We start from the raw sequence: 57,671 nt of genomic DNA, 5'->3' as shown, positions 1-57,671 counted from the left end.
CGCAGGCGCCGCGTGACGAGGTGGTCGGGGACGTCGGTGTGCGAGATCAGCAGCACGGTGCGGCCGTCATCGGCCGCCGTGCGGAGGATGTCGCTCACGATGCGGTCGGCGACAGCGGAGTCCACGTTGGCCGTCGGCTCGTCCACGACGAGCACCGGGAAGTCGGCCAGCAGTGCCCGCGCGAGTGCGATGCGCTGCGCCTGGCCTCCCGAGACGAGCGCGCCGCGTTCGCCGACCGGCGTGTCCAGTCCGCCCCGCGAGCGCGACCACTCCCCGAGGCCCACCCGGTCGAGCACCGCCAGCAGCTCGTCGTCGGTCGCGGTGTCGCGGGCGAAGAGCAGGTTCTGCCGCAGGTCGGAGTCGAACAGGTACGGGTGCTGCTCCACCAGCCCGACGACGCGGCGCACGTCGTCCTGGCGGACGGTCCGCACGTCGGTGCCGTCGATCGCGTACGATCCGTCGAGGTCGAGGAACCGCGCCAGCACGTGGGCCAACGCCGTCTTCCCCGCGCCTGTGGCGCCGGTCAGCACCACCCGCTCGCCCGCGCGCAGGTCGAGCGCGACATCCCGGAGCACCGGCGACGATGACCCGGGCCAGTGAGCCGACGAGAGCCGCACCCGGAGGTCGGGCACGCCCTCCACCTCGAGCGCCGCCGCATCGGGGGTATCGACCGGGACGCCGGCCGGCACCGCCGCCGGAACCGTGTCGGCGATCCGCTCCGCACTCGCACGCACGCGCCGCCATGCGCCGAACGCCAGCGGCAGCGTGCCGAACACCTCGAAGACCGCGAGCGGGAGCAGCACGATGACGGCGAGCACGGGACCGTCGATGCGGCCGTCCTGAAGAGCCGGGATGCCTCCCGCGAGGGCGAGCAGCGACGCGGCGCCGGCGAGCAGCGACACCGCTCCCGCGGTCAGGCCGAGCCCGGCAGCGCGCGTGCGCATCGCGGCGGTGAGCCGAGCGCTCGCCGAACGGATGCGCTCAGCGGCCGCCCCGAGCCCGTCGAAGGCGATCAGCACGTCGAGGTTCGTCACCAGGTCGTTCACGGCGGCCGATACCTCGGCACGCAGCGGCGCGACCCGCCGCTCGGAGGTTCCCGCCGCCCACCGGTTCACCAGCGTGCCGACGACGAACGCGACGGCGAGCGTCACCAGCAGCGCGATCCCGGCCGAAGGGAGGAAGAGGAATGCCGCGACGACGCTCGCCAGCACGACGATCCCGCCGGAGACCAGGGGCTGCACGACCCGCAACGAGAGATCGGGCAGTTCGTCGACGTCGTCCGCCAGTCGCGCGAGCAGCTCACCTCCGCGCGCGCTGTCAGCGCGCCGGCCGCCGTCGTCGCGCGGCGCGCCGATGCCGTCCGGTCCGAGCGGGACCAGGCGTGCGAACAGGTCCGACCGGATCGTACCGAGGCGCCCGAACGCGGCATTGTGCCCCGCCAGCCGTTCCAGGTAGCGGAAGAACGCCCGTCCGAGCGCGAAGGCGCGCACACCGACGACAGCCATCGAGATGTACATGAGCGCGGGCTGCTCGGCAGCGCGCGTGATCAGCCAGGCCGACACACCGAGCAGCGCGACGGCGCACGCGCCGCTCAGGGCGCCGAACGCGATCGCCACCCACAACCGGCGGGCGGGAGGCAGGGCCAACCGGAGGATGCGCCGCGTCTGCACGCGCTCCTCCCGCGACCGGGTCCGTTCAGCGAGCGACATCGGACAGCACCCCCGTTTCGAGGATCACGTCGGCGGCCGCCACGACGGCCTCCCGATGGCTCACCACGAGCACGGCGACGCCGCTCCGCGCGATCCCCCGCAGCGAAGCCACCAGTTCGGCCTCGGTCGCCGCGTCGAGGGCGGAGGTCGGCTCGTCCAGGATCAGCACAGGACACGACCGCGACCGCAGCCGGTAGAGGGCGCGGGCCACTGCGACCCGCTGGGCCTGACCGCCGGACAGTCCGGCGCCGCCCGCGCCCACGACCAGGTCCGGCGCGAGCTCGCTCGCCGCCGCCGCGCTCAGCGCCTCGGCGACACCGCGCGCCGACGGCTCGGGGTCACCGAGCGCCACGTTCTCGCCGACCGTGCCGGCGAGGAGGCCCGGCCGCTGGCCCGCCCACGCGATGGCGTCGCGACGGCCTGCCGCGTCCTCCCGGCCTCCCGCGGCGATCCGGCCGTCGTGCGCCACGAAGCCGAGCGCCGCGGCGACCAGGCTCGACTTGCCCGCTCCGCTCGGCGCGCTCAGCACGGCGAGCGTGCCGAGAGGCACCTCCGCGGAGAAGCCCGAAACGACGTTCCGCCCCTCGTACGCGACGCCGGCATCGGCGAACACGAGACCCGGGGCGTCCACCGCAGCGACCGCGGCCTCCGCCGGCACCTCGGCCGCCGCCTCGATCACCTCGAACGCGTCGGCAGCCGCCTGCATGCCCTCGGTCGCGGCGTGATAGGCCGCGCCGACGTTCCGCAGCGGCAGGAACGCCTCGGGCGCGAGCAGGAGGACGAAGAGCCCGACCGACAGGTCGAGCGAGCCGCCCAGCAGCCGCAGCCCGATCGCCACGGCGATGAGCGCGACCGACAGGCTGGCGGCGAGCTCCAGCACGAACCCCGAGAGGAACGACATCCGCAGCACCGTCATCGTGCGCGATCGGTACTCCTCGCTCACCCGGCGGATGTGCGCCTCCTGCCGGTGCTGCCGTCCGAAGAGCGTGAGCGTAGGGAGGCCGGCGACGACGTCGAGGAAGCCCTTCGAGAGCGTCGAGAGCGCCGCCCACTGCCGCTTCTGCGCCGCCTGCGTCGCCCAGCCGACGAGCACCATGAACAGCGGGATGAGCGGCAGCGTCGCCACGAGGATGATCCCGCTGGTCAGATCCTGCCAGCCGATCACCAGCACGAGCAGGGGCATCGACACCGCGGTGGCGATCAGCTGCGGGAGGTAGCGGGCGAAGTAGCCGTCGAGCGCGTCCATCCCGCGGCCCGCGACGAGCGTGAGCTCCGCGTTGCTTCGGCCCGCGAGCCCACCAGGGCCGAGCCGGCCGAACGCGTCCACGAGCTGCGACCGCAGTTGGCCGACGACCGTCGCCCCGCCCCGCGCGGACACCGCCTCTGCGAGCCACAGCAGGGCCCCACGACCGATCACCACGACGACGAGTCCGGCGAAGAGCGGGCTCAGCTCGGCGAACGGGGCTCCCGCGATCGCGCGCACCACCAGCTGCGTGACCAGCCACGCGAATGCGATCACCGCGGCGGTCTGCGCCAGGGTGACGAGCGCGCCCGCCGCCAGCGTCAGCCGGGTGGCCGACGCGTAGCGGAGGAGGCGGGGATCGAGCGGGCGCATGTCAGACGGCCGCCGGTTCGGGCTCGGGGTGGTCGTCCGGGATGTGCGCCCGGGTCACGCGCTTGCGGAAGACCCAGTAGGTGAAGCCCTGGTAGAGCAGGATCAGCGGGAGGAAGATCGCGGCGACCCAGGTCATGATCGTCAGCGTCGTCACCGAGCTGGAGGCGTTGGCGATGGTCAGGCTGTTCTCCGGGTTCGGGACCGACGGCATCACGTTCGGGAAGAGTGCGGCGAACAGCGCCGCGACGGCGAACGCGATCGTCGCGGCCATGAAGCCGAACGACCAGCCTTCCGCACCGCGCAGGTTCAGCACCCAGGAGGCCACCAGCGCCACGGCCGCGAGCAGCGCGAGCACGAGGAGCACAACGGAGAAGTGGGCGATGACGGTCCACGCGAGGAAGGCCGCGGCGACCACGATGGTGAGCGCGCCGGAGCGGGTGGCGAGCCTCCGTGCGCGCAGTCGGATGTCGCCCTCCGTCTTCAGCGAGACGAACACCGCTCCGTGCGTGAAGAACAGCAGCAGGGTGGTCAGGCCGCCCAGCAGGGCGTAGCCGTTCAGGAGATCGAAGAGCGTGCCCGTGTAGTCGTGGTGCGCGTCCAGGGCGACTCCCTGGACGATGTTCGAGAAGGCCACGCCCCAGAGGAAGGCCGGCACGGCGGAACCGATCACGATCATGGCGTCGAACCGGCGCTTCCATTGCGACTCCGGGCGCTGGTGCCGGTACTCGAACGAGACCCCGCGCAGGATGAGCGCGATCAGGATGAGCAGCAGCGCCAGGTAGAAGCCGCTGAACAGCGTTGCGTACCAGTCCGGGAAGGCAGCGAACAGGGCGGCGCCTCCGACGATCAGCCAGGTCTCGTTGAGGTCCCAGACCGGGCCGATCGTGTTGATGAGGACGCGCCGGTCGGTCTCATCCTTGCCGAGGAACGGCAGCGACATCCCGACGCCGAAGTCGAACCCGTCGAGCACGAAGTAGCCGATGAAGAAGAAGCCGATGATGCCGAACCAGAGAACTGCGAGATCCATTGCCGTCTCCTCCTAGTAGACCGTCGCGACCGGGACGTGCTTGCCCTCCTCGTCGAGGTGTTCCTCGACCGGGGCCGGTCCCTTCTGCGCCGCACGCTTGATGAGCTTGAACTCGACGACCGCGAGCGTGCCGTACACCGCCGTGAAGGCCACCAACGAGATCAGGACCTCGAGTCCGGTGGTCCCGGGAGAGACGCCGTCCTGCGTCTTCATGAGGCTGAAGACGATCCAGGGCTGCCTGCCCATCTCGGTGAAGATCCAGCCGACGATCATGGCGGCCAGCGACAGCGGGAACGCCCAGATCGCGACCTTCCACATCCACGCCCACGGTGGCGTGCGGCCCTTGCGGGTGAACCAGAGGCCGACGACAGCGACGAGCACGTGCAGGAGGCCGAGGCCGATCATCCAGCGGAACGCCCAGTAGGTGACCCAGATGATCGGCGTGTAGTCGCCCGGCCCGAACAACTGCACGTACTGCGCCTGGAGGTCGTTGATGCCCTCCACGGTGCCATCGAGCGTGTGCGTCGACAGGAACGAGAGCACGTAGGGCACGCGGATCGAGAACAGCTCGTGGACGCCGTCCGGTGTGCCGAGGGTGAAGATCGAGAACGATGCATCCGCGCCCGTCGAGGTCTTGTAGAGGGCCTCGGCCGCAGCCATCTTCATCGGCTGCGTCTCGACCATGGCGAGACCGAGCTGGTCGCCGCTGATCACGCTGCCGACGCCGGCGATCACCATCATCCAGAGCCCGAACTTGAGGGCCGGGCGCATGGTCTCCAGGTTGCGGTTGCGCGAGAGGTGCCAGGCTGCGACCGCGATGATCAGGCCGGCGGAGACCATGAAACAGCCGAAGATCGTGTGCGGGAACGCCGCCAGCGCCACCTTGTTGGTGAGCACCGCCCAGAGGTCGGTCAGCTCGGCTCGTCCGCGCGCGGGGTCGAGCTTGTATCCGACCGGGTTCTGCATGAACGCGTTGGCGGCGAGGATGAAGTAGGCCGAGAGGATCGAGCCGACGGCCACGATCCAGATGCACGCCAGATGGATGCCGCGCGGCAGCTTGTCCCAGCCGAAGATCCAGAGCCCGATGAAGGTGGCCTCCAGGAAGAACGCGAGCAGCCCTTCGAGCGCGAGAGGCGCGCCGAAGATGTCGCCGACGAAGCGCGAGTAGTTCGACCAGTTCATGCCGAACTGGAACTCCTGCACGATGCCGGTGACGACGCCCATCGCGAAGTTGATCAGGAACAGCTTGCCGAAGAAGTGCGTGAGCTGGAGGTAGTGGACCTTGCCGCTGCGGTACCAGGCGGTCTGGAGGATCGCGACGACGGTCACGAGGCCGATGGTGAGCGGGACGAACAGGAAGTGATAGATGGTCGTGAGTCCGAACTGCCAGCGCGCCAACAGCAGCGGATCGAGGATCTCGTTCACGCGGCCCACCCTTCCGGTCGAGTTCTACAGTCTGTAGAACGACTACTTCTACAGAGTGTAGAACATTCACAGGCACTTCGCGCTACTCTGGAGACGTGGCCAATCTCGGAGAGCTCGAACGAGCGGTGATGGACGCCCTCTGGTCGGGCGACTCCCCCATCACCGCCAACGAATTGCGCGACAAGCTAGCGGGCTCCCGCACCGACGGCAAGACCCCGGCGCTCACCACCGTGCTCACCGTGCTCTCGCGCCTCGAGCAGAAAGGCTTCGTCGACCGCGATCGCGAGGCCCGCCCGCACGTCTACTTCGCCACCCTCACCCGCGCCGGCCACGTCGCCGACCTGATGCGCGAAGTGCTCGACACCTCCTCCGACCGCACGGAGGCGCTCGCCTACTTCGTGGGCTCCGTCGACGAATCCGAGGCGCAGATGCTGCGCCGGCTGCTCGACGCCCGCAGCTGACCGGGATGCCCGTCGACTCGACCGCCGTCGTGCTCGGCGTGCTCGCGCTGGCCCTCGCCTGGCCGGTGCCGCTCCTCCTCGCCCGGGCGAAATGGCCCGCCGCAGCCCCGGTGCTGGCCCTCGCACTCTGGCAGTCGATCGCGCTGGCCGGAGGCATCTCGATGATCGGCTCGCTCCTGCTGGCAGGGCTCGAGCCGTTCGGCCACGATCTGGCGAGCCGCGTCTCCGGTGCCGCCGCCTCGCTGTTCTCGGGCCCGCTGCCACCGGACGTCTCGCTGCTCCACACGTTCTTCCTCAGCGCGGCGGTGCTGCTGACCGCGCACCTCCTGCTGAACCTCGCCCTGACCTCCGTGCGCAGCCGGCGCCAGCGCCACCGCCACATGGAACTCCTGCGCCTCCTCAGCTCACCGCTGCCCGACGAACCCGCCACCCGCATCATCGACCACCCGGCCCCTGCGGCGTACTGCCTCCCGGGCGCGCGCAGTGTCACCGTGCTCTCCGAAGGCATGATCGAGCTCCTCAGCCCCGACGAGCTGGAGGCCGTGATCGGCCACGAGCGGGCACACCTGCGCCAGAAGCACCACCTGCTGCTCGACGCCTTCCGCTCGTGGAAGCGCGCCCTCCCCTGGTTCCCGATCGCCACCCGCGCGCAGGACGCGGTCGCTCTGCTCGTGGAGATGCTCGCCGACGACACCGCACGACGCACCTCGGGGGATGCGGTCCTGGCCGACGCGATCCGGATCGTGGACTCGACCGGATCGGCCGGCACGGCCCTCGGCGCACCGAAGGACCCACGCACGCCCGAGCAGCGCCGCACGGCGCTGCTCGGGCGCGAGGCCCGGCTCACGGCCGACCACCGCACAGTCGGCACCGGCCTGCGCCTGCTCGTCGTCGTCGCGATCGTGCTGCTCGTCGTCGTGCCGCCGGTGCTCGTGCTCACCAGCTGACGCGCCCCTCCTCACGGACTGACCAGGCCCGTCCCACTAGCCTGGAACCATGCCGGAGAAACGGGGATACGCCAAGGGAATCGCCAAACGCGAGGAGATCCTCGCGCGCGCTCTGGAGGTGTTCGCCGACAAGGGCTACCGCAAGGCGTCCCTGCGCGAGATCGCCGACTCGGTCGGCCTCAGCCAGGCCGGCCTCCTGCACCATTTCTCGTCGAAAGAGGAGCTGTTCGCCGAAGTGCTCCGCAAGCGCGACGAGGTCGACTCGGCGGGAGGCGACTTCGGCTCCGAATGGACCGGCGCCTTCGACGGACTCGTCGGGATCGTGCGCCACAACGCCGAGGTCCCCGGCCTGGTGCAGCTCTACGCCACGATCTCCGCCGAGGCGGCCGACCCGGAGCATCCCGGCCACGACTACTTCGTCTCGCGCTACGAGCAGATCGTCGGAGGACTCGAGCAGTACCTCCGTGCCGAGCAGGAGGCCGGCCGCGTCCGCCCCGAGGCCGACCCGCGCACGCTCGCCCGGCTGGCCGTCGCCGTGGCCGACGGCATGCAGGTGCAGTGGATGCTCGACCCGAGCGCCGACATGGCCGATGCCGTCGAGGCCTACTGGTCGCTGATCCGGTCGGCACCGGACGCGTGAACGACGCCCTCACCTGGATCCTCGACCTCGTCCAGTCGGTCGATCCCGTGCTCCGAACGGTTCTCGCGGGAGTCGGGATCCTGCTGGAGACCTCGATCCTCGTCGGGCTGATCGTCCCCGGCGACACGATCGTGCTGGTCGCCTCGACAGCCGTCGCGAGCCCGGTGGAGTACGCCGCCCTCGTCGTCGCCGTCATCGTCGGCGCGCTCTGCGGCGAGTCGATCGGCTTCGCGCTCGGCCGCTACTTCGGCCCGCGCATCCGGGCGAGCCGGCTCGGCCGGCGACTCGGCCCGCAGAACTTCGACCGCGCGGAGGCCTACCTCGCCAAGCGCGGCGGCATCGCCGTCTTTCTCTCCCGCTTCCTGCCGGTGCTGCACTCGCTCATCCCGCTGACGGTCGGCATGAGCCCGATGCGCTACAAGACGTTCATGGCGTGGACCGCACCCGCCTGCGTGATCTGGGCGTTCGCCTACGTCAGCGTGGGAGCGCTCGCCGCCGGAAGCTACCGCGAGCTGTCTCAGGAGCTGCACTGGGCCGGCTACGTGTTCGTCGCCGTGATCGCGCTGTTCGTCGGGGTGGTGTTCGTGGTGAAGAAGGTCCTCCAGAAGCGGGAGGCCGCACACATGGATGCGGCGGCCCGGTCACCCGAGCCGCCGCACGCGGAGCAGTAAGGAGGCTCAGCCTCCCGCGCACCCTTATTTCTTGATCGGGTGCTCCTGCAGCCACTTCTTCGCCACAGCGTCGGGCTGGGTCTTGCTTGCGCCCTGGTTCTCGCTGTTCATGGTGATGAGGTCGTCCGTGGTCAGCTCGGCCGACACTTTGTTGAGCACCGACTTGACCGTGTCGGAGGCCTTCTTGCTGTTGATCAGCGGCAGGATGTTCTGCGCGGCGATCAGGTTCTTCGGGTCCTTCAGCACGACGAAGCCGTTGTCCTTGATGGCCGGGGTCGTCGTGTAGATGTCGGCCAGCTGCACGTCGCCGTTCTTGAGGGCGGTCACGGTGAGCGGGCCGCCCGAGTCGCTGATCGGCTTGAGGGTGGCCGTCACGCCGTAGGTCGACTTGAGCCCGGGGATGCCGTACGGACGGGTGGCGAACTCCGGGTTCGCACCCACCGTCAGCGGCACCGTGACCTTCTTGAGGTCTTCGAGGCTCGTCACGCTGTACTTGTCGGAGAACTCCTTGGTGACGTTGTAGGCGTCGGCGTCCTGCGCTTTGGCCTGGTCGAGCACCTCGAAGCCCTTCGGCAGGGCGTCGTTGAGGGCCGCGTAGACGTCATCGCTGGAGCTCGCGGTGCTGTTCTTGTCGTAGAACTGCAGAAGGTTGCCCGAGTACTCCGGGATGAGGTCGATCGAACCGTCCTGGAGCGCCTTCAGGTAGACGTCGCGCTGGCCGATGCTGGGCTTGTAGTTGACCTTGACACCGTTGGCGGCCAGGGCCTGGCCGTAGATCTGCATCAGGATCTCGGACTCGCCGAACGCGGCGGAGCCGATGGTGACGCTGTCGCTGGACGAGGAACTTCCGCTGGTGCTGAACGCGCCGCCTCCACCGGACGAGCATGCGCTGAGGGCGAGAAGCGCCCCCGCCGCGATCACGCCGGCCGCGATGCGGCCCTTCTTGGATCCGAACATGTGATTTCTCTCTCTTCTGTGTGCGATGGGTCTGTGAGCAGGATGACGAACGGGTGGGTCAGCGGACGGGCTGCCGGCCGGGCACGGTGACCCCGAACGCGCGCCAGGGGTCTTTCGCCCGGTCGGTGCGGACCTTCCCGGCCGAGACGCCGCGCGGGACGACCAGCTTCTGGGTGATCGCGAACAATCCGTCGGAGACGAGAGCGAGAGCGACCACGATGATCGACCCGCCCAGCATCTCGGGATAGTTCTGCACCGCCAGTCCGTCGAACAGGAACCGGCCGAGGCCGCCGACCGGCAGGATGGCCGCCACCGTCCACGTCGCGATGACCTGGAGCGCGCCGGAGCGGAGGCCGCCGAGGACGAGCGGGAGCGACAGCGGCAGCTCGACCTTGGCGAAGATCTGCCACTCGGTCATGCCGATCGCGCGCGCGGCGTCGATCGTGCTCCGGTTCACCGACTCCAAGCCGGAGTACGCCCCCGCGAGCAGCGGCGGGATGGCCAGGATCGTGAGCGCGATGAGCGGAGGGACGATCGAGATGTTCGCCATGATCAGCGCGAGGTAGACCACGAGGCCCAGGGTCGGCAGCGCCCGCAGCGCACCGGAGACGCCGACCGCGAATCCGCGCAGCCTCCCGGTGTGCCCGATCAGGAAACCGATCGGCAGAGCGATGATGCTCGCGATCAGCAGCGTGAGCAGCGTGTAGACGATGTGCTCGCCCGTGCGCGCCGGGATGCCGCCCGGCCCCGCCCAGTTGACGGGGTCGACGAGCCACTGGAACGCGGCGATGAAATCGGTCATGCCCCGGTCACCGCCTTCATCGCCGCGGAGCGCCGCAGCTGTCCGGTGCGCCGGTCGAGTCGCGACCACGGCAGCAGGAGCCGCCCGAGCAGCACGAGCACCAGGTCGAACACCAGCGCGACGACCATGATGAGGATGATGCCGACGGCGACCTCCTCCGGGTAGTACCGGTTGAGGCCGTCGGTGAAGAGCTGCCCCAGGTTCGGCACGCCCAGGAGGGCGCCGACGCTCACGAGACTGACCGTCGAGACCGACACGACGCGCAGGCCCGCGAGCAGCACCGGCCCAGCGAGCGGCAGCTCCACCGTCCAGAACCGCCGCCACCCGCCGAATCCGATCGCCGTCGCGGATTGGACGACGTCACCGGGTACCGAGGCGAGCGCATCGGCCGTCGTGCGCACCATGAGCGCCACGGCGTAGATGCTCAGGGCGATGACCACGTTCGCCGGATCGAGGATCTTCGTACCGATCAGCGCGGGCATGGCGAAGAACAGCGGAAGCGACGGGATCGCGTAGAGGATGCCGCCGATCGTCAGCAGCACCGGGCGGCTCACGCGATAGCGGTTGGCCACCCAGCCGATCGGCAGCGACACCACGAACCCGATCACGATGGGGATGGCGCTCAACCACACGTGCGAGATCGTGAGATTCCAGACCAGGCCGAGATTCGACCACAGGAAGTTCACTGCGGAAGCCGTGGAGGGGCGCCACCCTGCGTTACGGCGTCCGCACCACCCGCGACGGAAACCGCCGCGGCCTTTGAATCTTCGGAGGGGGAAGGCTCGGAGCTCAGGACGCCCGCAGTGCGCCCTTCGCTGTCGACGAGAACCGACCCGGTCGGGGTCTGCTCGATGTGGAGGGCGCGCTTGCCGCGGTCGGCGCCGACGAACGACGCCACGAAGTCGTCGGCGGGCGAGGCGAGGATCTCCGACGGCGTGCCCTTCTGGGCCACGATGCCGCCCTTGCGGAAGATGACCACCTGGTCGCCCAGCCGGAATGCCTCGTCGATGTCGTGCGTCACGAACAGCACTGTCTTGCCGAGCTCGCGCTGCAGCCGCAGGAGCTCGTTCTGGAGGTCGTCGCGCACGATCGGGTCGACAGCGCCGAACGGCTCGTCCATCAGCAGGATGTTCGGGTCGACGGCGAGACCGCGGGCCACTCCGACGCGCTGTTGCTGGCCTCCGGAGAGCTGGCTGGGGTACTTGTCTGCGAGCGACCGTTCGAGCCCGACCGTGTCCATCAGCTCGAGGGCACGCTCGTGGGCGGCCTTCTTCTTGACGCCGGTGAGCAGGGGGACGGTCGCGATGTTGTCGACGACCTTGCGGTGCGGCAGCAGCCCGGAGTTCTGCATCACATAGCCGATGCGGCGACGGAGGTGCACGGGCTTGAGGGTCTGCACGTCTTCACCGTCGATCGACACGCTGCCGCTCGTCGGGTCGACCATGCGGTTGACCATGCGGAGGATCGTCGTCTTGCCGCTGCCCGACGACCCCACCAGGACGGTGATCTGGCGCGACGGGATGACGAGAGAGAAGTCGTCGACCGCCACGGTCCCGTCGGGGAACCGCTTCGTCACCGAGCGGAACTCGATCATCGGCCCTCGATTCGGGGTAGGTACGGCACTCTCGCCGCTCGGGGCGGGCTGGTCACGATATTCAGGGCCATCGCTCCTACCCAAACAGCGTTTTCATCAATTCGCAATGAATTGAGTCGGTTTGTGGCAGGAAACCCAGGCACCATGTGACAACCCTGTCGGGTACCACCGACATTCCCGACTTCCGATTCCCGGGCGCGGGCCGGAGGGCGTCAGCCCTTCGGGTCGTACCGCCGCTCCAGGTACTCGCGCGCCACGATGCGCGCCTCGTCGATGTAGCGCGGGTCGCCCATCGGGTCGTCGAGGAACGCCCGGTTGATGAGGCCGTCCATGATCTCGACGACGATCTCCAGACGGAACGCCAGGTCTTCACCCGCAGGGAGGCCGAACTCCTCGGAGAGGATGGACGCGAACTGGGAGGCGAAGGACGCCGTGCGCTCGACCTCCTCTTCGCCGGGCAGACCCGAGCGCTCGGCGTCGGTGAAGCGGATGATCCGGAATCCCGGCTCGGTGCGGAACATCGCGACGAACGCGTCGATGGCGCACTCCACGGCGTTCCACCAGTGCTCGGGGCTCTCGGTGTGGATGGCCTCCACGACCGAGTGGCGGTAGCGCAGCAGTGCGCGGTCGCGCAGAGCCTGCAGCAGCACGATTCGGTCGGGGAAGTAGCGGTAGACCGTGCCGATGGAGGCGCCGGCGCGTTCGGCCACCATCGCGGTGGTCAGCCGGTCGAATCCGATCTCGTCGACCACCTCCGCAGCGGCGTCGAGCAGGGCGTCGATCCGAGCGGCGCTGCGCTCCTGGATCGGCTCCGTGCGCACGAGCGGCGCTCCGACGGTGTTCTGTGCGGCGACCAGGTCGTTGATGGGCACGAGGGCGACTCCTTCTTTCTGTGTTCCACGATACGCGTGCGGGTCCCCAGCCCGGCGTCGGATTCGGTACCGATGCTCACTTCGGATCATATTCGTGGAAACCTCACCTTTGCTCGGGAAATGCCTCAGACACACCGAAGATTCGTCCCCCAGATCTGGGGGCTGCGTCGGAGCGATCGTTCACTCCATGAGAAACTGGAACCTCTATGACCGCTACCCCAGCCAAGCGCGGCGCGAACGTCGAGCCGATCATGCACCGCGCAGCGCGTCTCGAGGACGCCTTCCACGAGTTCCGCGCCCGACGGGCCCGCAAGCGTGGATTCCTGCCGACCGTCGTGCCGTACGCCGGCTACGGCGGTCCGTCGTGGGTGCGCATCCTGGGCCGCGTCGTGCTGGCGAAGGAGCCGCGGCCGGGCAGCCGCGCGGAGCGCAAGCACCGCAAGCGCGAAGAGTCCATCCGCGGGTGGCGGTCGTTCATCAGCGTCCCCGTCGCCGACGTGCCGGTCGTGATCGAGGTGGAGGGCGACCGTCACGAGGTCCTGCCCGATCGGGGCGGCGTCATCGACACCGTGATCCCGGTGCAGCTCACGCCGGGTTGGCACACCGTCACGATGACGGTCCCGGCATCGGCGCGCGTCTTCGAGGCGCCCGTCTACATCGTGGATCCCAAGGCCACCTTCGGAATCATCTCCGACGTCGACGACACGGTCATGGTCACCGCACTCCCCCGGCCATTCCTGGCCGCCTGGAACACGTTCGTGCTGGACGAGCACGCGCGCGTGCCCACGCCGGGGATGTCCGTGCTCCTGGAACGGCTGGCTGCGGCGCATCCCGGCGCGCCGGTGATCTACCTGTCCACCGGCGCCTGGAACGTCGCGCCCACGCTCACGCGCTTCCTCTCTCGCAATCTCTTCCCCGCCGGGCCGCTGCTGCTCACCGACTGGGGCCCGACGCACGATCGGATCTTCCGCTCCGGCCGGGAGCACAAGCAGACCAGCCTCGCCCGTCTGGCCGAGGAGTTCCCCGGCATGCGCTGGCTGCTGATCGGCGACGACGGACAGCACGACGAAGCGCTCTACGGCGAGTTCACGACCGACCACCCGGGCAATGTCGCCGCCGTCGCCATCCGGCAGCTGTCCAACGGCGAGGCGGTGCTCGCCGGCGGCCGCTCCAAGGCCGAGAAGCACAGCGAGATCTCGGGGGCGCCGTGGGTCTACGCTCCCGATGGCGCCGGCCTGCTCGAACAGCTGCGCGAGCTCGACCTCCTGCCCTGACGGGCTCTGCCGCTCCTTCGCGTCGGCTGTCGGCCGTCTGCACCAGACTGGGCTCATGACGTCCCGCGCCGACCTGCTCCGGATGCGCCGCCTCGCGCACGCGATCGACGGAGAGCGCGACGAGACCCCCGGCGACGTGGCGCGCCGCCTTCTCGCGACGCAGGCCCAGGACTTCGCCGCAGCCTGCTGGGCGCTCGCACTGCGCACGACGCGCGCGACACGCGCCGACGTGCTCGCCGACCTCGACGCGGGCACGATCGTGCGCTCCTGGCCGATGCGCGGAACGCTGCATTTCGTCCCTCCGGAAGACCTGCGCTGGATGCTCAGCGTCACCACTGCTCGGATGGTCGCGGGCCTCGCCGCCCGTCATCGGCAACTGGAGCTCGAGTCCCCCGACTTCGTCCGTGCCCGCGACCTCGTCACCGACGCCTTGTCCGGCGGTCGCAGCATCGGCCGAGCGGAGGTCATGGAGCTCTGGGAACAGGCGGGCATCTCGACGACCGGCCAGCGCGGGTACCACCTCATCTACTTCCTCGCCCAGACCGGCGTGATCTGCTGGGGGCCCACGCTCCGGACGCAGCAGGCTCTCGTGCTGCTCGACGAATGGGCGCCCTCGTCGCGGCACCTCGAGCCCGACGAGGCGTGGGGCGAGTTCCTCCTGCGCTATCTGCGCGGACACGGACCGGCCACGATCAAGGACTTCGTCTGGTGGACGAAGGGCACGGTCGCCGGGGCGAAGACCGCGTTGGGGGTGCTCGGCGACGCCGTCACCACGCTGGAGGTCGACGGCGTCCCGTACCTCGTGACGGCGGAACTCGCGGATCGGGCGGCCTCCACGCCCCAGACCCGCAAGGAACGGGAGGCCGTGCACCTCCTCCCGGCGTTCGACGAGTACCTGCTGGGCTATCAAGACCGCCGAGCGGTGCTCGACGACGAGCACTTCGAACGGATCGTGCCGGGGGGCAACGGCATCTTCCAGCCCACGATCGTCGCCCGCGGCCGAGTCGTCGGCACCTGGCGCCGGCCCGGGGGTGATGGTCGGGTCGATCTTCAGCCGTTCGTCCCGCTGACCGCGACGCAGGAGCAGGCGGCAGGGCGGGCTGCGGAGGCCTACCGCCGTTTCGCGATCTGAGCCGCACGGGCACGGCGGGCTACGCTGGTCTCGTGGCTCCGAAGTTCCCGGTCAAGATCCAGCTGCCCGCGAACATCCGGGCTTCCTCGAGGATCCCCTTCCTCCAGGTCGCCAAGACCGCGGCCGCGATGATCATCTCGTGGGGTATCGCGACCCTGTTGTTCCCCGGAGAGCTCCCGGTATTCGCGGCGATCGCCTCCCTCCTCGTCGTGCAGCCGAGCGTCAACCAGTCCGTCGGACGCGCAATCGAACGCTCGATCGGCGTGATCTTCGGCGTGGTGATCGCGTACGTGGTCGGTCTGGCGTTCGGCAGCAACACCTGGATCGTCCTGCTCACCCTGGTCGCCTCCCTCTTCCTGTCCTGGGCGCTCAAGCTCACCCCTGGCACGGCGAACCAGGTCCCGATCAGCGTCATGCTCGTGCTCTCGCTGGGCGCGGCGAACTTGGAGTACCCGCTCGCCCGCATCGTCGAGACGGTGCTCGGCGCCGCGGTCGGCGTGATCATCAACATCGCCGTCGTCCCCCCGGTGCTCACCGGCCCGGCACGCACGGCCGTCCTCTCGCTCGGCACGGAGATCGCCGCGACGCTCGACCGGCTCGCCCACGCCCTCACGAGCCGGCCGACTCCCGGCGAACGGGACGCCCTCCTGATCGAGGCGCGCCTGCTGCGGCCGATGGAGAAGAAGGCCGAGGCGGCCCTCACCGCCGCCGACGAGAGCCTCACGCTCAACCCGCGGCAGTCCCGCCATCGAGCCGTGCTCGACCACGACAAGCAGCTGTTCGCCCGGCTGCGACCGCTGATCACCCGCTCGCTCGGCATGACCCGCGCGTTCCACGACCACTACGACGACAGCCTCGCCGACGAACCGACCATCGCCGCGATCGCCGACGAGCTGGAGCGCTCCGCCCACGATCTGCGGCTGCTCTCGCGCGACCCTGACGCCCCGCCGGTGGAGCCTGCGACCGAGACGGCGGGCATCCCCGTTCTGACGGCGCCCCTCGTCATCACGACCCCGAATCCGCGGCACTGGGTGCTCATCGGCTCGCTGATGGAGGATCTGCGCCGCATCCACGCGGAGATCACCGGAGACGACGACGCCGCCTGAGCCCCGCGTTCGGCATTGGTCAAGCGGCGTCGGATGCGCACGTGCGCGTTCGGGTCAGGCGGTCAGCGCGGCGACCGCCTCGGCCAGCGGGAGCGTCGCGCGCTCGCCGGTGCGGCGATCCCACAGCTCGACCTCGCCGTCGGCGGCCCCGCGGCCGGCCACCAGCACACGCGGGATTCCGATGAGTTCCGCGTCGCCGAACTTGACGCCGGGCGACACCTTGGGCCGGTCGTCCAGCAGCACGTCGAGCCCCGCGGCCTCCAGCTCGGCGGTCGCCTGCTCGGCCACCTCGAACGCCACGGCGTCACGGCCGGCGGCCACGACGTGCACGTCGAACGGGGACACCGACGCCGGCCACACGAGGCCCTTGTCGTCGTTGTTCTCTTCGGCGATGATCGCCAGGATGCGCGTGACGCCGATGCCGTAGGAGCCCATGGTCACCGTGACGAGCTTGCCGTTCTCGTCGAGCACCTTCAGACCGAGGGCGTCGGCGTACTTGCGACCCAGCTGGAAGACGTGCCCGATCTCCATGCCGCGGGCGAGCTCGACGGGGCCGGAGCCGTCGGGCGCGGGGTCGCCGGGCTTGACCTCCGCGACCTCCACGACGCCGTCCCAGCCGAAATCGCGACCGGCGACCAGGCCGAAGACGTGCTTGCCCTCGACGTTCGCGCCGGTGATCCAGCCGGAGCCCTCGACGACGCGCGGGTCGACCACGTAACGGATACCGGTGGAGGCCTCCTCGCCAAGCACAGGGCCCTCCGCCGACCAGGGGCCGATGTAGCCCCTGACCAGTCCGGGGTGCTTGCGGAAGTCGTCCTCGTTCGCCGCGTCGATGTCGGCGGGAGCGAACGCGACCTCCGCGCGCTTGAGGTCGACTTCGCGGTCACCGGGGAGGCCGACGACGACGAGCTCGCGCGTGCCGTCGAGGTGCGTCAGGGCAACGACGACGTTCTTCAGCGTGTCGGCGGCCGTCCAGGCGCGGCCGTCCGGACGCGGGTGCTTCTCGTTCGCGACATCCACGAGCGTCTGGATCGTTGGGGTGTCGGGAGTGTCCAGCACCTCCTGCGGCGTGAGGCGCTCGAAGCTGCGCGCGGCGGGCGGCGTCGTGGTGAAGGCCTCCACGTTGGCGGCGTAGCCCCCGGCCGACCGCACGAAGGTGTCCTCGCCGACGGGCGTGGGGTGCAGGAACTCCTCGCTGCGCGAGCCGCCCATCGCACCGGCGTCGGCCTGCACGATCACGTAGTCCAGCCCGAGACGCGTGAAGATGCGCTCGTACGCGTCTCGCTGCGCCATGTAGCTGGTGTCGAGGCCCTCGTCGGTGTAATCGAACGAGTAGGCGTCCTTCATCGTGAACTCGCGTCCGCGCAGCAGACCGGCCCGCGGACGCGCCTCGTCGCGGTACTTGTCCTGGATCTGGTAGATCGCCAGCGGCAGGTCTTTGTACGACGAGTAGAGGTCCTTCACCAGCAGCGTGAAGACCTCCTCGTGCGTGGGCGCGAGCAGGTAGTCGGCGCCCTTGCGGTCCTTGAGGCGGAAGATGCCGTCGCCGTACTCCTCCCAGCGTCCGGTGGCCTCGTAGGGCTCGCGCGGGAGCAGCGCCGGGAAGTGCACCTCGTGCGCGCCGGCGGCCGTCATCTCCTCGCGGATGATCTGCTCGATCTTGCCCTTGACCCGCAACCCCAGCGGCAACCACGCGAAGATGCCCGGCGCCTGGCGGCGGATGTAGCCGGCGCGCACGAGGAGCTTGTGGCTGGTCACCTCCGCGTCGGAGGGGTCTTCACGGAGGGTGCGGAGGAAGTAGTTCGTCAGGCGAGTAGGCACCGTTCCATGTTAGTGGTGCGGTGGAGGTGGGCTCGGCCCGCCCGCGCGCGCGGGCGACGCGGTCTAGTGGCCGACGGTGACGACGGGCTCGCCCGAGGCGACCTGGGCGGCCTCCATCTCGGCGGCGATGCGATTGGCCTCCGCGATGAGCGTCTCCACGATCTCGGCCTCCGGCACGGTCTTGATGACCTCGCCCTTGACGAAGATCTGGCCCTTGCCGTTGCCGCTGGCGACTCCGAGGTCGGCCTCGCGGGCCTCCCCGGGGCCGTTGACGACGCAGCCCATCACCGCGACGCGCAGCGGCACGCTCATGCCCTGCAGGCCCTCGGTCACGCTGTCGGCGAGGGTGTAGACGTCGACCTGGGCGCGCCCGCAGCTCGGGCACGACACGATCTCGAGCTTGCGCTCGCGGAGGTTGAGCGACTGGAGGATCTGGAGGCCCACCTTGACCTCTTCGGCCGGCGGGGCCGACAGCGAGACGCGGATCGTGTCGCCGATGCCCTCGGCGAGCAGGATGCCGAACGCCGTCGCTGACTTGATCGTGCCCTGGAAGGCGGGGCCGGCCTCGGTGACGCCGAGGTGGAGGGGCCAGTCGCCGCGTTCGGCGAGCTGGCGGTAGGCCTTGACCATGACGATCGGGTCGTTGTGCTTGACCGAGATCTTGAAGTCGTGGAAGTCGTGCTCCTCGAAGAGGCCGGCCTCCCAGACCGCGCTCTCGACGAGCGCCTCGGCCGTCGGCTTGCCGTACTTCTGCAACAGACTGGGCTCAAGCGAACCGGCGTTGACGCCGATGCGCAGGGACACGCCGGCCGCCTTGGCATAGGCCGCGATCTTGCCCACCTGGTCGTCGAACTTGCGGATATTGCCGGGGTTCACGCGCACGGCCGCGCACCCGGCGTCGATCGCCGCGTAGACGTAGTTGGGCTGGAAGTGGATGTCGGCGATCACCGGGATCTGGCTCTTCCTGGCGATGATCGGCAGCGCCTCCGCGTCGTCCCGGCTCGGGACGGCCACACGGACGATGTCGCACCCGGAGGCCGTGAGCTCGGCGATCTGCTGGAGGGTCGCGTTGATGTTCGTCGTCGGCGTCGTGGTCATCGACTGCACGCTGACGGGGGCGTCACCGCCGACCAGGACCTTTCCGACGCGGATCTGACGGGACTTGCGACGGGGTGCGAGGGTCTCGGGGACCTTGGGCATCCCCAAATTGATTGCTGCCACCCGACAATCCTACGCGTGCGGGTGGGAGGTGGCTGGGCGTGACTCGGGAGCCGGCTCAGCCGAAGAGGTTGATCGGCTTCACGATGTCTGCGTACATGAGCAGCACGCTCATCCCGCCGAGGACCACCACCACGGCCATCGTCAGCGGCATCAGCTTGGCCATGTCGACGGGGCCCGGATCGCGCCGCTTGAACAGCTTGGCCATGGTCCGCCGGAAGCCCTCCCAGAGCGCCCCCGCGATGTGCCCGCCGTCGAGCGGCAGCAGCGGGATCAGGTTGAAGACGAAGAGCGCGACGTTGAGTGACGCCAGGATGCCCAGCATCGTGTAGACCTTGTCGATCACCGGCACGCCGTCGAGAGCGGTCAGCTCTCCCGCCGCGCGCCCGATCCCGACGAGGCTGATCGGCCCGTTCGGGTCGCGCTGGCCGGAGCCGAACGCCGCGTTCCAGACCTCGACCATGCGCTGCGGGAGGTGGACGATCACCCCGACGACCGCGCCGGTCTGCGCGCCGACGGCGGGCAGCACCGAGGTGATCGGCTGGGGCACGAGCTGCTGCACCGGGCCGATGCCGACGAAGCCGACCGTGAGCGTCTCCGTGCTACCGTCCGCGCTCTTGACGACCTGGCCGCCGGCGTCGGTCTTGGCCACGGTGTTCGTCTTCGGCGTGAGGACGACCGTGCGCTCCTGCCCGTCGCGGCGGAGCACGACGGTGAGCGGTCGATCCGCGGACTCGCGGATGATCGCCGTGGACTGCGCCCACGAGGTGATGGTCTTTCCGCCGATGCTGACGATGGTGTCGCCGGGCTTCAGGCCCGCTGCCGCGGCCGGCCCCTCCGGAGCGTTCGACCCGCAGGTCTGCGAGCTGCTCGTCGCGGGCAGCATGCACTGACTCACCGTGCCGATGGTCGTCGAGTTCTGCGGCGTGCCGAACCCCATCAGGATCACGCCGAAGAGCACTGTCGCGATCACCAGGTTCATGAACGGACCGCCGAACATGATGATGACCCGCTTCCAGACCGCCAGCCGGTAGAAGGTGCGGTCCTCCTCGCCGACCATCACGGTCTCGGCGCTCGCCGTGCGGGCGTCCTGCACCATGGCCTGCATGAAGCCGGTCGTCGCGTTGCGGCCGGCGCCGCCCTCCTTGCCGGGAGGGAACATCCCGATCATGGAGATGTAGCCGCCGAGCGGGATCGCCTTGATTCCATACTCGGTCTCACCCCGCTTGACCGAGAACAGCGTGCGGCCGAACCCGATCATGTACTGAGTGACCTTGACGCCGAACAGCTTCGCGGGCACCAGGTGCCCGATCTCGTGCAACGCGATCGAGAGCGCGACGCCGATCAGGATGATGACGACGCCGAGGATGAACAGCAGCACGGAATCCACCTGCACAGGTTAGTCGCGATCTCTTGGAGCGAGCCGGACGCTTGCTATGCGCACTCAGTGACCGGCGATCAGCGCGTCCGCCGTCGCACGCGCCCAGCGCTCGGCCTCCGCCAGCGACTCGAGGCTGAGCTCGGCCTCCGGCTCATGCGCGTCGACTACGCGCTCGACCGTGTCGACGATGTCGAGGTACCCGATGGCGCCGGCATGGAACGACGCCACCGCCTGCTCGTTCGCTGCGTTGAACACAGCCGGGTACGTCGACCCTGCCGCGCCGACGCGCTTGGCGAGCGCCACAGCGGGGAACGCCTCGTCGTCGAGCGGCTCGAAGGTCCAGGTGTGCGCGCGCGTCCAGTCGAGCGGCTCACCGACACCGGGCACGCGGTCGGGCCAGCCGAGGCCGAGCGAGATCGGCAGGCGCATGTCGGGAGGCGACGCCTGCGCGATCGTCGATCCGTCGACGAACTCCACCATCGAGTGGATGACCGACTGCGGGTGGACGGTGACGTCGATGCGGTCGTAGGGCACGTCGAACAGCAGGTGCGCCTCGATGACCTCCAGGCCCTTGTTGACGAGCGTCGACGAGTTAGTCGTCACCACCAGTCCCATGTCCCAGGTGGGGTGCGCCAGGGCCTCCGCCGGGGTCACGTCGCGCAGCGACTCGCGCGACCGGCCACGGAACGGACCGCCCGAGGCGGTGAGGACGAGTCGGCGGACCTCCGTCGCCGCGCCGGCGCGGAGCGCCTGGGCGAGCGCCGAGTGCTCCGAATCGACCGGGACCAGCTGGCCAGGGGCCGCGGCCCGCTTGACCAGCGCTCCCCCGACGATCAGCGACTCCTTGTTGGCCAGGGCGAGCATGGCGCCTGTCTCCAGCGCCGCCAGGGTCGGGCCGAGACCGACCGAGCCGGTGATGCCGTTGAGCACCACATCGGCCTCCACCGAGCGGATCAGCCGCATCGAGTCCTCGGCTCCGAGCGCCGTGTCGCGCACCCCGAACCGCTCCGCCTGCTCGGCGAGGAGGTCGGCGTTGCGCCCCGCGGTCAGACCGACCACCTCGAACCGGCCCGGGTTGGCCGCCACGACGTCGAGCGCCTGCGTGCCGATCGAACCGGTCGACCCGAGGATGACGACGCGGCGGGCGCTCATCAGCGGGTGGTTCCGAGGATGTCGACCACGAAGACCATCGTGTCTGTGCCCTTGATCGCGGCGTTGCCCGCGGAGCCGTAACCGTCGGCCGGAGGCACGATCGCGATCACCTGCGAGCCGACCGTCTGACCTTCGAGGGCCTTGCCGAAGCCCTTGACGACCTCGGTGGTCTTGAACGAAGCGGTCTGACCGCGGCTCCAGCTCGAGTCGAACACCTGGCCGTTGCGCCAGAGGACGCCCTTGTACTGGACCGTGACGGTGTCGCCGGGGAGGACGGTCTCGCCCGATCCCTTCTTGAGCTGCGCGATCCGCGTCTCCGTCGGCGGGTCCGCCTTCGGGATGGTGATCGTGGGCTCGCCGGTCTTGCTCAGCTTGACCGTCGGGAACCCGGCCGTGGGTGCGACGGGAGTGCCGTTCGCCTTGGTGGGGAGCTTCGGCGGGATGTTCACGATGTCGGCCAGCAGCACGACAGGGGCGGTCTGCTTCAGCCCCAGCTGCGAGTACGCCTGACCGAATGCCTGCTCCGCGGTCGAGGTGACCACCACGCGCGATCCGACCGGCAGGCACTCCACTCCGCGGACGAAGCCGGGAAGCCACTTGGTGTCGTCGACAGGCGCATCGACGGCGGCCTGGTCGCCGAATCCCTCCGGCGCCGCGAGCTCCTTGCCGGTCGTACCGTCGTACGCGGCGAGGCCGAGGCCGACGGTCTCGCCCGCCGCCACCTTCTTGCCACTGCCCTTCGTGACGACCGTACGCTGGATGTCGGTCGCCTTGAGCGGAGTCGTGAAGGTCACGGTCGGGGTCTGGTGGAACGCACCGGAGACCTTGATCGAGTCGGAGACGCTGCCCGACTTGACGTTCTGGCAGCTCGCGGCCTTCGCGGTGCTGGATGCGGACGGAGCGGGCGACGACGAACTGCAGGCGGCGAGGCCGGCGACGACGAGGGCTGCTGTGAGGACGGAGAGGGATCTGCGCACGAGGAGCCAGTCTGCCGCATCCACCTAGGTCCCCGCTGAACGGACGCTCCGGAAGCGCCCATACGATGGAGGTCATGACCCGCGACTTCTCCGTTCCCCAGTCCCGCCACCTCGTCACCGAGCTGCCCGGCCCGCGATCGGTCGAACTGCAGCAGCGTCGGGTGGCCTCCGTCAGCCGGGGCGCCGGCACCCTCGCGAACATCTACATGGAGTCCGGCTCCGGCGCGATCCTGGTCGATGTGGATGGCAACCGCCTCATCGACCTCGGCTGTGGCATCGGCGTGACGACCATCGGTCACGCGCACCCCGCCGTCGCGGCCGCCGCCGCCGAGCAGGCCGCGAAGCTCACCCACACGCTCTTCACGGTGACGCCCTACGAGAACTACGTGCGCGTCGCCGAGAAGCTCGCCGAGATCACGCCCGGCGACTTCGAGAAGCACAGCATCCTCGTCAACTCGGGTGCAGAGGCCGTCGAGAACGCCGTCAAGATCGCCCGCAAGTACACGGGCCGGCGCGCGATCGCGACCCTCGACCACGCGTTCCACGGCCGCACCAACCTCACCATGGCGATGACCTACCGCCCCTGGCCGGAGCGCGCGGGGATGGGGCCGTTCCCCGGCGAGATCTACAGCCTCCCGATCAGCTACCCGTTCCGCGACCCCGAGGGGATGACCGGCGAGGAGGCCGCGGAGCGCACGATCGACTACATCAACACCCACATCGGCGCGACCGAGCTCGCCGCGCTGTTCGTCGAGCCCGTGCAGGGTGACGGCGGCATCATCATCCCGGCACCCGGCTACTTCAAGCGACTCTCCGAGTTCTGCACCGAGAACGGCATCGTGTTCGTCGCCGACGAGATCCAGGCCGGCATCGGACGCACCGGCACGTGGTACTCCATCGAGCACCACGGTGTCGTCCCCGACCTGGTGACCAGCGCCAAGGGCATCGCCGGCGGCTTCCCGCTCGCAGCGGTGACGGGCCGCGCCGAGATCATGGACGCCGTGCAGCCCGGCGGAATCGGCGGCACCTTCGGCGGCAACCCGGTCTCGACGGCCGCCGCTCTCGCCGTGTTCGAGGCGTTCGAGCAGGAGGACCTACTCGGCGAAGCGCGGCGCGTCGAGAAGGCGCTGTTGGCGCGCATCGGCGACTGGGCAGAGCGGTTCCCCGTCGTCGGCGAGGTGCGCGGCATCGGCGCGATGTTCGGCATCGAGCTGGTCGTCCCCGGCACGAAGAAGCCGAACCCGGAGGCGCTCAAGGCGGTGCTCGCGCACGCAACCGCGAACGGCGTCATCCCGCTCGACGCGGGAAGCTGGGACAGCGTGCTCCGCCTCCTGCCGTCGGTCGTGATCAGCGACGAACTGATCGACGACGCCGCGACCGTGATCGAAGAGGCGCTCGGTCGTCTCGGCTGACCGCGCACCATGAACCTGGCACGCCGGCGCGTCGTCGCCGTGGTCCTCGCGGCCGCGGCGACGCTCGCCGTGCTCCCGGCGCTCGGCACCGGCCCGGTGGCCGAGGCGGAGTCGACCGGCCGCACCGCACCGGCCGAACGTGCGGCGCCCGCGGCTACTGCCGCTGCGACGCCGTCGGACTTCGACCCCGGCGACATCATCAGCGACGACAGCTTCTACAACCCGTACGCGATGACCGCCGACCAGGTGCAGCGCTTTCTCGAGCAGCGCGCGTGCACGCCCAAGGACGCGTCGCCGTGCCTCGCGGATTTCCGGATGGACGTCCCTCGCACCGCGGCCTCCCCCGAGCGCTGCGCCGCCATCCCCGCGAAGAAGAACGAGCGGGCCAGCAGCATCATCGTGCGCATCGCGCAGGCGTGCACGATCAGTCCGCGCGTCCTGCTGGTGCTGCTGCAGAAGGAGCAATCGCTGCTGACCACCCCCAGCGCCGGCGGCTACCAGAAGGCGACCGGATACGCGTGTCCGGACACCGCGGCGTGCGACGCGCGCTATTTCGGGTTCTTCAACCAGGTCTACCGGGCCGCCTGGCAGTTCCGCGAGTACACCGCGCACCCCGGTGACTGGCGATACCGGATCGGAGCGAACGCGATCCAGTACCATCCCGATGCCACCTGCGGGTCCAGCCGGGTCGAGGTCGTCAACCAGGCGACCGCGAACCTCTACAACTACACGCCGTACCAGCCCGACAAGCAGACCCTCTCGCATCCGACCGGGCCGTCCGGCGCCTGCTCCGCGTACGGCAACCTCAACTTCTCGCGGCTCTACGAACGCTGGTTCGGCGACCCGCGCACGGTGCGCTACCCCGGATTCCAGCTCCCGTGCCTGATCTACACGGGAGGCTACGGATGCACGCCACTCCGCCCGTTCCAGGACTGACGGTCGCATGCCGGCCGCGGCATACGACCGGCACTAACCTCGTTCTGTGAACCAGCGCACTCCCGACGACGGGCAGCCGACCGAGGACGACGTCGTCCCGCGCCCCGGCCTCCTGTATTTCGTGGGGCGGCACATCGTCGCGCCGCTGCTCCGCGTCATCTACCGGCCCAAGGTGATCGGCACCCGCAACGTGCCCAAGCACGGCAAGATCATCCTCGCCAGCAACCACCTGTCGTTCATCGACTCCCTCGTCATCCCGATGACCGCGCCGCGGCGCGTGCAGTTCCTCGCCAAGTCGCACTACTTCGAGGGCACGGGCGCGAAGGGCGCCATCTCGCGGTCGTTCTTCACCGCGATCGGAGCCGTGGGCGTCAAGCGCGGTGCGGGTCAGGCGGCTCAGGAGGCCCTCGAGCAGTCCCGGCGCATCATCGACACCGGCGCAGCGTTCGCCGTCTACCCGGAGGGCACCCGGTCACTCGACGGCCGGCTGTACAAGGGCCGCACCGGAATCGGCTGGCTCGCGCTGACGACGGGCGCGAAGGTGGTGCCGGTGGGGCTGATCGGCACCGCCGAGGTGCAGCCGGTCGGCGCGAAGTTCCCGCGCGTGCGCCCGATCACGATCGCGTTCGGCGAGCCGATCGATGTCGCGCACTACGGGCCTGCGGAATCGGGTCGCGCCCGCCGGCAGGCCACGGACGAGATCATGGCCGCCATCCACGCCCTGACCGGGCAGGAGCTGGCGGGCACGTACAACGAGTCTCCGCCGGCGAACACCGTCGAGCGGGTCAAGCGGGCGCTGCGCCCGGAGCGCCTCTGAGCCTCAGGCTCACGCCTGATCGGTCTGCTCCTCGCGGCGCGAGCGGTAGGTGCGCGCCTTCTGTCTGTTGCCACAGACCTCCATCGAGCACCACTGCCGGGACCCGTTGCGCGAGCTGTCGTAGAACGCCCAGCGGCAGTCGTCCCCGCCGCACAGCTTCACCCGGCCGAGCTTGCCCTGGATGCTGAGCACGACCGAACTCGCGACGGCGGCCTCGGCGGCGGTGCGGGCGCTCAGCCCGATCGCACCCTCCCCGCACGTGGTCGTGAGCTGAACGGCGGGCAGCTCGGCCGCCTCGCCGTCGACGACGAGGCGGAGTGCGTCGCGAACGCGCCGGGTCTCGTCCCGCTCCCCCGCATCGACGCCGTGCTCTCGGGCCCAGCTCTCGAATGCCGCCGCATCGTCGAGTGCGTCGGTCTGCTCCTCCACGTCGAGCGTGTTGAGGAACGCCACCAGATAGTCGGCCCCGAGCTCGGGCGCATTCGTACGCATATAACCATTGTAACGCAATAGACGGTTACGGTAAGCTGTAACCACTCAACGCAGATAGGTGGTTATCATGCATCCGCTGGTCTTCTGGTCCATCTCGCAGGACGCCTTGGCGCACCGACAGGAGGAGGAAGCCCTGCTCCGCGCGCAACGGGACTCGGGCACTGAACAGCCCGCTCCGCTCACGCGCGACGAACGCTGGGTCGCGGCGATCCACCGCTGGGCCGCTGCCGAGCCGGTCCAGACGCCCTCGGAGTCCCCGCGTCTCCGCGGCCGAGCTATCTGACGCACGGCGGACGCCCCAGGTCCGACATCTCAGGCGAGTGTCAGCAGCTCCGGCTCGTGATCGACCGGGAAGTTGACGCTCGACGCGATGAAGCACTTGGCCGCTGCGGGCGCGTGTAGGGAGGCCGCGAGTTCCGCCTGCGCGGGGTCGGCGATGGTGACCTTCGGGCGCAGGACCGCACTCGTGAAGTGCCCTCCGCCGTCGTTGGTCTGCTCCATCACGCCGGTCGGGCGGTCGGTGTAGCCCATCACGACGACGCCGGCCCGCGCCGCCTCCGCGAGGTAGCTGAGCATGTGGCACTGGCTCAGGGCCGCCAGCAGCAGCTCCTCGGGATTCCAGCGGTCGGTGTCGCCGAAGAAGGTGCGGTCGGCCGACCCCTCGATGGGATGCTTGCCCTCGGTGCTGACGGTGTGGTCGCGTCCGTAGGACTTGTAACCGCTGGTCCCCTCTCCCCGGTTGCCTGTCCACTGCAGATCGATCTCATAGCGGTGCTCGAGCTTCATGCGACGATTCTCGCACCCCGGCTAAACTGGCCTGCATCATGACTGACACCCTGAGCACGCCCACGTTCACCGTGGAGCAAGAACGCCGCATCGTCACCGCCGTCCCCGGCCCCAAGTCTCAGGAGCTGCACCAGCGCCGCCTCGCCGTCGTCCCGACGGGCGTGTCGTCCGCGCTCCCGGTCTACATCGCCCGCGCCAACGGCGCCATCCTGGTCGACGTCGACGGCAACCAGTTCGTCGACTTCGGCGCCGGCATCGGCGTCACGACGGTGGGCCACACCGAGACCGCCGTCGTCGAGGCGGCTGCGAACCAGCTGCAGGACGTCATCCACACCCTCTTCACGATCACGCCGTACGAGGAGTACGTGCGTGTCGCCGAGCTGCTCGCCGAGCGCACCCCTGGCGACCACGCCAAGAAGACCGTGCTGGTGAACTCCGGCGCGGAGGCCGTCGAGAACGGCGTCAAGATCGCGCGCAAGCACACCGGTCGCCGCGCCGTCGCCGTGCTCGACCACGCGTACCACGGCCGCACCAACCTCACGATGGCCATGAACTACAAGGCGATGCCGTACGCCACCGGCTTCGGGCCGTTCGCCGGCGACGTCTACCACGCCCCGAACTCGTACCCCTACCGCGACGGCCTCAGCGGCCAGGAGGCCGCGGCCCGCACCATCGCCTATCTCGAGAAGGTCGTCGGCGCCTCCGACCTCGCCTGCCTGGTCGCCGAGCCCATCCAGGGCGAGGGCGGCTTCGTCGTGCCGGCCGAGGGCTACCTCGTCGCCCTCCAGGAGTGGTGCACCGCCAACGGCGTCGTCTTCATCGCGGATGAGATCCAGAGCGGTATGGCCCGCACCGGTGCGTACTTCGCGAGCGAGCACTTCGGCCTCGTGCCCGACCTCGTGCTCAGTGCCAAGGGCATCGCAGGCGGCCTCCCGCTCGCGGCGGTCACCGGCCGCGCCGAGATCATGGACTCCGCGCAGCCCGGCGGCCTGGGCGGCACCTTCGGCGGCAACCCCGTCGCCGCCGCCGCGGCCATCGCGGTCTTCGACCAGATCGAGAAGAGCGACCTGCTCGCTCAGGGCGCACGCATCGAGAAGGCGCTCAAGCCGGCGCTCGAGAAGCTGCAGCAGAAGTACGACATCATCGGCGACGTGCGCGGCATCGGCGCGATGGTCGCCGTCGAGCTGGTGCAGCCGGGCACGGGCGAGACGACCAAGACGCCGAACCCGGACGCGGTCAACGCGATCATCGCCTACGCCGCGCAGCGCGGCATCCTGTTCCTCAACGCGGGGACCTTCGGCAACGTGCTGCGGTTCCTGCCGAGCCTCGCGGTGTCCGACGCGCTCATCGCCGACGCCGTCTCGGTGCTCGACGACGCCTTCGCCGCACTGTGACCGCCGAGGTCTTCGCAACCGACGAGGCGGTCGAGCTCGCCGTCGTCGAGCGCAGCGGCTTCGTCGAGTCGCGGCACGCCGGCTCGGCGGTCGTGCTCGGTCCGGACGGCGGCGTGGCGATCGCGCTCGGCGCGCCCGAGAAGCCGGTCTTCCCGCGGTCGTCGCTCAAGCCGTTCCAGGCCGTCGCGGTGATGGGCGCCGGCGCGCACCTGGAGGGCCCGGCCGCGGTCCTCGCGACCGCCAGCCACGCCGGCACTCCTGCGCACATCTCGGTCGTGCGCGGTCTGCTCGCGCAGGCGCAGCTGACGGAGGACTCCCTTCTCTGCCCGGCGGACTGGCCGCTCGACGCTGCGGCGCGGGAGGCGGCGATCCGTGACGGCGCCCAGCGGTCGCCGGTGTTCATGAACTGCTCCGGCAAGCACGCGGCGATGCTGCTCGCCTGCCGGATCAACAACTGGCCGTTCGAGAGCTATCTCGACCCCCAGCACCCCCTGCAGCAGCACATCCGCGACACCACCGAGCGGCTGACCGGCGAGAAGGTCGTGGCCACCGGAGTCGACGGGTGCGGAGCGCCGGTGCACGCGATGTCGCTCGTCGCGCTCGCGCGCGGCATCCAGCGCATCGGCACGGCCTCCGACGGTTCGCCGTTCGCGCTGTTCCGCAACGCGGCCCAGCTGCGCACCGCGGTGCTCGCCGACGGCTGGGCGATCGACGGACCGGGTCGCGCCAACACCGTCGTCATCGACGAGCTGGGGATCTTCGCCAAGCTCGGCGCGGAGGGCGTCATGGTGATGGCCGCACCCGCCGGCACGACGGTGGCGCTCAAGATCCTCGACGGCAGCCTGCGGGCCGCCACGATCGTCGCCCTCTCGCTGCTGGCGGACGCCGGCGCGGTCGAGCGCGCAGCGATCGACGCTGTCGCGCCCAAGCTCGACCTGGCCGTCCTCGGCCGCGGCGCCCCCGTGGGCGCCATCCGCGCCTCCTACACGCGCTGACGCACGCCGAAGGGCACGTCGTTGTCGCTTTCGAGCGCGAGAAGTGACAACGACGTGCCCCTCGGCGGCCTACTGGGTGGCTCGCGCGAGCCGCTTGGCGCGGGCTGCGGCAGTGAGCTGGGAGATCAGCACCACGAGGATGGTCAGGATGAACACGGCAGACGCGATCACGTTCGCCTGCGCGGGGATGCCCCGCGACGCGGCGATGTAGATGTACATCGGGAACGTCGTCACCGCGCCGGCGTTGAAGTTCGTGATGATGAAGTCGTCGAAGCTCAGCGAGAACGACAGCAGAGCGGCCGACAGGATGCCGGGCAGCAGCAGCGGGAACGTGATGCGCCAGAACACCGCGTTGGGCGAACCGTACAGATCGCGTCCGGCCTCCTCCAGCGCGGGGTCGAGCGACGCCACGCGGGCCTTGACGGTCACCACCACGAAGCTGATGCAGAACATCACGTGGGCGATGATGATCGTGCCGAAGCCCTTGTTCACGCCGAGGCTCAGGAACTGGGCCGCGAGCCCAGCGCCGAGCACGACCTCCGGGCTCGCCATCGGCAGGAACAGCAGCAGGCTCGTCTGCGAGCGGAACCTGAACCGGTAGCGCATCAGCGCGATGGCGATCATCGTCCCGAGCACCGTCGCGATCACCGTCGAGACGATGCCGATGATGATGGAGGCGGCGAAGGCGTCGCAGATGCCGGCGGCATCGCAGACGTTCGTCCAGTTGCGCAGGGTGAACCCGCGCCACGCGATGTTGTTCTTGATCGCGTCGTTGAACGAGAACACGAACGTGTAGACGATCGGGATGAGCAGGAAGGCCAGCGCGAGGAACGCGTAGACGCCCAGCCCGAGCCCGCGGAACCGGAATCGCGCCCGAGGCTCGGTGGTCGTCACAGCAGGTCCTCCGTTCCGCTCCGCCGCACGTACAACCCGACGATCACCAGAATGACCGCCATCAGGATGACGGACATCGCCGCGGCCGTCGGATAGTTCTGCAGCACCAGGAAGTTGCTCTCGATGACGTTGCCCATCATCGAGGTGTCGGCCGCGCCGAGGAAGTCCTGCGACGCGTTGATGTAATCGCCCGCCGCGGGGATGAACGTCAGCAGCGTGCCCGACACGATGCCGGGCATCGACAGCGGGACGGTGACCTTGCGGAAGGTCGTCCAGTTGCTCGCGTAGAGGTCCTGTCCGGCCTCCAGCAGGCGGGTGTCGAGGCGCTCCAGGGTCGAATACAACGGCAGCGTCATGAACGGGATGAAGTTGTACGTCAGGCCGAAGATGACCGAGAACGGCGTGCCCGTGATGTGGGCGTCGGGCGGGAGGATGCTGAGCGCCTTGAGCGAGCTCGCGACCCAGGCGTCGTCGCTCAGGATGGCCTTCCAGGCGAGCGTGCGCAGCAGGAAGCTGATGAAGAACGGTGCGATGACCAGCGTCATCAGCAGGTTCTGCAGCACGGGACGCGTCCGCATCTTCACGCCGATGAAGTACGCGAGCGGATAGCTGATCACGAGCGCGGCGGCCGTCGCGATGAGGGCGTAGCCGAACGAGCGGAGGATCTGCGGCCAGTACTCCGAGATCGAGTCGGTGTAGTTCTGCCACTGGAAGGCGGCCTGGTACTGCCCGATGTCGCCGTCGGGCACCGGCGCCTGGAACGACGTGATGATGAGCGAGACGAGCGGAGTCAGGAAGAACAGCACCAGGTAGAGCACACCGGGCAGAAGCAGGACCAGCGCGATCCCCGACTTGCGACGGACGGCCGGCTCCTGATCCTGCGTCGCCGGAGGGCCGGTGAAGGCGGCGATCGCCATCTACGCCTCCTCCAGCTCGGACAGCAGCCGCTCCTTCGCCTGCGCCGCCACCGCCTGCGTGTCGGTGTCGTCGGCGAAGCGGCCGTCGGCCGGCGGCTCGTCGGCGAGCACGAACGTGTGGGAGGCCTCCCACGAGACCCAGACCTGGTCGCCGAAACCGGCGGCCGGCCCGCTCGCGAGATTCTGCGCGAAGACGATCACGGTGCCGACCCCCGCGACGTCGACCAGATACTGGGTGCTCACGCCACTGAACGACACGTCGATCACCCGTCCGGGACCGAGGCGGTTGGCGCCCGACGGAATGGTCTCCTCCCCCGCGTGCAGGGTCAGCTTCTCGGGCCGGACGCCCACCGTGACGGTGCCCGAGCCGCGTTGCGCACGCGAACGCGGAACCTGGATGCGGTGACCCGCGACCTCCACGCCGAGCGTGTCGCCCGCGCCGTCGAGCACCGGCCCGACGAAAAGGTTCGACTGACCGAGGAAGTTCGCCACGAAGACCGTCGACGGCAGTTCGTAGAGCAGCTCGGGTGCGCCCATCTGCTCGATCCGGCCCTTGTTCATGACCGCGACGGTGTCGGCCATGGTCATGGCCTCCTCCTGGTCGTGGGTGACGTGCACGAAGGTCAGGCCGACCTCGGTCTGGATCGACTTCAGCTCGAGCTGCATCTGCCGCCGCAGCTTGAGGTCGAGCGCACCGAGCGGCTCGTCGAGCAGGAGCAGCGCGGGCCGGTTGACGACCGCGCGGGCCAGCGCGACGCGCTGCTGCTGGCCTCCGGAGAGCTGGGCCGGCCGCCGCGCGGCGAGATGGTCGAGCTCCACGAGCCGCAGGGCCTCGTGCGCCTTCGCCACCGGGTCGCCGATCCTGCGACGGCGGAGGCCGAAGGCGACGTTCTCCAGGACGGTCATGTGCGGGAAGAGCGCGTAGCTCTGGAACACGGTGTTCACCGGCCGCTGGAACGGCTTGGTGCGCGTCACGTCCTGGCCGCCGATGACGATGCGACCTTCCGTCGGCTCCTCGAGGCCGGCGACCAGCCGCAACGTCGTCGTCTTTCCGCAGCCGCTCGGACCGAGCAGGGCGAAGAACGACCCGGCGGGGATGGTGAGGTCGAGGTTCTCGATGGCGGTGAAGCCCGGGAACCGCTTGCGGATGCCCACCAGCTGCAGGTCGGCTCCCGACTCGGCGAATGCTCCCTTCGGCATCAGGCCCCCAGGATCACTTTCTGGAACGCCGCCTGGTACTTCTGCTCCTCGGCCGGCGCGAGGGTGCGGAACACGTGCACCTTCGACAGCGTCTGGTCGTCGGGGAAGATCAACTGGTTGTCCGCGAGCTCGGGATCGATCTTGACCGCGGCCTCCTTCGCCCCCTGCACCGGCGTGATGTAGTTGACCCACGCGGCCACCTCTGCGGCCACCTCCGGCTCGTAGTAGTAGTCGATCAGCTTCTGGGCGTTGGCCTTGCGTGGCGAACCGATGGGGATGACGAAGTTGTCGCTCCAGAGCGTGCCGCCGGCCTCCGGTATAGCGAACTGCCAGTTGTCGCCGGCCTCCGCGTTCAGCTGGGTGATGTCGCCGGACCAGCAGATCGCCGCGAGCGTGTCGCCCGACTTCAGGTCGTTGAGATACGAGTTGCCCTTGATGTTGCGGATCTGGCCGTCGTTGACCTCCTTGGTCAGGGTGTCGATGGCCTTGTTGTAGTCGTCGTCGCTGAACTGCTTGGAGATGTCGACACCCTGCTGCAGCATCAGGAGGCCCATGGTGTCGCGCATCTCGCTCAGCACGCCGACCTTGCCCTTGAGGTCCGGCTTCCAGAGGTCGTCGATCGACTTCAGGCCGTTGGGCAGCTTCTCCTTGTTCCAGCAGATGCCCGCGAAGCCGCTCTGCCAGGGCAGGGACTTCTTGCGGCCGGGGTCGAAGTCGACGTCGACCAGGTTGGAGGTGAGGTTCTTCTTGTTCGGGATGGCCGACTCGTCGAAGGACTGCACGTAGCCGAGCCGGATCCAGCGGGCGATCATCCAGTCCGTGAGACAGACCGTGTCGGCGCCGATGTCCTTGCCGAGCGCCAGCTGGTCCTTGACCTTGGCGTAGTACGTGTTGTTGTCGTCGACCGCGACGTCGTACTTGACCTTCAGCCCGGACTGCTTCTGGAACGCCTCCAGCGTGGGGTACTTGCCGTTGTCGTCCTGGTCGAGGTACGCCTGCCAGTTGGCCCAGGTGAGCGTCTTGTCGGTGCTGGACTGGTCCTTGGCGGGGGTGGGCTTTCCGGAGGCTCCCCCGGTCGAGCACGCGGCCAGGGCGAGCGCCGCGGCACCGGCCGTCGCGCCGGCGAGCAGGCCGCGACGGGTGAGCTGGGAGGCACGAGCCGACTGCACGAGCTGGCGGATCATCGGGTCGTTCGGGAGTGGCCTGGAATTCACTTGCGGAGCTCCTTCGGGTCTATCTGGTGTTGCCTGAGGGCGATCCGCCGGGACACGCCGTTGTGTCCTCGCGGTTGGTCGATACTTGCACATGACCGACGCGATCCGCACCCATCAGGGGCCGAATCGTCCATTCGGAAACATGATCGTCACGAAATCCGTGTCGATTCGTCCGAAACGCGCGGGAAACCGCAGAACGCGGGTGCCGCCCGAACACGCAGTGAGACGAACTGTCGATATCCGCGCTGGTTCGACACGGAATTTACGGAATCAGCACGATCCTTCCTGAATTCCTATCGAAATCCTCCGTGAAGGGCGCTAGGGTGTTGTCGAACCATCACGTCGAAGTGCAAGGAGCTGAGGAGCCCCATGAAGGTCGCGATCCCCCGCGAGATCAAGAACAACGAATTCCGCGTGGCGATTACGCCCGCAGGCGTCCACGACCTGGTCGGCGCCGGACACGAGGTCTACGTGGAGACCGGAGCCGGTGTCGGCTCCTCCATCCCGGACGACTTCTACGCCGGGGCCGGAGCCACCATCCTCCCGGACGCCGCCTCCACCTGGGCAGCCGGCGACCTGATTCTCAAGGTGAAGGAGCCGATCGCCTCCGAGTACGGCTACTTCCGCGAAGGACTCGTGCTGTTCACGTACCTGCACCTCGCTGCAGACGAAGAGCTGACGCGCGCCTTGATCGAGAGCGGCGTCACCGCGATCGCGTACGAGACGGTGCAGTTGCCCAACCGCGCGCTCCCGCTGCTCGCTCCGATGAGCGAGGTGGCCGGCCGCCTCGCCCCGATCGTCGGGGCCAACACGATGCTCAAGCCGAACGGCGGCCCCGGCCTGCTCGTCCCCGGCGTCCCCGGCACCCACCCGGCCGTGGTCACCGTGCTCGGTGGAGGCGTGGCGGGCACCAACGCGACGTCGGTCGCGGTGGGCCTGGGCGCGGAGGTGACGGTGCTCGACACGAACATCGCCCGGCTGCGAGAGCTCGACGCCCTCTACTCCGGCCGCATCAAGACCATCGCTTCGAACAGCTTCGAGATCGACAAGGCCGTCGTGGCCTCCGACCTCGTCATCGGCTCGGTGCTCGTGCCGGGCGCCAAGGCGCCGAAGCTGGTCAGCAACGAGCTGGTCTCGCGCATGAAGCCGGGCAGTGTGCTCGTCGACATCGCCGTCGACCAGGGCGGCTGCTTCGCCGACTCGCACCCGACCACGCACGCCGACCCGACGTTCACCGTGCACCAGTCGCTGTTCTACTGCGTGGCGAACATGCCGGGCGCTGTGCCGCACACCTCCACCTATGCGCTCACCAACGCGACGCTGCCGTACGCCCGCGCCATCGCGAACAACGGCTGGCAGGCCGCCCTGCGCGCCGACGCATCGCTCGCGCTGGGCCTCAACGTGCACGCGGGCCACGTCACCAATCCGGGCGTCGCTGAGGCGCACGGGATCGTGGACGCCGCTGTCGCCGACGCGCTCGTCTGACGACGGACGGAGGAACTCCTCCGTGGTCCGCTCCCGCGGGCTGCGGAGGAGTTCGTCGTTTCAGGCGGTTCGCGTCTCGGGTTGTTCGCGTCTCGGGCGGTTCGCGTCTCGGGCGGTTCGCGTCGCGTTCGTCGCGGTCAGCTGACGTCGAACCACTGGTCGCCGATGTCGACCCTGGTCCCCCGGCCGACGCGATACCGCCGGCCCGCTTCGCACTGCCGCGCGACGCCGCCGAGCGGTCGCGCGACCGTGCCGTTGCCCGAGTAGCGATCGCAGATCCAGAGATCGTCGCCTTCGAGCCCGAACTCGAGGTGGGTCTTCGACACGCTGCGTGCGGGATCCGAGATGGCGACGAGCTGATCGACGTGCTCACCCGGCTGCGTGATGGGGCGGCGGCCGACGAGTCCGCTCCCCCGCACCTCCACGGTCTCGCCTGTCGAGAAGCTCAGCCGGAACACCCGCACCGACGCGGCGGGCGGAGCGCTCTCGATCGGGACGACGTCCATGGCCTCGGTCGGCGGGAGGCCGTCTTCGTCGACCTCGACGGCGCCGGGGAATCGTCCTGCAACCGCAGGCTTGGCGAGCGGCGGCACGATCGACGTGTCCGACGGCCGCGAGTCGGCGACCTCCGGCGGCCGCACCCGCGACGCCGTGACCGAACTCCCGCAGTTTCCGCAGAACAGCGTCCCCTCGGAGAGCGCCGCTCCGCACACCCGGCATCTCATCGCCTGTTCGTCCTCTCTCGCGTCCTTCCACGGTAGCCGAGGGACCTCAGCGAGACCGCCGCGAGCATGCGCTTCCACCGCGTGTCGCGCCGATCAAGCTGGGCGCGGAGGTCGTCGACCGCCTTCCACACCGTGTCCGCCTCCGCCGTCGTCGGCGCGAGCGGGCTGAAGACCGCCCGGTCGGCCACCTTGGCTAGGGCCGCGGCACGCGTGCCGCCGATGGTCGTCGCGAACTCCACACGCGTCGCGGAGGGCGGAGGGTCGTAGCCGTGGTCCACGGCCGCGTCGGCGAACTCCCGCCAGCCCCCGACGATCCGGTCCGCGGCCGTCGCGGCGGACCTGCGCAGCGAGCGCCGCCGCCACTTGGCCGCGATCACCGCCAGGAACGGCGCCGCGAGCACCGCGAGCACGAGCAGCGTCCAGCCGATCACGATGAGCACCGTCAGGATCGTCTCCAGCACGGGATTCGGCGCGTGCTGCGGTGTGCTGTCGACCTGCGCCTGCGGCGGCTCCTCGTTCTGCTGCGGGCTGTCGTCGACCGGCGGTTGCACGTTCGTCTGGGGCCGCGAGATCTCGGTCGGCTGCTCCGGCTGCTTCGGCGGAACCGGGCGCACAGGAGGTGTCGGGTCGACCGTGACCCAGCCGGTGGAGGTCTGCACCTCGATCCAGGCCGAGACGTCGGAGCCGAGGAAGGTGACGGGGCCGACGCCCGCGTCGGCGGGTGCGACGAAGCCCATCACGACGCGCGCCGGGAACCCGAGCTGTCGGGCCATCAGCGCCGCCGTCACGGCGTACTGCTCCTGGTCGCCCAGCATCGGGACGTTCGTCAGCAGCTCGGTGATCCGGTCGGCACCGTGACCCGATCGGCTCGCCGGCTCGCCCTTGCCGATCCCGTGACTGATGTAGCCGTCCTTCGCGAGACCCTGCAGCGCCGCCGCCAGCTTCGGACCGGCACCGGTGGCCCCTGCGGTGTACTTCTGCAGCGTCGACTGCAGCTCGTCGGGGATCACGGTCGGCCGCGGGACGGAGTCGGAGCCCGGCTCGACCTTCGTCAGCTGAGACGCCGACAGCTTCGGGGGCGTCACGGAGTCGGCCACATACGAGTCGCCGTCGCGGAGCGAGGAGAGCACCGCGCCCGTGCCTGTGACGTCGTTGTAGAAGTACGCTCCGGAGAGCGTCGACGCGTGATTCCCGAGGAACTGGATCTGCTCGAGCTGGCCCGTCCCCGGCACCCAGGGACCCCGGTAGCCGCGGACGCTCACCGTCAGCTGCGTCTGCGTGCCCGTGGTGCCGGACTGGTCGAGCCGGTAGGGCAGCCGGGTGAAGGCTCCGGAGGCACTCGTGGCCGCCGCGCTCCCCACGGAGTACGTCACGCCGTCGTAGGTGTCCAGGGTCGCGATCCGGATGCGTCCGTCGGCGGGCAGCCCGCTGACGCTGAGCATCGGCTCCGAGGCGGAACCCGGCTCGAGGTACGACCGGAAGCCGCTCAGCGGGCTCGGGTAGGCACGCGGATCGAACGGCTGCTCCACCGCCGTGCGCACCACGTGCCGGTCTGTCGACGGCGGCACCAGCACGGTGGCGCCGATCCCGACGACCGCCGCGCCGACGAGCATCACCGTCGCCCCGGTCGCCGTCAGCACTGCCGTCGAACCGCGCTCCCTGCGCGTCTCGACGGTGAGACCGCTCTGCTCGCGCAGTGTGCGCACCGCGGCGGTCCGCCGGCGCAGGCGCAGGCGGATGTTCCAGATCAGCAGCAGCGCGAACAGTCCGAGCACCAGCCAGAGCGGCGCCGGAGCGATCGCCGGTCCGAAAGCGATCCCGGCGATCAGCACGATCACAGGCGGGATGCCGGCCAACTCAGGCAGCGCGGAGCGGAGCGCGATGGTGGTCGTGATCACGCTCGCCAGCAGAACGAGGATGAATGCCGGCACCAGCAGCGCCTGATACGACCCGACGGGGACCGAGATGGTGACCAGCTGCTTCCAGGAGAGCCACGTCCCCTGCGCGAGGTCGATGAAGCCCTGCGGCGTCGGCAGGAGGCCGCCGGCCGTCGCCTCCCCCGGCACCGCCAGCTGCACGCCCGTCGCCAGATAGACGACCACGATCAGACCGCCCATGACGATGCTGGGCCAGCGCAACGCTGCCCCCAGCACGGCGACGGCCGCGCCGAGCACGAGCGTCACCACGAGCATCGTGACGAACGCCGCCGACTGGTACACGGGCCAGAACGACCACGCCGCCAACGCGACCGCCGCAATCGCGAAACCGGTGTCGGCGGCGGCGGAACGCCAGGGCAGTCTCCCGATCATGTCGCGAGCCGTTTCGCGAGGGAGCGCTGGAGGTCCTCCAGGTAGCCGATGGTCAGCACGCTGAGGTCGGCGACGCGCCGCAGGGACGGCACGGCGCCCTCGTCGCAGACGATGGCGACCACGTCCACTCCGAGCGGGAAGTGCGTCGCGGCCGAGCGCAGCTGCGTCGCCGTGACGGTCGAGCCGCAGATGAGGAAGACGATCGACGTCCCCGCGGTGTCCTCGCTCGCGACCTGTGCGAGCTCGGGGAGCCGGAGCGCCGCCTCCGCCGTCTCCACGCCGGCCAGATCGTCGAGCAGCCTGCCGCGGCCGACCGTGCTCAGGCGGCGCGCGCTGAACACCACCCGCTTGGCGAAGTCCGGCGTCTCCGCGCTGGCCACGACCGAGACCGTCCGGGAGTCCAGCATCGCGCGCACGCCCAGCGAGCCCGTGGCGCTCACGGCGAGCTCGAACTCCTCGTCGGTGGCGTAGTCGGCCTCCGACAGGCTGAGCGCGACGAGCAGGTGGCTGCGCCGCGTCTCCTCGAACTGGCGCACCATGTAGCTGCCGGTCTTCGCCGTGCTCTTCCAGTGGATGTTGCGGCGCTCGTCACCCGGCGTGTACTCGCGCAGCGCGTGGAAGGCGATGTCGCTCTGGGTCAGGTCGCGGGTCGGCGCACCCTCCAGGTCGCGCACGAAACCGGTGCTCATGCTCGGGATGGCGATGATGCGGGGGTGCACGAAGAGGTCGAGCGAGTCGGCCCAGACCCACTCGCGCCGCAGCATCCCGACCGGATCGGCTCGGACGGTGCGCACCGGGCCGATCGGGACGATGCCGCGCCTGCTGGTGGGCACGACGAACACGTCGGAGTGCTCGTCGCCGCTCAAAAGCGACGGCGCGGCGAACTCGGCGAGCCCGGCGCCGACCGGCACCTCGACCCGCACACCGGGCAGGCGCCGGCGTGTGGGGTTGCGCACCGTGACCTCGCCAGGGGCGCGGTCGCCGACGACCACGCGGTTGGTCGGCAGCGCGAGTCCCACGTCGTAGGCGATGCGGCCGACAAGGTAGAGCGAGGCGATCAGGAGCAGCGCAGCGGCCGCCCAGCCCGCGACCACGGCCTCGGTCCAGCCCAGCACGTATCCCGCCACGAGCGAGAGCACGGTCACCACGAGCATCGACCAACCGAGCGGAGTGATCACCGCCCCGAGCACACCCGCGGCGGACGCCACCGCGCGGCCGACGATCGCGCTCGTCCGGACGACCCAGACGATCGCGTCGGCGAGCAGCCCGTCGCGCTCGCCGACGATGCGGGCGCGCGCGTTGGTGAGCTCGACCTGGGTGCGGGTGACGGTGCTGGTCACACGGCGGCCCGATCGCTCGGCGGGGGTACCTCGATCAGCAGCTGGCCGACCACGCTGGAGGCCGTGACACCCTCGAACTCCGCCTCGGGGTCGAGGACCATGCGGTGCGCCAGCACAGGCTCGGCCAGCGCCTTCACGTCGTCCGGGGTGACGTAGTAGCGGCCGTTGGATGCGGCGAGCGTCTTCGCGGCGCGGACGAGTGCGAGCGCCCCGCGCACGCTGACCCCGAGGCGGATCTCGTCGGCTGTGCGGCTGGCGTCGACCAACCGGGAGACATAGTCGTTGATCGACGGGTCGACGTGCACGCCGCGCGCCATGTCCGCCATCTCGACGACCGTCTCGGCCGAGATCACCTCCGGCACGACGATCTCGTGCGCACGGCGCTCCGCGCCCTCCAGGATCCGCAGGGTGGCCTCATGGTCGGGATAGCCGATCGAGGCCTTCATCAGGAAGCGGTCGAGCTGCGCCTCGGGCAGCCGGTACGTTCCCGCCTGCTCGATCGGGTTCTGCGTGGCGATCACCATGAACGGCTCGCCGACCGGATGCCGGACGCCGTCGACGGTGACCTGCTGCTCCTCCATGACCTCCAGGAGGGCGGACTGGGTCTTGGGCGAGGCGCGGTTGATCTCGTCGGCGAGGACGATGTTCGCGAAGACCGGTCCGCGATGGAACTCGAAAGCGCCGGTCCGCTGGTCGTAGATGTTGACGCCGGTGATGTCGCCCGGGAGCAGGTCGGGGGTGAACTGGACGCGGTTGGTCGTGCCCCGCACACTTTCGGCCATCGCCCGCGCGAGAGACGTCTTGCCGGTTCCGGGGTAGTCCTCCAGCAGCAGATGACCCTCGCTCAGCAGAGCGGTGAGCGCGAGGCGGATGACGTGCGACTTGCCCAGCAGGACGCGGTCGATGTTCTGCACGAGGCGGTCGAACACGCCCGAGAACCAGCCGGCCTGCTCGGGGGTCATCGTCATGCTGTGGCCTCTCTCGGGTCGCGTGAGCAGCGCCGCGCTCGTGCGCGCGCCGTCCTCAGTATGCCGTTCCTCGCTCATTGCATGCCTGAGGCCGGATACGGGGTGGAGTACGTGTCGCCTCCGACGCGCACCGTGATGGTGAGCGAGGGGTTCACAGCACCGGGCGGCGCCTGGCAGGTCGCCGTCTGGCCGACGGGTGGCATCGGGGCCTCCGGACCGTTCTCGCAGCTGTACGTGACGAGGGTGTAGCCCGATCCGGTGGGCCAGCCCGTCCAGCTGAACGTGCTCGTGGCCGCGTCGTAGCGGGCGCCGTCGATGGCGGTGCTCACGGCCGCCCCCATGGGCGTCCGGGAGTTCTGTGCCGTGCAGAGCTGCATGCCGTCCGGATACGTCTCGCAGATGCTGGTGATGTTCAGCGTGAGGTTCATGCCGTAGTGCGGTCCGCCGGCCCCCGCGACCATCCCACTCGTCCCGGAGAGCTGGCCGCTGTCGACCACGGCGCCGTTGTCTCCGAGCAGCTGGTAGTTGACGATCGGGCTGGACCCGCTGCCGTTCTGGTAGTCGACGGAGGCCTGGAAGTCCCACGTGTTCACCAGGTTCTGCACCGGTCCGGTGATCGTCACGTTCCGCACCGCTCCCGGCTGCAGCCGCTGCGTCGCCGAGACGACGGTGCTCTGCGTGCAGCCCTGGCCGTTGTAGGCGTAGACGACGAAGTTGTAGCTCTGGTTGGGGCTGAGCCCGGTGAACGTCACCGGGTCGCCCTGGACGTGTTTGAACGTCGACGACGTCGGGTCGACCTGGAGGACGGGCTGGCCCGACTCCACTCCGCTCACGCTGCAGAGCGGCTTCGCGCCGCCCTGGAAGACACCGGCGTAGTAGTCGGTGATCGCCTTGCCGTTCGCGCCGAACACGTTCGACCAGGTGAGGGTGGCGCTGGAGCCGTCGGCGTTGTTCGGCGTCGCGACCGGCGCCGTGCCCGTCAGCACCGGCGCGCCGGCGGGCACTCCACTGCCGGAGGTCTGGTTCCACGTCGTGCGGCCCTGGTAGAAGTCGTTGCGGCTCGCCACGGTGAAACCGATCGACACGCCGTTGGCGATGGAGGCGTCGACCACGTTGAGCGCATAGCTCCCGCTGTCGGACGCCGACACCTGCAGCGAGTTCGTGATGCCGCCGACCGTGATCAGATACGAGCTGATCGGGCTCGCTCCCGGTGCGTCCGCCGGCCGGTTCCAGGTGATCCGGAGGCCGTTGTTCAACGGCGTCGAGCTGACGTTCGCCGGTGCGTTGGGCACGACATCGGACCAGACGGGCTCGACATAGGCGGTCGGGTCCGACAGGCCGAGCGCGTTGCGCGCACGCACGGAGAGCACGACGGCGTTCGCAGTGCCGTTCCCCGGTGTCGTGACCGCGCACACGGTCGTGGTGCAGTGGGTGGTGCTCAGCACCGCGCCGGAGGCTGCGCTGCTCATCGTGACCTCGAAGCCGGTGATCGGCGAGTTGTTGAACGCCCCGGGGGTCCAGCTGAGCGTCAGACTGCGGTCGCCGATCGCCGAGATCTGAACGTTCGAGACCGGCGCCGGACGGTCCTGCACGGACACGGTCACGGTGCCCCACGTGTACCGGTCGGGGTCGTCCGTCGCGTCGGCGACCTCATACTGCAGCGTCGTGTCGGCCGGGGCGGCCGTGCTGGAGACCGAGATCTGCAGCACCGAGTTGTCGGAACTCGGGGTGATCGACACACCGTCGGGGAGCGCCCCGCCGAGCCCGCGGACGGCCAGGACCCGCAGCGGCTTGTTGGGGAACGAGTTGGTGGCGGCGTCGTTGGAGAGAACGTCCACGGTCGTCGTCTGCCCGCGCGGCGCGATGACCCGATCCGGTTGCGGGCTCGCCAACGGACGCGTCGACGGCACGATGTTGAGGTCGATGCGGCCGGCCTGGCCCGCGTTCACGGCGTCCTTGACCCCGATGGAGATCGAGGGTGAGCTCCCCTTCTGCACGCCGGCTCCGACCGAGATCGTGAGCTTCTGGCCCGAAAGGGAGAGCGAGACGCCGTCCGGCCGCGGGTTCTGGATGGTGTACTGGAGCTCCGACTGGTCCTTCGCGTAGGGATAGCTCGTGAGCTTGGTGAGGTCGACCGTCTTCGACTGGCCGGGCTCGAAGTCGATCAGCGCCCCCGTGAACGCCGGAGGCTGGTTCTCGCGGGGCGTGACCTCGATCGGAAGCACGATGGTGGCGACGTTCCCGTTCGGATCGTTCGCGCTGCTGCCGTCCGTCACCTGGAACGAGATGCTCGCCGGTCCGAAGTAGCGGTTCGACGATGTGTACTGCAGAGTGTCGGAACCGACCACCAGGTCGTCGCCGTTCGCATGGGTCGCCCGCACCGTGGCCGCGTCGGTCAGCTTCACCTTGCGGCCGCCGACGGCCACGATGTAGTCGTTCAGATGGATCGTCAAGGTCTTCTCGCTGACCACCGTGAGCTTCGGCGCGCCGCGCTTGAGCTGCGGGAGGGCGTCGTCGTAGCCCGGGAGCCGCACGAAGCCGTAACCGACGTACGACTCGTCGTCGGGGTTGGCCACCTTGAACGGGATGATCTGGCTCTTCGCTGTGATCGTGACGCGGATGCGCTTGTCCGAGGTCACCTCGGCGGTGTTGCCGTACCCGGGCACGATCGACAGTTTCAGGGACCCGACGGGGCCGTCGGCGAAGAACACGTTGGACAGGGCGTTCACATCGACGGTGGTGCGTCCCAGGATGTCGGACAGGCCGAGCACCGTGTCGGTCACCACCGGACGCGCTGGTGGCGCGTTCTTGTCCACGGTCACGCGGAGGAACGCCTGACTCGTGCCGCCGCGTTCGTTCTGGATGGTGTACAGGAAACCGTAGGCGCCCTCCTGCTGAGGCGCGGTGACCACCACGATGTCACCCTGGATCTTGGCCTTCGCCTTGCCGTCGAGCGAGGTGACCGCCGTCACGCTCAGCGGACTGCCGTCGGGGTCGGAGTCGTTCGCGAGCACCTGGACGCTGAGCGTGCGCCCCGGCCGCGTCGTCACGTCGTCCTCGACGGCGACGGGATTGCGGGCGCCGTCGACCCGCGGCGCGATCCCGACGCGGACCGTGCCTGTCGCCCGGGCGCCGAGGGCGTCGACGACGGCGTAGGTGAAGGTGTCCGTCCCCGCCGCGTACTCCCCTGCCTGGAAGTCCATCCAATCGCTGCCCGACGCCACGACGGCGCCCTTCTGCGGATTGGTCTCCTGGCCGATGAACTGCACGGAGTCGCCGTCGGGATCGATTCCCGACAGCGGGATCGTGATCCGCACCGTGTCGCCGGCGAGCACGCGAGCGGTGACGGTCTTCGGCACCGGAGGGTTGTTGGTCGCGACGTCGCGCTCGCGGACGGCGATGCTCACCTCCGCGGTGGCCCACTGCCCGTCCGCACCGAAGACGCGGTACGCCGCCGTGAAGTTGCCCGGTTTGGAGGGGGCGAGGAAGCGCAGGTGGTCCCCGCTCGTGAAGAGGAGGCCTGCCCCGGCGGGAAGCGGGGTCGCGAGCGTCGGATCGAGGGTCAGCTTGTCGCCGTCGGGCTGCACGTCGTTGGCCAGCACCGGGATGTCGACGACGTCGTTCACCCGGACGGCGACCGAGTCGGGCACGGCGATCGGCGGCTGGTGGACGGTGAGCGGAGGGAGCTGGACGACCGTGACCGTACCCTCGGTGTCGGCCAGACCGTTGCTCAGCCGGTAGTGGAAGTCGACGGGCTCGGTGAGGGGCCGCGTCAGCGAGACGCGCAGCGTCCGCTGCTGCAGCACCTGGACTTTGATGCCGGTCGACAGCGCGGGATCGGTGACACCGGTCACCAGCAGCACGCCGCCGGACGGCTCGATGTCGGTCGACAGCACGTCGACGTCCTGCGTCGACTGCTCGCGGATGAAGGCCGTGTGCGGCACCGCGATCGGCGTGGTCTTGGCGCCGGGAGGAGCCTTCACCTCGATGCGCACGGTACCGGTCGACGTGACGACGCCGTCGGTCACCGAGTATTCGATGTTGTGGGTGCCGGCCTGGTCGGACTCGAAGCGGAACGTGCCGCCCTGATAGTCCGGCGTGATCGTGGCATCCGCCTTCGAGGGCACGGTGCTCAGCCGGACGACCCCGTTGCCGCCGCGCACGTGATCGAGCGGCCGGACCGTCGTCTCCTGGCCCTGGTAGGTCACGACGGCGAACGGGTCGGCGATGATCGGCACCTGGCCGGGCGGCTGCACGGTGACCGCCAGCTGGCCGGTGCCCTCCGCGCGCCCGTCGGAGAGCGCCAGCGCGACGTCTTTGAGCCCGCCTCCCGTGCCGTGGTCGGAGTAGGCGACCTGGCCCTGCGGAGTGAACGTGACGGTGTCAGGGCCCGGGACTGCGGCACTCGACAGGAAGAACGGGTCGCCGTCAGGGTCGTAGCAGTCGCCGAGAACGGAGGTGGTGACCCGGCCGCCCGCCTGGACGACCGCCTTGGCGGTGCGCACGCAGACAGGAGGCGCGTTCTCGTTCGGCGTTCGGACCGTCACCGTCACGTGCGCCGTCGCGGTGCCTCCTCGGCCGTCGGAGATGGTGTAGTCGAACGCGATCGATCCGCTCGCCGTCGCCGGAAGAGCGATCTGCAGTTGCTGATCCGAGTTGGTCAGCTGGACGGTCCCCTGCTCGGCGGGGATGGCGGTGAACGAGTCGATCGCCAGCACGTCGCCGTTCGGGTCGTAGTCGTTGAGGAGAACAGGGAGCGGAGTGACGCGCCCTGGGCGTGCGCCGAACTGGTCGTCGACGGCGACGGGGGGCTGCTCCTGCTTCTCGTACTGCGGAGCCGTGTCCTGCTTGGACTGGTCCACGAGCTCCTGGGTGGTCTTCTTGGAGACCAGCTCGTCCCAGTTGTCGATCCTGGCGTTGCCCGACTGCACCGCCCACGAGACGCCGGAGCGCGCGTCGTTGAGGACGACGCGGTCGCGGTTCACACGGAACGACAGCACCGCGTTCGCGGGCACCTGGCTCAGCGTGCTGCGCGTCCCCGCCGCCGACGAGGTACAGCTGCGCCATGTCTCACCCGAGTTCCAGGCTGCGTACACGCAGCCGGCGAGCGCCACCGGAGCCGCCGGCGCACCCGACACGGTGCCGAGCACGCGCGTCGGGGCGGAGCCGTCGAGCGGCACCCGGACGAGCCCGGACGAGGTGGAAATCCAAACCGCAGTGCCGTCGGCCGACGGCTGCTGCACGATCGCGTCGGAGTCGCCGCCGAGCACCCGGGACAGGCTCACGGCGCCGGCGGAGGTCCACAGCGTCTTGTCGTCCGGGTCGAACATCGCCCAGCGCCCGCCCGCCGACGTGATCTGGACGTGCGTGCCGTCGCCACGCGAGGGCACCTTCTCGGTCGAGCTGGCCGGCTGCTCGCCGCTGAGGTCGACGCGCACCAGATTGCGCGTTCCCGGTTGGTAGACGAACAGCACGCCGGACGGGTCCATCGCCGCGACCGCGCGGCCGCCCAGGTCCATCGTCGCCGCCGACCCGGAGTTGAACTGCTCGAGCTGAGCGACCGACGTCAGCCACAGCTGACCGGTCGTCTGGGACAGCATGGCCACGTGGTCGCCGGAGACGGCCACCTGCGGCGACCGCGGCGGCAGCGCCACCGACTTGCCCGCCTCGGCCGTCGCGGGGTCGACGACCGCCGCGGTGTTCGCCTCCTTGTCGAGCAGCAGCACGTTCTGGCCGTCCTGCACGACGTCGAGCGCCTCGCCGGTGCCCGCCACGATCGAGTTCAGCGCGTCGATCTGGGTGTTGGCGCGGCCCAGGGCCTTCTTCGCGTCGCTGGCCACCCACACCGCCGCGTCGTTGAGCTGGAGGTGCTGCGCGCTGTAGCCTCCCGACACCACGGCGAGCGTCGTCACCAGAGCGGCGACGACGGTTCCGCTGAGCGCCGTCGCGGCGATCGACTTGTGGGCGAGCAGCCACGACCGGATCATGGCGATGCGGTCCTCTGCACGCACTTCTGCCCGCTCGGCGATCCCGTCTTGCCGTCGCGGTTCACCGTGACGGTGACGCACACCGTCTGACCCGGCTTCGCATCGACGCGGAACTCCGTGGCGCGCTGGCTGCTCGGCGGCTGGTCGTCGACGGTGACCTGGTAGCTGTCACCGCTCTCGATGCCCGGATCGGTCCAGCTGAAGACGATGGTGCCCTCCGCGACGCGCCCGCTCAGGTCGCGGACGGTCGGGATGTCGTTCGCCGCGCTCGCGCGCACGAGCACCACCGCGGCGGTCACGCCGAGCACCACCACCAGCAGTGCGCAGGCGACCAACGCGGCGATGAGGGCTCTGGACACCCGGGACGGCGCGGCAGGCGGCGAGGTCGGGGAGCTGCCGATGCTCTCGCGCACCATCGTGCGCGTCGGTGCCCGCGTGGTCGTCGCGGCGGCGACGGCCTGCGCTCTGCGCCGTCGGCGCAACGAGCCGGGATCGACGGCGACGACGCCTTTGACCCTGGTGCGTTCCTCCGGGTCGTCGGCCGTGGCGAGGGCCCAGTCGTCCATGGCGACTTCGATGGGCGTCTGCGGCAGCCCGAGCTCGGCCTCCACCGACTGCAGCTCGCGGATCAGCTCGAGCGCGCTGCGCTGACGCGCCGACGGCTTGCGCGACATCGAGCGCATCAGGATCTGCTCGAGCCGCGGCGGTACGTCCGCGCGGCCGATGGGCTGGGGGCGGCCCTTGGTGATGCGCTGGATCAGCTCGGCGGACGTGTTCTCTTTGCCCGGCTGCTCGAACGGCGACCGGCCGGCCAGCAGCGAGTAGATCGTCGCGCCGAGGGACCAGACCTCGCTCGCGATCGCGCCGCTGGTCTCGTCGAGCAGCACCTCGGGTGCCGACCACGGGATCGACAGCCCGATCGCCTCGGTGACGTCGGCCTCGCTGAGCGTCGCGGCGATGCCGAAATCGCTCAGCACCGGGTGGCCGTAGGCCGTGGTGAGGATGTTGGACGGCTTGATGTCGCGGTGCAGCACTCCGGCACGATGCGCCGTCTCGACCGCGCTCGCGATGCGGACGCCGATGCTCAGCACTTCGGGAACCGGAAGCGGTTCGGAGCGGTAGCGCTGGCCGATCGCCGACGAGCAGAGCTCCATCACGAGATAAGGACGGCCGTCGCTCGAGACGCTCGCCTGATAGACCGTCAGGATCGACGGGTGGGTGCTGAGCTGAGCCATCAGGTTGGCCTCGGCCTGGAACATCTGCTTGACCTGGCTGGTCACGACCTCCGCGAGCATGACCTTGACCGCGACCTGACGGCGCGGCATGTTCTGTTCGTAGAGGAACACGTCGGCGAAGCCGCCCGAACCGAGCACCCTGACATACGAGAAGCCAGGCAGGTTCGGCGGCTGTGAAGGCAAGCGCCGAGCCAAGCAGCTCCTCCCGTCTTCGGCCGTACGCGATCGCGGCGGCGAAGGCGTTTCCCAATTGTAGGCAGCAGGCGGAGGCGGTCAGGGGGCCGGGACCCGCACTGGGGACAACTCGATTACCCCCAACTCGGGGGGCACTTCGGCGCGCCGTCGGACCTGTGGAGGACACCCGCGCGAGAGCCCGTCGGCGCCGCCGCGTCGGGTCAGTGCCTCCTCGCCGCCCTCCGCGGGAAGCCCTCGCGGTGCACGCCGCTCTCCGGCGTCGCCAGGACGTCGACGACGACCACGGTCACATTGTCGCGCCCGCCGTTGCCGAGCGCCGCGTCCATCAGCTGTTGCGCGGCATCCAGCGGAGAGCTGCCCTCGCCGAGGAAGTAGCGGATGCCGTGCTCGGTGAGCTCCTTGGTCAGTCCGTCGGAGCACACGAGCAACCGGGAGCCGGCCACGATCGGGAAGAGGAAGTAGTCCGGCACCGGGTCTTCGTTGAACCCGACGGCGCGCGTGATGACGTTGCTGTGCGGGTGGACCTCGGCCTCCTCGGGGGTGATCGCACCCGCGTCGAGGAGTTCTTGCACGATCGAGTGATCGACGGTCAGCTGCTCGAGCGTGCCGTCGCGGAAGCTGTAGACGCGCGAGTCGCCGATGTTGAACACGAGCCAGTACGGCGCGCCCTCGACCAGTGTCAGAGCGATGCCGGTCACGGTCGTGCCCGTGCCGAGGTCCGTCTGGCCGACGCCGCGGGTCATGTCTCCGACGGCATCGCGCAGCGCGTCGGTCAGAGACGTCTCCGTCACGAAGTCGGTGCGGACCTTCTCGGCCAGCCGGGTCACGACCGCGGTGCTGGCGAAGTCGCCCGCCGTGTGGCCTCCCATGCCGTCGGCCACCGCGAAGATCGGCGAACGGGCGAGGAGGCTGTCCTCGTTGACGCTCCGGCGGTACCCGGTGTCGCTGAGCGCCGCCCAGCCGAGGCTGATGCGCGCATCGGCACCCCCCGGAACCACCACGGTGTGGCGACGGTTGGTGCGACCGATTTGGGTCACTCGCGTCCTTCTTCTCGACGGTCCGCCTCCGACGCCGGCCGAGGTGGTCCCTGAGGGCCGTCGGCCGGGACGGCGGTGATCTCGATGATATTACCGTCGCCGATCCGCACAACGGTGCCGGGCAGCACGACGGTCGATTCGCCGGGCCGCAGGCGAGCGGAGGCTCCGCCGGGGCGGACGACCACGGTGCCATTGGTCGAGCGGAGGTCGGTCACGACCACGGCGTCCCCCGACTGCTCGATGCGCACATGGGTCGAGGAGACCTCCTGCTCGGGCGAGGGCACGGTGATCAGGCGCGGGAGAACGCCGGAGTCCACCCGCTGCGGCGAGGGCCTGCGGCCCACAACGATCGGTGCGTCGAGGTCGATGCTGTCCCCCGGTCCGACGCGCACGGCGAAGTGCAGCGGCGCCGCCTCCTGCTCGGTGGGCTCGCCCTCCGGCCGGCCCACGGACTTCGCGGTGCCGGTGCCGGCACCGGGCGTGTCGCGCGACCCGACGAGCGGCGGTTGCTCGGTCGCCGTCCCCGGCTCCTCGATGTCGACAGCGCCAGGGAGCTCGTGTGCGACGGGAACCCGCTGGACCACCGGCTCCGCCTCGGGCGACTCGGCGAGTTCGGCGGGTGTCTCGTGCCTGGAGAACAGGCTGGAGCTGCGGGGCCGGTCGCGGATGATCGTCTCGTCGACGGCTCCGTCGCCGCCGACCGGTGCGACTGCGGCCGGACCAGCGCCATCGGGGCGGTCGCCGCCGCCCGGCTCGGCCCGCTCTGCGGTGCGCTCCACCCGCTCGATCGGGTTGCTCGACCAGGTCAGCAGCTCGCCGTCCACCACGCCGAGACCGATCGGCAGCGAGCCGACCGCGAGCCGGGCGACCGGACCGGTCACCAGGTCCTCCCCGCCGAGCACGAGTCCGGTCACGTTGCGGAACTCGGCGAGCACCCAGGGCTGCACACCGCCGGAGCCGAACCTCCGGGCGCCGCCGACCGAGAAGACGTCGAGGGCCGCGGACCCGCGGACGACCGCGGTCACGACGATCTCGCCCTGGTCGTTCGCCTCCCCGAGCTCCGCCACGACGAACGAGCGCACGCTGTCCGGACCGGCCAACGGGAAAGCGCCGACGACCGACTCGATCGTCGCGAGATCGGACTCGGCCAGCCACCACACCGCGTCGACGATGCTGTCGGCGGCCGTGCTCTCGACGCACGCGACGAAGCGCCGGCCGGCGATCAGGAGCCAGCGCGAGGGGCCGGCGGTCGGTGCGTACCGCGTGAAGCCGGGAGCCACTCGGGTTCCTCCTGGTCTGCGACGGACCGGGGGATGTTCCCCGATGTAGGACGTGAGTACGCAACGAGTGTAGTCGCCGAGTCAGGAGGGCTGTGCAGCGGCGACCAGCCGGAACGGCGTCCCCTCGCACCGGAGCACGCCCGCCCGCTCACCCTCCGGAGCCTCGGCGACATCGCCGACGAGCACCGACGGGTCGGTCGACACCATCACGCGTCCCCACTCGTTGACCAGGATGACCGGTCGGCCGACGGCCAGCATCGCGGGCAGCAGCTCCCGCTCCAGCCGCCGCACGTAGACATCGACGCCGACGACTCCGAGCAGCCTCCCGTCGCGCTCGACCGGCGAGGTGACCGTGACGATGTAGTCGCACGCGCAGAGGTGGTCGACGTAGGGCCCGGTGATGTGCGTCCGATGGGTCGAACGCGGGATGCTGTACCACTCCAGCGAGCGGAAGTCGCGCAGGTAGTCCGAGTACGACCGCGAGGCCAGATCCAGCCGGCTCGGCTCGGTCGTCGCACCGGTCAGGGGGTTCTCGTCGAGCGGCCCGAGCCACCAGGCGAAGTGGAGGTCGTCGCGCCCCGTGAACTCCGGGGCGGCGACGAATCCGGCGCCGACGAGCACGGGATCGTCCTCGCGCAGTGCGGGGACCACCAGCCGCTCGACGAGGTCGTCGACCTCGGCCGCGGGCATCCCCTCCGCGCCCTGATCGGCGAGGATCGCGTCCCGCCAGCCGGCGAGCTGCTCCTGGAGCTGCGCGAACAGGGCGCTCACCCGCTCGGCGGCACCGGCTAGCTGCTCGCTCCGCTCGGCGACGAGGGTCTCAGCCATCGATCGTCCCTCCTGTCTCGATGCGCGCCTTCGCTGCCAGCAGCCAGCGCGCCACACGACCCAGCTGTGCGGTGACCTCGGCGCGCGCACCCGCGGCATCGCTCGCGGCGACGGCGTCGGCGATCGCCCGTGCGGAGGCCGCCGCGCCCTCCCGCAGTGCGGGGTCGCGCATCCCGAGCCACAGCAGCGGGCCGAACTCGGCCTGCAACCGGATCTGCTCTCGCACCAGCCGCGTCGACTGGCTGAGCACCGCGAGCTCCAGGAGGAAGCCGCCCGCGCTGCGGCGCGCTTCCGCCGGCTCGCTGAAGTCCGCTGCGGCGAGCCAGGCGGCCAGCCGCGCGTCGTCGGCCGGCGTCGAACGCTCGGCCGCCCGGTCGGCGCAGCCCGCGGCGATCGCCGTGACGTAGACGGCGAGGTCGCTGAGCTCCACCTGCGAGAAGCCGCGGAGTCGCGTCGCCAGCATCGTCTCGTCGGCGTCGCCGGGGTGCACGACGAAACTGCCGCCGTCCCGGCCTCGGCGCGTCTCGACGAGGCCGGCCTCGCGCAGCATCCCGAGGCCCTCCCGCGCGGTCACCAGCGCGACGCCGAACCGCTTCGCCAGATCGGACTCGCTGGGCAGGCGCTCCCCCGGGGTGAGCACTCCGAGCACGATCGCGTCGGCGAGGCGGCGTGCGACCTGTTCGGCCCGCCCGGCGTCCGAGAGCTGCGCGAACACGGCGTCGCGCGCCCCTGGCGCCGGCCGCGTCGTTCGTGCAGCATCGCGGGAGGAGGTGGTCACGCCACCACGATAACGCGCCCAAATCATTCGGTATAGGATGAATTTGCGAGCGAAGGAGCGAACCATGACCGACGGAATCCTGTCCGGAGTGCGCGTCGCCGACTTCTCCCGCGTTCTGGCCGGCCCCTACGCCACGATGATGCTCGCCGACTTCGGCGCCGACGTCGTCAAGATCGAGAGCCCGGCCGGTGACGACACCCGGGCGTGGCGGCCCCCTGTCGACGACGCCGGCGAGTCCACCTACTTCGGGGCCGTCAACCGCAACAAGCGCTCGGTCGTGTGCGACCTGGCCGCACCGGAGGGCCTCGCCGCCGCCCGCTCGCTCGCCGAGTCGGCCGACGTGCTCGTCGAGAACTTCCGGCCGGGGGTCATGGAGCGGTTCGGTCTCGACGAGCAGAGCCTGCGTGCGGCCAACCCCGGACTGATCTACTGCTCGATCACCGGTTTCGGGCGCGAGGCCGGCGCCGCCCTCCCCGGGTACGACCTCCTCGTCCAGGCCGTCGGCGGCCTGATGAGCATCACCGGACCGGCCGACGGCGAGCCCAGCAAGGTGGGCGTCGCGCTGGTGGACGTGCTGACGGGCCAGAGCGCGCTCGCGGGCATCCTGCTCGCCCTGCGCGAGCGCGACCGCACCGGGCGCGGCTCGCGCGTCGACGTCGACCTCCTCGGCTCGCTGCTCGCGGCGCTTACCAACCAGGCGTCGAGCACGCTGGCCACCGGCCGCTCCCCCGCGCGGCTCGGAAACGCGCACCCGAGCATCGCGCCGTACGAATCGTTCCGCGCGGCCGACCGCGAACTCGTCGTCGCGGTGGGAAACGACCGCCAGTTCGCGGCTTTCGCGGCCGCACTCGGCCTCCCGGGGCTCTCGGCCGATCCCCGGTTCGCGACCAACGAGGAGCGCGTGCGCAACCGCCACGAGCTCCGCGCCCTCCTGGAGCCCGCCCTCGCCCGGCGCGACGCGGCCGACTGGGTCGCCGACCTCGGCGCGGCACGGGTCCCGTCCGGTCTCGTCAACAGCGTCGCGGAGGCCTTCGCCTTCGCGGCCTCCCTCGGCCTCGACCTGGTGACGACGACCGTTGACCAGGCCACCGGACGCACCTCACGCCAGCCCGCGACCCCCATCCACCTCGACACGGCACCCGCCGCGCACCGCACGCCGCCGCCCCTGCTCGGCGAGCACGACCCCGCGTGGGCGGACGCTGTCGCCGCCCGCCCTGAAAGGACCGCTCCATGACCTCCGCCTCCGCCGCACTCGACGACGCCTTCAGCATCGACCACCTCTTCACCGCGGAGGAACTGCGCTGGCGCGACGACGCGCGCCGGTTCGCCGCCGAGCGGATCGCCCCGGTGATAGCCCAGGACTTCGAGGACAAGCACTTCCGCAAGGAGCTCGTCGCCGAGCTGGGCGCCCTCGGCGTGCTCGGCATGCACCTGAAGGACCCCGGTTGCGCCGGCGCCGGCGCGGTCGCGTACGGTCTGGTCTGCCACGAGCTGGAGGCCGTCGACAGCGGCTGGCGCACCTTCGTCTCCGTGCAGGGCTCGCTGGCCATGAGCGCGATCTCCAAGTTCGGCTCCGACGAGCAGAAAGCCGAGTGGCTCGCGCCGATGGCCCGCGGCGAGCGCATCGGGTGCTTCGCGCTCACCGAGCCGCAGGGCGGCAGCGACCCCGCGGCCATGTCCACCCGCGCGCGTCGCGAGGGAGACGACTGGGTGATCTCTGGTGCGAAGCGGTGGATCGGGCTGGCGTCGCTCGCCGATGTCGCCGTCGTCTGGGCGGCGACGGACGAGGGCGTGCGGGGTTTCGTTGTCCCCACGACCACCCCGGGTTTCACCGCTACGCCGATCGACGGGAAGCTGTCGATGCGCGCGTCGGTGCAGTGCGACATCGCCCTCGACGACGTACGGATTCCCGGGTCGGCCATGCTGCCGGGTGCGCGCGGGCTCTCCGGCCCGTTCTCGTGCCTCAACGAGGCGCGCTACGGCATCGTCTGGGGTGCGATGGGCGCCGCGCGGGCGTGCCTGGAGGTGTCCATCGAGCGCGCGACCACACGGGAGGTCTTCGGTCGGCCGATCGGGGCGACGCAGCTGATCCAGCAGAAGCTCGCGGACATGCTCGTGGAGTACGAGAAGGGCATGCTGCTGGCCCTGCATCTGGGGCGGCTCAAGGAGGCCGGCCGGCTGACGCCGACGCAGATCAGCGTCGGCAAGCTCAACAGCGTCCGGGAGGCGCTCGCGATCGCGCGGGAGGCCCGCACCATCCTCGGCGGGGACGGCATCACCGATGCGTTCCCCGTGATGCGGCACATGGCCAACCTGGAGTCGGTGCGCACGTACGAGGGCACCGACGAGATCCACACCCTCGTGCTCGGGCGCGCTCTCACGGGGATGGCGGCGTTCTGATGGCCGAGACCACCAGCGCCGCTCCCGTGGCCCCTGCTGTCACCGTCGACGCGGCGGCCACCGCTGCCGCCTCCGCCGCGAACCTCCCGACCACTCGCGCCGAGCGCGCGGAATGGCTGGAGGCGCTCGCCGACGCCCTGGAGGCCGATCGCGCCGCCCTGGTCGCGCTGGCGGCCGAGGAGACCCACCTGTCGGAGGCGCGGCTCGACGGCGAGGTCACCCGCACCGCCGCTCAGTTGCGCTTCTTCGCCGGTGTCGCGCGCGAGGGCGGGTACCTGGAGGCGACGATCGACTCCCCCGACCCCGCGCTGATCCCGCCGCGGCCCGACCTGCGGCGCATGCTGCGACCGGTCGGACCCGTGGCCGTCTACACGTCGTCCAACTTCCCCTTCGCGTTCTCCGTGCTCGGCAACGACACCGCCTCGGCCCTGGCCGCGGGCAGCCCGGTGATCGTCAAGGCGCACCCGGGCCACCCGCGGCTGTCCCGGCGGACGGCGGAGCTCGCGCTCGGCGTGCTCCCCCGCGGCTGGTTCGCGCTCGTGGAGGGCATGGAGGCCGGCATGGCGCTCGTGCAGCATCCCGCCGTGCGTGCCTCCGGGTTCACCGGTTCGGAGCGCGGCGGCCGCGCCCTGTTCGACCTCGCGGCCTCCCGGCCCGACCCGATCCCGTTCTACGGCGAGCTCGGCAGCATCAACCCGGTGATCGTGACACGCGCCGCCGCCCGGGAGCGCGCCACCGACATCGGCACGGGACTCGTCGGCTCGTTCACGCGGGACGCCGGGCAGTACTGCACCAAGCCCGGTCTCGTCTTCGCTCCGTCCGGGGAGGGCGTCGACGACGCCGTGAGCGCCGCGCTCGGCTCGGCCCCGGCCTCCCGCCAGCTGACCGATGGGATGAGCGCTGCGTACGCCGAGGCGCTGGAGCTGTTCGGCGCCGACGACGACGCGACGGTGCTGCTCGGCCGAGACGAGCCGGGCGCCTCGGTGCCGGCGGTCGTGCTGACGGACGCGGCGGCGTTCCTCGCCGAGCCGGAGACCTTCCTCCAGGAGCGGTTCGGCCCGGTGACCGTCCTCGTCTCGTACCGCGACCAGGACCTCCCCGCCGTGCTGGCTGCGCTGCAGCCGTCGCTCACCGCGACGATCCATCGCGGCTCCGGCGAGGATGTGACCGCGCTGGCGGCCGCAGTGGCGCCTATCGCGGGACGTCTGCTGTTCGACGGCTGGCCGACCGGTGTCGCGATCGGCTGGGCGCAGCACCACGGCGGATCGTGGCCGGCGACCACCGCGAGCATCCACACCTCGGTCGGTGCGACGGCGATCCGTCGCTGGCTGACCCCGATCGCCTACCAGGACGCTCCGCAGGACGTGCTGCCGCCCGAGTTGCGCGACGGAAACCCGCTCGGCATCCCGCGCCGCGAGTCCTGACATCGGGCGCCGTCGCCCTCCGACGGAGACGAGCACGCCGCGCGACCGGATGGCCGCGCGGCGTGCCCTTCTCGTTGGTTCACTCCGCGGCGGTCGCGGTCTCCTTCGGGGCCTCGCGGCGCGCGCGCAGCAGCTGGGCCACCCGGATGGCGTCGCCCTCCGGCGCCGTCGAGAGGCGGTCCGGGCGGGCGATGAACAGGTAGAGCAGTCCCGCGCCGGCGACGATCCCGAGGCCGATGAGCACGATCCAGTCGTTGAACCAGCTGCCGGTGTTCGTCGGCCAGGCCAGGAGGAGCATCGCGAACGCCCCGTAGGCCAGCGCCAGGATGTTGACGACGAGCCCCGCCCTGCGCAGCGAGAACGGTCCGGCGGGACGCCAGCCCTTCAGCCGCTGGCGCAGCGATGCCAGCACCACCGACTGGAACGCCACGTAGATGCCGAGCACCGCGAAGGCGGTGACCTGCGTGATCAGGCCGGCCGGCCCGAGGTAGACGATCAGGCTGATCAGCACGGGGATGCTGCACGCCACGATCAGAGCGTTGACCGGCACCTTCGTACGCGGCGACACCTTCGCCAGCCAGCGGTGGGCGGGGATCATGCCATCGCGGGCGAACGAGAACAGCAGCCGGCTCGCTGCCGCCTGCAGGCTCAGCACGCAGGACAGGAATGCCGTGACCGCGACGACGAGGAAGATCTTCGCCCCGACCGTTCCGAGCGTCGACTGTAGGATCTCCGGGATCGGGTCGACGTCCTTGCCCGCGACGATCTTCGCCAGGTCGGGCGCTGCCAGCACGTAGCCGCCGAACGCGAACAGCGCGGAGACGCCCCCGACGACGATGGTCATCATCATGGCCTTGGGGATGCGTCGAGCCGGGTCGGCGACCTCCTCGGCGACGTCGCCGCACGCCTCGAACCCGTAGAACAGGAACAACCCGGCGAGCGCGGCGCCGAGGAACGCCACCAGGTAGGACCCGTGGCCTTCCACGCCCATGGTGTCGAAGAACACCGAGAACGGGTGCTTCCGCTGGAAGATCAGCAGGTAGAGCCCTACTGCGATCACGCCGATCAGCTCGGCGGAGAGGCCGATGCGGGCGACGGTCGCCAGCGTCTTGGTACCGGTGAAGTTGAGACCGAGCGCCACCACCAGCAGCAGCACCGTCAGCCCGAGCGTGACCTCGTTGGTGACGGGGAGGCCGAACAGGCTGGCGAGGAAGCCGCTGCCGTACGACGCCACGGCGGTGATCGTCACGATCATCGCCCAGATGTAGACCCAGGCCGCCATCCACGCGTACCGGCGGCCCCACAACCGCCGTGCCCACGGGTAGATGCCGCCGTGGATCGGGTACTGCGACACCACCTCCCCGAACACGAGCGACACAAGGAACTGGCCGGCGCCCACGATCACGATCCACCAGATGGAGGGCGGCCCTCCGGTGGCCACCGCCACCGCGAACAGGGAGTACACGCCGACGAGCGGCGAGAGGTACGTGAAGCCCAGGGCGAAGTTGGCCCACAGGGTCATGGACCTGTTGAAGGAGTCCTCGTACCCGAGGACGGCGAGATGCTCGCTGTCCTCGAGGTGGGCGGAGGACGACGGTTCTGCAGACATCGAATGCCTTCCGGTCGACTGCACACGACGATGTGTGTGCACGCAGCGTAGCGGAGGCGCGGGGTTGATACCTATAAGACAGGATGTTTAGGCGGGGACGGCGTGTCGCGCGTCGCCCCCGCCGGCCGTCACTCCCCGATGTACGACATCACGTGCTTGATGCGCGTGTAGTCCTCGAACCCGTACATCGACAGGTCCTTGCCGTAGCCGGAGTGCTTGAAACCGCCGTGCGG

At 70.1% G+C, this 57,671-nt stretch carries 49 protein-coding genes (2 of these 49 running past the window's edge); 17 read left to right on the top strand and 32 right to left on the bottom strand.

Going from position 1 to position 57,671, the window contains the following annotated elements:
- The 4 genes in view from cydC to ASF88_RS07835 are tightly spaced (at most 12 nt apart) and all read right to left on the bottom strand, a layout consistent with a single transcriptional unit that may run on beyond the window.
- On the bottom strand, positions 1-1,709 hold the 5' portion of the coding sequence (gene cydC / locus ASF88_RS20330; protein ID WP_055916128.1) for a thiol reductant ABC exporter subunit CydC. Its footprint begins 28 nt before the window's first position; 1,709 of the gene's 1,737 nt are visible here — the first part of the coding sequence; the start codon lies at positions 1,707-1,709; its stop codon lies off the left edge, out of view.
- A complete protein-coding gene (gene cydD / locus ASF88_RS20325; protein WP_055916126.1) occupies positions 1,696-3,324 on the bottom strand; it encodes a thiol reductant ABC exporter subunit CydD in 1,629 nt (542 codons plus the stop codon). Before cydD ends, cydC begins: the two co-directional genes overlap by 14 nt.
- A gap of 1 nt (position 3,325) precedes the next feature.
- Positions 3,326-4,351 (bottom strand): cytochrome d ubiquinol oxidase subunit II, encoded by a 1,026-nt coding sequence (gene cydB, locus ASF88_RS07840; protein ID WP_055916124.1) that lies wholly within the window; start codon positions 4,349-4,351, stop codon positions 3,326-3,328.
- Positions 4,352-4,363: 12 nt separating this feature from the next.
- Complete coding sequence (locus ASF88_RS07835) at positions 4,364-5,776, bottom strand: cytochrome ubiquinol oxidase subunit I (protein ID WP_055916123.1); 1,413 nt, start codon at positions 5,774-5,776, stop codon at positions 4,364-4,366.
- 95 nt (positions 5,777-5,871) lie between these two features.
- Between ASF88_RS07835 and ASF88_RS07830 the strand changes: the two genes are divergently transcribed.
- From ASF88_RS07830 to ASF88_RS07815, 4 genes are read left to right on the top strand one after another with little or no spacing between them, the layout of a single operon-like run.
- Positions 5,872-6,237: a BlaI/MecI/CopY family transcriptional regulator gene (locus ASF88_RS07830; protein ID WP_055916121.1), complete on the top strand. Its 366-nt coding sequence runs from the start codon at positions 5,872-5,874 to the stop codon at positions 6,235-6,237.
- 5 nt (positions 6,238-6,242) lie between these two features.
- Positions 6,243-7,184 (top strand): M56 family metallopeptidase, encoded by a 942-nt coding sequence (locus ASF88_RS07825; RefSeq protein WP_055916119.1) that lies wholly within the window; start codon positions 6,243-6,245, stop codon positions 7,182-7,184.
- Positions 7,185-7,233: 49 nt separating this feature from the next.
- Entirely contained in the window at positions 7,234-7,824 is a 591-nt protein-coding gene (locus tag ASF88_RS07820) for a TetR/AcrR family transcriptional regulator (protein WP_055916117.1), read from the top strand.
- A complete protein-coding gene (locus ASF88_RS07815; RefSeq protein ID WP_055916114.1) occupies positions 7,821-8,495 on the top strand; it encodes a DedA family protein in 675 nt (224 codons plus the stop codon). The genes ASF88_RS07820 and ASF88_RS07815 overlap by 4 nt, the downstream gene beginning before the upstream one ends.
- 24 nt (positions 8,496-8,519) lie before the next feature.
- Here ASF88_RS07815 and ASF88_RS07810 read toward each other — a convergent pair whose 3' ends face one another.
- The 5 genes from ASF88_RS07810 to ASF88_RS07790 all read right to left on the bottom strand — a co-directional run bounded on the left by ASF88_RS07810 (position 8,520) and on the right by ASF88_RS07790 (position 12,720).
- Positions 8,520-9,452: an ABC transporter substrate-binding protein gene (locus ASF88_RS07810; RefSeq protein WP_055916112.1), complete on the bottom strand. Its 933-nt coding sequence runs from the start codon at positions 9,450-9,452 to the stop codon at positions 8,520-8,522.
- Between the two features lie 58 nt (positions 9,453-9,510).
- Positions 9,511-10,254, bottom strand: a complete 744-nt coding sequence (locus ASF88_RS07805) for an ABC transporter permease (protein WP_055916110.1) — start codon at positions 10,252-10,254, stop codon at positions 9,511-9,513.
- Positions 10,251-10,940: an ABC transporter permease gene (locus tag ASF88_RS07800; protein WP_055916108.1), complete on the bottom strand. Its 690-nt coding sequence runs from the start codon at positions 10,938-10,940 to the stop codon at positions 10,251-10,253. Before ASF88_RS07800 ends, ASF88_RS07805 begins: the two co-directional genes overlap by 4 nt.
- A complete protein-coding gene (locus tag ASF88_RS07795) occupies positions 10,937-11,848 on the bottom strand; it encodes an ABC transporter ATP-binding protein (protein WP_055916106.1) in 912 nt (303 codons plus the stop codon). Before ASF88_RS07795 ends, ASF88_RS07800 begins: the two co-directional genes overlap by 4 nt.
- A 212-nt stretch (positions 11,849-12,060) precedes the next feature.
- Entirely contained in the window at positions 12,061-12,720 is a 660-nt protein-coding gene (locus ASF88_RS07790) for a TetR/AcrR family transcriptional regulator (protein ID WP_055916104.1), read from the bottom strand.
- 206 nt (positions 12,721-12,926) lie between these two features.
- Between ASF88_RS07790 and ASF88_RS07785 the strand changes: the two genes are divergently transcribed.
- The 3 genes from ASF88_RS07785 to ASF88_RS07775 are packed head-to-tail and all read left to right on the top strand — an operon-like array spanning position 12,927 to position 16,232.
- A complete protein-coding gene (locus tag ASF88_RS07785) occupies positions 12,927-13,994 on the top strand; it encodes an App1 family protein (RefSeq protein WP_055916102.1) in 1,068 nt (355 codons plus the stop codon).
- Positions 13,995-14,049: 55 nt separating this feature from the next.
- On the top strand, positions 14,050-15,126 hold the full coding sequence (locus ASF88_RS07780) for a winged helix DNA-binding domain-containing protein (RefSeq protein WP_055916901.1): 1,077 nt from the start codon (positions 14,050-14,052) through the stop codon (positions 15,124-15,126).
- Between the two features lie 32 nt (positions 15,127-15,158).
- Positions 15,159-16,232 (top strand): FUSC family protein, encoded by a 1,074-nt coding sequence (locus ASF88_RS07775; protein ID WP_235493333.1) that lies wholly within the window; start codon positions 15,159-15,161, stop codon positions 16,230-16,232.
- Between the two features lie 54 nt (positions 16,233-16,286).
- Here ASF88_RS07775 and ASF88_RS07770 read toward each other — a convergent pair whose 3' ends face one another.
- The 5 genes from ASF88_RS07770 to ASF88_RS07750 form a co-directional block, all read right to left on the bottom strand.
- Positions 16,287-18,053 (bottom strand): proline--tRNA ligase, encoded by a 1,767-nt coding sequence (locus ASF88_RS07770; protein ID WP_055916100.1) that lies wholly within the window; start codon positions 18,051-18,053, stop codon positions 16,287-16,289.
- A gap of 63 nt (positions 18,054-18,116) precedes the next feature.
- Positions 18,117-19,274, bottom strand: a complete 1,158-nt coding sequence (ispG, locus tag ASF88_RS07765) for a flavodoxin-dependent (E)-4-hydroxy-3-methylbut-2-enyl-diphosphate synthase (protein ID WP_200935242.1) — start codon at positions 19,272-19,274, stop codon at positions 18,117-18,119.
- Between the two features lie 55 nt (positions 19,275-19,329).
- On the bottom strand, positions 19,330-20,661 hold the full coding sequence (locus ASF88_RS07760; RefSeq protein ID WP_200935241.1) for a M50 family metallopeptidase: 1,332 nt from the start codon (positions 20,659-20,661) through the stop codon (positions 19,330-19,332).
- A 54-nt stretch (positions 20,662-20,715) separates the two neighbouring features.
- The gene (dxr, locus tag ASF88_RS07755; protein ID WP_055916095.1) at positions 20,716-21,804 is read right to left on the bottom strand and encodes a 1-deoxy-D-xylulose-5-phosphate reductoisomerase; all 1,089 of its coding nucleotides are present in this window, start codon (positions 21,802-21,804) and stop codon (positions 20,716-20,718) included.
- Positions 21,804-22,781, bottom strand: a complete 978-nt coding sequence (locus tag ASF88_RS07750; RefSeq protein ID WP_055916889.1) for an FKBP-type peptidyl-prolyl cis-trans isomerase — start codon at positions 22,779-22,781, stop codon at positions 21,804-21,806. The genes dxr and ASF88_RS07750 overlap by 1 nt, the downstream gene beginning before the upstream one ends.
- Before the next feature lie 65 nt (positions 22,782-22,846).
- On the opposite strand from ASF88_RS07750, the gene ASF88_RS07745 reads away from it, so the two are divergent.
- Genes ASF88_RS07745 through ASF88_RS07735 form a run of 3 tightly spaced genes read left to right on the top strand, consistent with a single transcriptional unit; the run spans position 22,847 to position 25,946 of the window.
- On the top strand, positions 22,847-24,193 hold the full coding sequence (locus ASF88_RS07745; protein ID WP_055916094.1) for an aminotransferase class III-fold pyridoxal phosphate-dependent enzyme: 1,347 nt from the start codon (positions 22,847-22,849) through the stop codon (positions 24,191-24,193).
- A gap of 9 nt (positions 24,194-24,202) precedes the next feature.
- The gene (locus ASF88_RS07740) at positions 24,203-25,129 is read left to right on the top strand and encodes a hypothetical protein (RefSeq protein WP_055916092.1); all 927 of its coding nucleotides are present in this window, start codon (positions 24,203-24,205) and stop codon (positions 25,127-25,129) included.
- 46 nt (positions 25,130-25,175) lie between these two features.
- Positions 25,176-25,946, top strand: a complete 771-nt coding sequence (locus tag ASF88_RS07735) for a lysophospholipid acyltransferase family protein (protein ID WP_055916090.1) — start codon at positions 25,176-25,178, stop codon at positions 25,944-25,946.
- Positions 25,947-25,955: 9 nt separating this feature from the next.
- On the opposite strand, the gene ASF88_RS07730 is transcribed toward ASF88_RS07735, so the two are convergent.
- The gene (locus tag ASF88_RS07730; protein WP_055916087.1) at positions 25,956-26,438 is read right to left on the bottom strand and encodes a CGNR zinc finger domain-containing protein; all 483 of its coding nucleotides are present in this window, start codon (positions 26,436-26,438) and stop codon (positions 25,956-25,958) included.
- Positions 26,439-26,505: 67 nt separating this feature from the next.
- Here ASF88_RS07730 and ASF88_RS07725 point away from each other — a divergent pair, with 67 nt between their 5' ends.
- The gene (locus ASF88_RS07725) at positions 26,506-26,721 is read left to right on the top strand and encodes a hypothetical protein (RefSeq protein WP_055916886.1); all 216 of its coding nucleotides are present in this window, start codon (positions 26,506-26,508) and stop codon (positions 26,719-26,721) included.
- Positions 26,722-26,750: 29 nt separating this feature from the next.
- On the opposite strand, the gene ASF88_RS07720 is transcribed toward ASF88_RS07725, so the two are convergent.
- The gene (locus ASF88_RS07720; RefSeq protein ID WP_055916084.1) at positions 26,751-27,224 is read right to left on the bottom strand and encodes an OsmC family protein; all 474 of its coding nucleotides are present in this window, start codon (positions 27,222-27,224) and stop codon (positions 26,751-26,753) included.
- A gap of 38 nt (positions 27,225-27,262) precedes the next feature.
- Here ASF88_RS07720 and gabT point away from each other — a divergent pair, with 38 nt between their 5' ends.
- Positions 27,263-28,618, top strand: a complete 1,356-nt coding sequence (gene gabT / locus ASF88_RS07715) for a 4-aminobutyrate--2-oxoglutarate transaminase (RefSeq protein WP_055916082.1) — start codon at positions 27,263-27,265, stop codon at positions 28,616-28,618.
- On the top strand, positions 28,615-29,613 hold the full coding sequence (locus ASF88_RS07710) for an asparaginase (RefSeq protein ID WP_055916081.1): 999 nt from the start codon (positions 28,615-28,617) through the stop codon (positions 29,611-29,613). The genes gabT and ASF88_RS07710 overlap by 4 nt, the downstream gene beginning before the upstream one ends.
- A gap of 69 nt (positions 29,614-29,682) precedes the next feature.
- Here the strand turns inward: ASF88_RS07710 and ASF88_RS07705 are convergent, their stop codons facing one another.
- Genes ASF88_RS07705 through ASF88_RS07690 form a run of 4 tightly spaced genes read right to left on the bottom strand, consistent with a single transcriptional unit; the run spans position 29,683 to position 33,808 of the window.
- A complete protein-coding gene (locus ASF88_RS07705) occupies positions 29,683-30,507 on the bottom strand; it encodes an ABC transporter permease (RefSeq protein ID WP_055916079.1) in 825 nt (274 codons plus the stop codon).
- Positions 30,504-31,424 (bottom strand): ABC transporter permease, encoded by a 921-nt coding sequence (locus tag ASF88_RS07700; protein ID WP_055916076.1) that lies wholly within the window; start codon positions 31,422-31,424, stop codon positions 30,504-30,506. Before ASF88_RS07700 ends, ASF88_RS07705 begins: the two co-directional genes overlap by 4 nt.
- On the bottom strand, positions 31,425-32,624 hold the full coding sequence (locus ASF88_RS07695; protein WP_055916074.1) for an ABC transporter ATP-binding protein: 1,200 nt from the start codon (positions 32,622-32,624) through the stop codon (positions 31,425-31,427).
- The gene (locus tag ASF88_RS07690; protein WP_055916072.1) at positions 32,624-33,808 is read right to left on the bottom strand and encodes an ABC transporter substrate-binding protein; all 1,185 of its coding nucleotides are present in this window, start codon (positions 33,806-33,808) and stop codon (positions 32,624-32,626) included. The genes ASF88_RS07695 and ASF88_RS07690 overlap by 1 nt, the downstream gene beginning before the upstream one ends.
- A 399-nt stretch (positions 33,809-34,207) precedes the next feature.
- On the opposite strand from ASF88_RS07690, the gene ald reads away from it, so the two are divergent.
- Positions 34,208-35,323 carry an alanine dehydrogenase gene (gene ald / locus ASF88_RS07685; RefSeq protein WP_055916071.1) on the top strand — a complete coding sequence of 372 codons (1,116 nt, stop codon included), beginning with the start codon at positions 34,208-34,210 and terminating at the stop codon, positions 35,321-35,323.
- 137 nt (positions 35,324-35,460) lie between these two features.
- Here the strand turns inward: ald and ASF88_RS07680 are convergent, their stop codons facing one another.
- From ASF88_RS07680 to ASF88_RS07635, 10 genes are all read right to left on the bottom strand, one after another.
- Positions 35,461-36,048, bottom strand: coding sequence for a zinc-ribbon domain-containing protein (locus ASF88_RS07680; protein WP_055916069.1), 588 nt, complete (start codon positions 36,046-36,048; stop codon positions 35,461-35,463).
- Positions 36,045-38,357 carry a transglutaminase-like domain-containing protein gene (locus tag ASF88_RS07675; protein ID WP_235493331.1) on the bottom strand — a complete coding sequence of 771 codons (2,313 nt, stop codon included), beginning with the start codon at positions 38,355-38,357 and terminating at the stop codon, positions 36,045-36,047. The genes ASF88_RS07680 and ASF88_RS07675 overlap by 4 nt, the downstream gene beginning before the upstream one ends.
- The gene (locus ASF88_RS07670) at positions 38,354-39,697 is read right to left on the bottom strand and encodes a DUF58 domain-containing protein (RefSeq protein ID WP_055916066.1); all 1,344 of its coding nucleotides are present in this window, start codon (positions 39,695-39,697) and stop codon (positions 38,354-38,356) included. The genes ASF88_RS07675 and ASF88_RS07670 overlap by 4 nt, the downstream gene beginning before the upstream one ends.
- Positions 39,694-40,665 carry an AAA family ATPase gene (locus tag ASF88_RS07665; protein WP_055916065.1) on the bottom strand — a complete coding sequence of 324 codons (972 nt, stop codon included), beginning with the start codon at positions 40,663-40,665 and terminating at the stop codon, positions 39,694-39,696. Before ASF88_RS07665 ends, ASF88_RS07670 begins: the two co-directional genes overlap by 4 nt.
- Positions 40,666-40,739: 74 nt before the next feature.
- Positions 40,740-46,676, bottom strand: a complete 5,937-nt coding sequence (locus ASF88_RS07660) for an Ig-like domain-containing protein (RefSeq protein WP_235493330.1) — start codon at positions 46,674-46,676, stop codon at positions 40,740-40,742.
- Positions 46,649-48,070, bottom strand: coding sequence for a serine/threonine-protein kinase (locus ASF88_RS07655; RefSeq protein WP_235493329.1), 1,422 nt, complete (start codon positions 48,068-48,070; stop codon positions 46,649-46,651). Before ASF88_RS07655 ends, ASF88_RS07660 begins: the two co-directional genes overlap by 28 nt.
- 212 nt (positions 48,071-48,282) lie before the next feature.
- Complete coding sequence (locus tag ASF88_RS07650) at positions 48,283-49,119, bottom strand: PP2C family protein-serine/threonine phosphatase (protein WP_055916061.1); 837 nt, start codon at positions 49,117-49,119, stop codon at positions 48,283-48,285.
- Positions 49,116-50,399: an FHA domain-containing protein gene (locus ASF88_RS07645; protein WP_082518795.1), complete on the bottom strand. Its 1,284-nt coding sequence runs from the start codon at positions 50,397-50,399 to the stop codon at positions 49,116-49,118. The genes ASF88_RS07650 and ASF88_RS07645 overlap by 4 nt, the downstream gene beginning before the upstream one ends.
- Positions 50,400-50,480: 81 nt before the next feature.
- Complete coding sequence (locus tag ASF88_RS07640) at positions 50,481-51,227, bottom strand: cache domain-containing protein (protein ID WP_055916059.1); 747 nt, start codon at positions 51,225-51,227, stop codon at positions 50,481-50,483.
- Positions 51,220-52,005 carry a FadR/GntR family transcriptional regulator gene (locus ASF88_RS07635; RefSeq protein ID WP_055916058.1) on the bottom strand — a complete coding sequence of 262 codons (786 nt, stop codon included), beginning with the start codon at positions 52,003-52,005 and terminating at the stop codon, positions 51,220-51,222. Before ASF88_RS07635 ends, ASF88_RS07640 begins: the two co-directional genes overlap by 8 nt.
- 64 nt (positions 52,006-52,069) lie before the next feature.
- Here ASF88_RS07635 and ASF88_RS07630 point away from each other — a divergent pair, with 64 nt between their 5' ends.
- From ASF88_RS07630 to ASF88_RS07620, 3 genes are read left to right on the top strand one after another with little or no spacing between them, the layout of a single operon-like run.
- Complete coding sequence (locus ASF88_RS07630) at positions 52,070-53,239, top strand: CaiB/BaiF CoA transferase family protein (RefSeq protein WP_235493328.1); 1,170 nt, start codon at positions 52,070-52,072, stop codon at positions 53,237-53,239.
- Positions 53,236-54,405, top strand: coding sequence for an acyl-CoA dehydrogenase family protein (locus ASF88_RS07625; protein WP_055916056.1), 1,170 nt, complete (start codon positions 53,236-53,238; stop codon positions 54,403-54,405). The genes ASF88_RS07630 and ASF88_RS07625 overlap by 4 nt, the downstream gene beginning before the upstream one ends.
- Positions 54,405-55,829, top strand: coding sequence for an aldehyde dehydrogenase family protein (locus tag ASF88_RS07620; RefSeq protein WP_055916054.1), 1,425 nt, complete (start codon positions 54,405-54,407; stop codon positions 55,827-55,829). Before ASF88_RS07625 ends, ASF88_RS07620 begins: the two co-directional genes overlap by 1 nt.
- Positions 55,830-55,908: 79 nt before the next feature.
- Here the strand turns inward: ASF88_RS07620 and ASF88_RS07615 are convergent, their stop codons facing one another.
- Both ASF88_RS07615 and ASF88_RS07610 read right to left on the bottom strand, forming a co-directional pair.
- Positions 55,909-57,438, bottom strand: coding sequence for an APC family permease (locus ASF88_RS07615; protein WP_055916052.1), 1,530 nt, complete (start codon positions 57,436-57,438; stop codon positions 55,909-55,911).
- A gap of 128 nt (positions 57,439-57,566) precedes the next feature.
- Positions 57,567-57,671: the final stretch of a gamma-aminobutyraldehyde dehydrogenase gene (locus ASF88_RS07610; RefSeq protein ID WP_055916050.1), read on the bottom strand. Its footprint extends 1,353 nt past the window's final position; 105 of the gene's 1,458 nt are visible here — the last part of the coding sequence; the start codon falls outside the window, past its right edge; its stop codon occupies positions 57,567-57,569.

Source organism: Leifsonia sp. Leaf336 (genome assembly GCF_001423695.1).
Classification (GTDB): domain Bacteria; phylum Actinomycetota; class Actinomycetes; order Actinomycetales; family Microbacteriaceae; genus Leifsonia.
Note: the sequence above shows the minus strand (reverse complement) of the source record. Positions and strands in the feature narration are given on the sequence as shown.

Coding starts and splice junctions, on each gene's coding strand:
- cydD (WP_055916126.1), bottom strand. CDS start 3,324: ATGCGCCCGCTCGATCCCCGCCTCCTCCGCTACGCGTCGGCCACCCGG.
- cydB (WP_055916124.1), bottom strand. CDS start 4,351: ATGGATCTCGCAGTTCTCTGGTTCGGCATCATCGGCTTCTTCTTCATC.
- ASF88_RS07825 (WP_055916119.1), top strand. CDS start 6,243: ATGCCCGTCGACTCGACCGCCGTCGTGCTCGGCGTGCTCGCGCTGGCC.
- ASF88_RS07820 (WP_055916117.1), top strand. CDS start 7,234: ATGCCGGAGAAACGGGGATACGCCAAGGGAATCGCCAAACGCGAGGAG.
- ASF88_RS07810 (WP_055916112.1), bottom strand. CDS start 9,452: ATGTTCGGATCCAAGAAGGGCCGCATCGCGGCCGGCGTGATCGCGGCG.
- ASF88_RS07805 (WP_055916110.1), bottom strand. CDS start 10,254: ATGACCGATTTCATCGCCGCGTTCCAGTGGCTCGTCGACCCCGTCAAC.
- ASF88_RS07795 (WP_055916106.1), bottom strand. CDS start 11,848: ATGATCGAGTTCCGCTCGGTGACGAAGCGGTTCCCCGACGGGACCGTG.
- ASF88_RS07785 (WP_055916102.1), top strand. CDS start 12,927: ATGACCGCTACCCCAGCCAAGCGCGGCGCGAACGTCGAGCCGATCATG.
- ASF88_RS07780 (WP_055916901.1), top strand. CDS start 14,050: ATGACGTCCCGCGCCGACCTGCTCCGGATGCGCCGCCTCGCGCACGCG.
- dxr (WP_055916095.1), bottom strand. CDS start 21,804: ATGAGCGCCCGCCGCGTCGTCATCCTCGGGTCGACCGGTTCGATCGGC.
- ASF88_RS07745 (WP_055916094.1), top strand. CDS start 22,847: ATGGAGGTCATGACCCGCGACTTCTCCGTTCCCCAGTCCCGCCACCTC.
- ASF88_RS07740 (WP_055916092.1), top strand. CDS start 24,203: ATGAACCTGGCACGCCGGCGCGTCGTCGCCGTGGTCCTCGCGGCCGCG.
- ASF88_RS07730 (WP_055916087.1), bottom strand. CDS start 26,438: ATGCGTACGAATGCGCCCGAGCTCGGGGCCGACTATCTGGTGGCGTTC.
- ASF88_RS07725 (WP_055916886.1), top strand. CDS start 26,506: ATGCATCCGCTGGTCTTCTGGTCCATCTCGCAGGACGCCTTGGCGCAC.
- ASF88_RS07720 (WP_055916084.1), bottom strand. CDS start 27,224: ATGAAGCTCGAGCACCGCTATGAGATCGATCTGCAGTGGACAGGCAAC.
- gabT (WP_055916082.1), top strand. CDS start 27,263: ATGACTGACACCCTGAGCACGCCCACGTTCACCGTGGAGCAAGAACGC.
- ASF88_RS07700 (WP_055916076.1), bottom strand. CDS start 31,424: ATGGCGATCGCCGCCTTCACCGGCCCTCCGGCGACGCAGGATCAGGAG.
- ASF88_RS07695 (WP_055916074.1), bottom strand. CDS start 32,624: ATGCCGAAGGGAGCATTCGCCGAGTCGGGAGCCGACCTGCAGCTGGTG.
- ASF88_RS07690 (WP_055916072.1), bottom strand. CDS start 33,808: ATGATCCGCCAGCTCGTGCAGTCGGCTCGTGCCTCCCAGCTCACCCGT.
- ald (WP_055916071.1), top strand. CDS start 34,208: ATGAAGGTCGCGATCCCCCGCGAGATCAAGAACAACGAATTCCGCGTG.
- ASF88_RS07680 (WP_055916069.1), bottom strand. CDS start 36,048: ATGAGATGCCGGGTGTGCGGAGCGGCGCTCTCCGAGGGGACGCTGTTC.
- ASF88_RS07675 (WP_235493331.1), bottom strand. CDS start 38,357: ATGATCGGGAGACTGCCCTGGCGTTCCGCCGCCGCCGACACCGGTTTC.
- ASF88_RS07665 (WP_055916065.1), bottom strand. CDS start 40,665: ATGACGATGACCCCCGAGCAGGCCGGCTGGTTCTCGGGCGTGTTCGAC.
- ASF88_RS07640 (WP_055916059.1), bottom strand. CDS start 51,227: ATGGCTGAGACCCTCGTCGCCGAGCGGAGCGAGCAGCTAGCCGGTGCC.
- ASF88_RS07630 (WP_235493328.1), top strand. CDS start 52,070: ATGACCGACGGAATCCTGTCCGGAGTGCGCGTCGCCGACTTCTCCCGC.
- ASF88_RS07625 (WP_055916056.1), top strand. CDS start 53,236: ATGACCTCCGCCTCCGCCGCACTCGACGACGCCTTCAGCATCGACCAC.
- ASF88_RS07620 (WP_055916054.1), top strand. CDS start 54,405: ATGGCCGAGACCACCAGCGCCGCTCCCGTGGCCCCTGCTGTCACCGTC.
- ASF88_RS07615 (WP_055916052.1), bottom strand. CDS start 57,438: ATGTCTGCAGAACCGTCGTCCTCCGCCCACCTCGAGGACAGCGAGCAT.